Origin of the sequence: Corynebacterium sp. KPL1814, from assembly GCF_000478175.1 — a bacterium.
Taxonomy (GTDB): Bacteria; Actinomycetota; Actinomycetes; order Mycobacteriales; family Mycobacteriaceae; genus Corynebacterium.
Genome location: NZ_KI515779.1, coordinates 1 through 50,359, shown reverse-complemented (window position 1 = coordinate 50,359; position 50,359 = coordinate 1). Strand labels below are relative to the sequence as shown.

The 50,359-nt window shown below is 58.6% G+C and carries 51 protein-coding genes and 2 pseudogenes; 27 read left to right on the top strand and 26 right to left on the bottom strand.

Translation table 11 applies throughout. The features are described 5' to 3' along the window. From HMPREF1257_RS11200 to HMPREF1257_RS12705, 3 genes are all read left to right on the top strand, one after another. A partial coding sequence (locus tag HMPREF1257_RS11200) for an IS30 family transposase (RefSeq protein WP_023031227.1) occupies window positions 1-897 on the top strand: 897 nt, incomplete at its 5' end. Window positions 898-1,399: 502 nt separating this feature from the next. Further along, entirely contained in the window at window positions 1,400-1,660 is a 261-nt protein-coding gene (locus HMPREF1257_RS11195; protein WP_005277545.1) for a WhiB family transcriptional regulator, read from the top strand. Between the two features lie 104 nt (window positions 1,661-1,764). Next, window positions 1,765-1,839 carry a 50S ribosomal protein bL37 gene (locus HMPREF1257_RS12705; protein ID WP_369707509.1) on the top strand — a complete coding sequence of 25 codons (75 nt, stop codon included), beginning with the start codon at window positions 1,765-1,767 and terminating at the stop codon, window positions 1,837-1,839. A gap of 157 nt (window positions 1,840-1,996) precedes the next feature. Here the strand turns inward: HMPREF1257_RS12705 and HMPREF1257_RS11190 are convergent, their stop codons facing one another. Together HMPREF1257_RS11190 and HMPREF1257_RS11185 are read right to left on the bottom strand one after the other, a co-directional pair. Continuing rightward, window positions 1,997-2,269 carry an anti-sigma factor gene (locus tag HMPREF1257_RS11190; protein WP_005281801.1) on the bottom strand — a complete coding sequence of 91 codons (273 nt, stop codon included), beginning with the start codon at window positions 2,267-2,269 and terminating at the stop codon, window positions 1,997-1,999. Then, window positions 2,269-2,871 (bottom strand): sigma-70 family RNA polymerase sigma factor, encoded by a 603-nt coding sequence (locus tag HMPREF1257_RS11185; RefSeq protein WP_005277540.1) that lies wholly within the window; start codon window positions 2,869-2,871, stop codon window positions 2,269-2,271. Before HMPREF1257_RS11185 ends, HMPREF1257_RS11190 begins: the two co-directional genes overlap by 1 nt. A 36-nt stretch (window positions 2,872-2,907) precedes the next feature. Between HMPREF1257_RS11185 and ybaK the strand changes: the two genes are divergently transcribed. Further along, entirely contained in the window at window positions 2,908-3,414 is a 507-nt protein-coding gene (gene ybaK / locus HMPREF1257_RS11180) for a Cys-tRNA(Pro) deacylase (protein ID WP_023025641.1), read from the top strand. Here ybaK and HMPREF1257_RS11175 read toward each other — a convergent pair. After that, window positions 3,397-4,047, bottom strand: a complete 651-nt coding sequence (locus HMPREF1257_RS11175) for an SOS response-associated peptidase (protein WP_023025639.1) — start codon at window positions 4,045-4,047, stop codon at window positions 3,397-3,399. The two genes, ybaK and HMPREF1257_RS11175, sit on opposite strands and share 18 nt — an antisense overlap. Here HMPREF1257_RS11175 and aroA point away from each other — a divergent pair. After that, window positions 4,046-5,347 carry a 3-phosphoshikimate 1-carboxyvinyltransferase gene (aroA, locus tag HMPREF1257_RS11170; protein WP_034659655.1) on the top strand — a complete coding sequence of 434 codons (1,302 nt, stop codon included), beginning with the start codon at window positions 4,046-4,048 and terminating at the stop codon, window positions 5,345-5,347. The two genes, HMPREF1257_RS11175 and aroA, sit on opposite strands and share 2 nt — an antisense overlap. Next, window positions 5,340-6,374 (top strand): ribosome small subunit-dependent GTPase A, encoded by a 1,035-nt coding sequence (rsgA, locus tag HMPREF1257_RS11165; protein WP_023025634.1) that lies wholly within the window; start codon window positions 5,340-5,342, stop codon window positions 6,372-6,374. The genes aroA and rsgA overlap by 8 nt, the downstream gene beginning before the upstream one ends. 6 nt (window positions 6,375-6,380) lie before the next feature. On the opposite strand, the gene HMPREF1257_RS11160 is transcribed toward rsgA, so the two are convergent. Then, window positions 6,381-6,857: a hypothetical protein gene (locus tag HMPREF1257_RS11160; protein ID WP_051138427.1), complete on the bottom strand. Its 477-nt coding sequence runs from the start codon at window positions 6,855-6,857 to the stop codon at window positions 6,381-6,383. A 38-nt stretch (window positions 6,858-6,895) separates the two neighbouring features. Next, window positions 6,896-7,306, bottom strand: a complete 411-nt coding sequence (locus tag HMPREF1257_RS11155) for an HAD-IA family hydrolase (RefSeq protein WP_005281786.1) — start codon at window positions 7,304-7,306, stop codon at window positions 6,896-6,898. 176 nt (window positions 7,307-7,482) lie between these two features. Here HMPREF1257_RS11155 and HMPREF1257_RS11150 point away from each other — a divergent pair, with 176 nt between their 5' ends. After that, on the top strand, window positions 7,483-7,866 hold the full coding sequence (locus HMPREF1257_RS11150) for a hypothetical protein (RefSeq protein WP_023025630.1): 384 nt from the start codon (window positions 7,483-7,485) through the stop codon (window positions 7,864-7,866). Window positions 7,867-7,950: 84 nt separating this feature from the next. Here the strand turns inward: HMPREF1257_RS11150 and secA are convergent, their stop codons facing one another. The 8 genes from secA to HMPREF1257_RS11110 form a co-directional block, all read right to left on the bottom strand. After that, window positions 7,951-10,536, bottom strand: coding sequence for a preprotein translocase subunit SecA (secA, locus tag HMPREF1257_RS11145; RefSeq protein WP_023025627.1), 2,586 nt, complete (start codon window positions 10,534-10,536; stop codon window positions 7,951-7,953). A 237-nt stretch (window positions 10,537-10,773) separates the two neighbouring features. Next, window positions 10,774-11,418, bottom strand: a complete 645-nt coding sequence (hpf, locus tag HMPREF1257_RS11140) for a ribosome hibernation-promoting factor, HPF/YfiA family (protein WP_023025625.1) — start codon at window positions 11,416-11,418, stop codon at window positions 10,774-10,776. 136 nt (window positions 11,419-11,554) lie between these two features. Beyond that, entirely contained in the window at window positions 11,555-12,184 is a 630-nt protein-coding gene (locus HMPREF1257_RS11135; protein WP_023025622.1) for a ComF family protein, read from the bottom strand. Between the two features lie 59 nt (window positions 12,185-12,243). Further along, window positions 12,244-13,989: an MtrAB system accessory lipoprotein LpqB gene (gene lpqB / locus HMPREF1257_RS11130; RefSeq protein ID WP_023025620.1), complete on the bottom strand. Its 1,746-nt coding sequence runs from the start codon at window positions 13,987-13,989 to the stop codon at window positions 12,244-12,246. Next, window positions 13,989-15,848, bottom strand: coding sequence for an MtrAB system histidine kinase MtrB (gene mtrB, locus HMPREF1257_RS11125; protein ID WP_198010523.1), 1,860 nt, complete (start codon window positions 15,846-15,848; stop codon window positions 13,989-13,991). Before mtrB ends, lpqB begins: the two co-directional genes overlap by 1 nt. Before the next feature lie 69 nt (window positions 15,849-15,917). Further along, window positions 15,918-16,610, bottom strand: coding sequence for an MtrAB system response regulator MtrA (gene mtrA, locus HMPREF1257_RS11120; protein ID WP_023025616.1), 693 nt, complete (start codon window positions 16,608-16,610; stop codon window positions 15,918-15,920). Window positions 16,611-16,613: 3 nt separating this feature from the next. Beyond that, complete coding sequence (locus HMPREF1257_RS11115; RefSeq protein ID WP_023025614.1) at window positions 16,614-17,228, bottom strand: dTMP kinase; 615 nt, start codon at window positions 17,226-17,228, stop codon at window positions 16,614-16,616. A gap of 63 nt (window positions 17,229-17,291) precedes the next feature. Then, window positions 17,292-17,645: a DUF4259 domain-containing protein gene (locus HMPREF1257_RS11110; protein ID WP_023025612.1), complete on the bottom strand. Its 354-nt coding sequence runs from the start codon at window positions 17,643-17,645 to the stop codon at window positions 17,292-17,294. A gap of 213 nt (window positions 17,646-17,858) precedes the next feature. On the opposite strand from HMPREF1257_RS11110, the gene HMPREF1257_RS11105 reads away from it, so the two are divergent. Continuing rightward, window positions 17,859-18,725, top strand: a complete 867-nt coding sequence (locus HMPREF1257_RS11105; protein WP_023025609.1) for a hypothetical protein — start codon at window positions 17,859-17,861, stop codon at window positions 18,723-18,725. A gap of 120 nt (window positions 18,726-18,845) precedes the next feature. Here the strand turns inward: HMPREF1257_RS11105 and manA are convergent, their stop codons facing one another. Both manA and HMPREF1257_RS11095 read right to left on the bottom strand, forming a co-directional pair. After that, a complete protein-coding gene (gene manA / locus HMPREF1257_RS11100; protein ID WP_023025607.1) occupies window positions 18,846-20,099 on the bottom strand; it encodes a mannose-6-phosphate isomerase, class I in 1,254 nt (417 codons plus the stop codon). A gap of 6 nt (window positions 20,100-20,105) precedes the next feature. Continuing rightward, entirely contained in the window at window positions 20,106-21,155 is a 1,050-nt protein-coding gene (locus HMPREF1257_RS11095) for a hypothetical protein (protein ID WP_023025605.1), read from the bottom strand. 41 nt (window positions 21,156-21,196) lie between these two features. Here HMPREF1257_RS11095 and cobA point away from each other — a divergent pair, with 41 nt between their 5' ends. Then, window positions 21,197-21,949: a uroporphyrinogen-III C-methyltransferase gene (cobA, locus tag HMPREF1257_RS11090; protein WP_023025603.1), complete on the top strand. Its 753-nt coding sequence runs from the start codon at window positions 21,197-21,199 to the stop codon at window positions 21,947-21,949. On the opposite strand, the gene HMPREF1257_RS11085 is transcribed toward cobA, so the two are convergent. From HMPREF1257_RS11085 to HMPREF1257_RS11070, 4 genes are read right to left on the bottom strand one after another with little or no spacing between them, the layout of a single operon-like run. Beyond that, window positions 21,946-22,965, bottom strand: coding sequence for a sulfite exporter TauE/SafE family protein (locus HMPREF1257_RS11085; RefSeq protein ID WP_023025600.1), 1,020 nt, complete (start codon window positions 22,963-22,965; stop codon window positions 21,946-21,948). The genes cobA and HMPREF1257_RS11085 overlap by 4 nt on opposite strands. After that, window positions 22,959-23,696: a sirohydrochlorin chelatase gene (locus HMPREF1257_RS11080; protein ID WP_023025597.1), complete on the bottom strand. Its 738-nt coding sequence runs from the start codon at window positions 23,694-23,696 to the stop codon at window positions 22,959-22,961. The genes HMPREF1257_RS11085 and HMPREF1257_RS11080 overlap by 7 nt, the downstream gene beginning before the upstream one ends. Before the next feature lie 9 nt (window positions 23,697-23,705). Then, window positions 23,706-23,957, bottom strand: a complete 252-nt coding sequence (locus HMPREF1257_RS11075) for a hypothetical protein (RefSeq protein WP_005277497.1) — start codon at window positions 23,955-23,957, stop codon at window positions 23,706-23,708. Beyond that, entirely contained in the window at window positions 23,954-25,630 is a 1,677-nt protein-coding gene (locus HMPREF1257_RS11070; protein ID WP_023025595.1) for a nitrite/sulfite reductase, read from the bottom strand. Before HMPREF1257_RS11070 ends, HMPREF1257_RS11075 begins: the two co-directional genes overlap by 4 nt. A gap of 307 nt (window positions 25,631-25,937) precedes the next feature. On the opposite strand from HMPREF1257_RS11070, the pseudogene HMPREF1257_RS11065 reads away from it, so the two are divergent. Further along, window positions 25,938-27,291 (top strand): annotated as a pseudogene (locus HMPREF1257_RS11065) (FAD-dependent oxidoreductase). A gap of 8 nt (window positions 27,292-27,299) precedes the next feature. On the opposite strand, the gene HMPREF1257_RS11060 reads toward HMPREF1257_RS11065, so the two are convergent. Then, window positions 27,300-28,667, bottom strand: coding sequence for a phosphomannomutase/phosphoglucomutase (locus tag HMPREF1257_RS11060; RefSeq protein ID WP_023025587.1), 1,368 nt, complete (start codon window positions 28,665-28,667; stop codon window positions 27,300-27,302). Window positions 28,668-28,774: 107 nt separating this feature from the next. Beyond that, a complete protein-coding gene (locus tag HMPREF1257_RS11055; protein ID WP_084529704.1) occupies window positions 28,775-29,272 on the bottom strand; it encodes a DUF3499 domain-containing protein in 498 nt (165 codons plus the stop codon). A gap of 88 nt (window positions 29,273-29,360) precedes the next feature. On the opposite strand from HMPREF1257_RS11055, the gene HMPREF1257_RS11050 reads away from it, so the two are divergent. Next, window positions 29,361-29,837: a metallopeptidase family protein gene (locus HMPREF1257_RS11050; protein ID WP_023025583.1), complete on the top strand. Its 477-nt coding sequence runs from the start codon at window positions 29,361-29,363 to the stop codon at window positions 29,835-29,837. 85 nt (window positions 29,838-29,922) lie between these two features. Here HMPREF1257_RS11050 and HMPREF1257_RS11045 read toward each other — a convergent pair whose 3' ends face one another. The 3 genes from HMPREF1257_RS11045 to HMPREF1257_RS11035 all read right to left on the bottom strand — a co-directional run bounded on the left by HMPREF1257_RS11045 (window position 29,923) and on the right by HMPREF1257_RS11035 (window position 32,751). Then, entirely contained in the window at window positions 29,923-30,216 is a 294-nt protein-coding gene (locus tag HMPREF1257_RS11045) for a WhiB family transcriptional regulator (protein WP_005277485.1), read from the bottom strand. 438 nt (window positions 30,217-30,654) lie between these two features. Next, window positions 30,655-31,749 carry a sugar phosphate nucleotidyltransferase gene (locus tag HMPREF1257_RS11040; protein WP_023025580.1) on the bottom strand — a complete coding sequence of 365 codons (1,095 nt, stop codon included), beginning with the start codon at window positions 31,747-31,749 and terminating at the stop codon, window positions 30,655-30,657. Between the two features lie 93 nt (window positions 31,750-31,842). Further along, the gene (locus HMPREF1257_RS11035; RefSeq protein ID WP_034659656.1) at window positions 31,843-32,751 is read right to left on the bottom strand and encodes a glycosyltransferase family 2 protein; all 909 of its coding nucleotides are present in this window, start codon (window positions 32,749-32,751) and stop codon (window positions 31,843-31,845) included. 134 nt (window positions 32,752-32,885) lie between these two features. Here HMPREF1257_RS11035 and HMPREF1257_RS11030 point away from each other — a divergent pair, with 134 nt between their 5' ends. The 7 genes from HMPREF1257_RS11030 (at window position 32,886) to HMPREF1257_RS11000 (ending at window position 39,706) form a co-directional block, all read left to right on the top strand. Continuing rightward, a complete protein-coding gene (locus HMPREF1257_RS11030; protein ID WP_023025576.1) occupies window positions 32,886-34,517 on the top strand; it encodes an LCP family protein in 1,632 nt (543 codons plus the stop codon). Window positions 34,518-34,542: 25 nt separating this feature from the next. Continuing rightward, window positions 34,543-35,205, top strand: a complete 663-nt coding sequence (locus HMPREF1257_RS11025; RefSeq protein WP_023025573.1) for a TIGR03089 family protein — start codon at window positions 34,543-34,545, stop codon at window positions 35,203-35,205. Between the two features lie 28 nt (window positions 35,206-35,233). Beyond that, window positions 35,234-35,971, top strand: coding sequence for a sulfite exporter TauE/SafE family protein (locus tag HMPREF1257_RS11020; protein WP_023025571.1), 738 nt, complete (start codon window positions 35,234-35,236; stop codon window positions 35,969-35,971). A gap of 190 nt (window positions 35,972-36,161) precedes the next feature. After that, window positions 36,162-36,797 carry an ABC transporter permease gene (locus HMPREF1257_RS11015; RefSeq protein WP_023025569.1) on the top strand — a complete coding sequence of 212 codons (636 nt, stop codon included), beginning with the start codon at window positions 36,162-36,164 and terminating at the stop codon, window positions 36,795-36,797. A 2-nt stretch (window positions 36,798-36,799) separates the two neighbouring features. Continuing rightward, the gene (locus HMPREF1257_RS11010; protein ID WP_023025567.1) at window positions 36,800-38,014 is read left to right on the top strand and encodes an ABC transporter ATP-binding protein; all 1,215 of its coding nucleotides are present in this window, start codon (window positions 36,800-36,802) and stop codon (window positions 38,012-38,014) included. Further along, window positions 38,001-38,753 (top strand): ABC transporter permease, encoded by a 753-nt coding sequence (locus HMPREF1257_RS11005; protein WP_023025565.1) that lies wholly within the window; start codon window positions 38,001-38,003, stop codon window positions 38,751-38,753. The genes HMPREF1257_RS11010 and HMPREF1257_RS11005 overlap by 14 nt, the downstream gene beginning before the upstream one ends. Next, a complete protein-coding gene (locus HMPREF1257_RS11000; RefSeq protein WP_023025563.1) occupies window positions 38,750-39,706 on the top strand; it encodes a glycine betaine ABC transporter substrate-binding protein in 957 nt (318 codons plus the stop codon). Before HMPREF1257_RS11005 ends, HMPREF1257_RS11000 begins: the two co-directional genes overlap by 4 nt. A gap of 354 nt (window positions 39,707-40,060) precedes the next feature. Here HMPREF1257_RS11000 and HMPREF1257_RS10995 read toward each other — a convergent pair whose 3' ends face one another. Continuing rightward, window positions 40,061-41,332: a threonine/serine exporter ThrE family protein gene (locus tag HMPREF1257_RS10995; protein ID WP_198010522.1), complete on the bottom strand. Its 1,272-nt coding sequence runs from the start codon at window positions 41,330-41,332 to the stop codon at window positions 40,061-40,063. Window positions 41,333-41,778: 446 nt separating this feature from the next. Between HMPREF1257_RS10995 and HMPREF1257_RS10990 the strand changes: the two genes are divergently transcribed. The 6 genes from HMPREF1257_RS10990 to HMPREF1257_RS10965 all read left to right on the top strand — a co-directional run bounded on the left by HMPREF1257_RS10990 (window position 41,779) and on the right by HMPREF1257_RS10965 (window position 48,509). After that, complete coding sequence (locus tag HMPREF1257_RS10990; RefSeq protein ID WP_034659666.1) at window positions 41,779-42,753, top strand: carbohydrate ABC transporter permease; 975 nt, start codon at window positions 41,779-41,781, stop codon at window positions 42,751-42,753. Window positions 42,754-42,782: 29 nt separating this feature from the next. Further along, complete coding sequence (locus HMPREF1257_RS10985) at window positions 42,783-43,628, top strand: carbohydrate ABC transporter permease (RefSeq protein WP_051138425.1); 846 nt, start codon at window positions 42,783-42,785, stop codon at window positions 43,626-43,628. A 75-nt stretch (window positions 43,629-43,703) separates the two neighbouring features. Beyond that, a complete protein-coding gene (locus tag HMPREF1257_RS10980) occupies window positions 43,704-45,026 on the top strand; it encodes an ABC transporter substrate-binding protein (RefSeq protein WP_023025555.1) in 1,323 nt (440 codons plus the stop codon). Between the two features lie 37 nt (window positions 45,027-45,063). Then, entirely contained in the window at window positions 45,064-46,158 is a 1,095-nt protein-coding gene (locus tag HMPREF1257_RS10975) for an ABC transporter ATP-binding protein (protein ID WP_023025553.1), read from the top strand. A 170-nt stretch (window positions 46,159-46,328) separates the two neighbouring features. Further along, window positions 46,329-46,946 (top strand): hypothetical protein, encoded by a 618-nt coding sequence (locus HMPREF1257_RS10970; RefSeq protein ID WP_023025551.1) that lies wholly within the window; start codon window positions 46,329-46,331, stop codon window positions 46,944-46,946. Window positions 46,947-47,114: 168 nt separating this feature from the next. After that, window positions 47,115-48,509, top strand: coding sequence for a GntP family permease (locus HMPREF1257_RS10965; RefSeq protein ID WP_023025548.1), 1,395 nt, complete (start codon window positions 47,115-47,117; stop codon window positions 48,507-48,509). On the opposite strand, the gene HMPREF1257_RS10960 is transcribed toward HMPREF1257_RS10965, so the two are convergent. Beyond that, window positions 48,506-49,015, bottom strand: coding sequence for a gluconokinase (locus HMPREF1257_RS10960; RefSeq protein WP_023025546.1), 510 nt, complete (start codon window positions 49,013-49,015; stop codon window positions 48,506-48,508). The two genes, HMPREF1257_RS10965 and HMPREF1257_RS10960, sit on opposite strands and share 4 nt — an antisense overlap. Before the next feature lie 228 nt (window positions 49,016-49,243). Between HMPREF1257_RS10960 and HMPREF1257_RS12700 the strand changes: the two genes are divergently transcribed. The 3 genes and pseudogenes from HMPREF1257_RS12700 to HMPREF1257_RS10950 form a co-directional block, all read left to right on the top strand. Then, window positions 49,244-49,426: a transposase gene (locus tag HMPREF1257_RS12700; RefSeq protein ID WP_084529706.1), complete on the top strand. Its 183-nt coding sequence runs from the start codon at window positions 49,244-49,246 to the stop codon at window positions 49,424-49,426. A 315-nt stretch (window positions 49,427-49,741) separates the two neighbouring features. Continuing rightward, window positions 49,742-50,077, top strand: a complete 336-nt coding sequence (locus HMPREF1257_RS10955) for an IS3 family transposase (RefSeq protein WP_023025544.1) — start codon at window positions 49,742-49,744, stop codon at window positions 50,075-50,077. A gap of 93 nt (window positions 50,078-50,170) precedes the next feature. Beyond that, a pseudogene (locus HMPREF1257_RS10950) lies at window positions 50,171-50,359 on the top strand (IS256 family transposase); the annotation flags it as partial.

The window sequence follows — 50,359 nt, the reverse complement described above, 5'->3', positions numbered from 1 at the left end:
CGTGAAGTACGCAGAAACCACAGCGCTGAAGGCCCGTATCGTGCAGAAACCGCCCAGTTAAAGGCTTGTGCGCGTAGGTTGCGGCCGAAAATACCGAAACTGCTGGCCAACAAAAGGTTATGGGACTATGTATGCACACAATTGCGGGCACAATGGTCACCGGAGGAGATTTCCAATCGCCTGCCCATCGACTACCCCACTGATAAGGACATGCGCATTAGTCACGAAACGATTTATGACGCCTTTTATCTACAGTCCAAAGGAAGACTCAAAGACCTCGGCCTGGACTTGCCTACCGGCAGAAAGAAACGCAAGAAACGCCAAACACGCACCACCACACCGGCCCAGCAACGCTTCGTTGACGACATGATCCTCATCGACGACCGGCCAGAAGAGGTTACTGAACGTCTTTTGCCAGGCCACTGGGAAGGCGACCTCATCCTTGGTAAAAATAACCAATCCGCGGTGATCACGTTAGTAGAACGCGTCAGCCGATTTGTTGTCCTTGGCCACCTACCAGGAAGGCATACCAGCAAAGAAGTATTCACAGCCCTGCACAAGGCTGTTGCTGGAATCGATAAAGCTATCTGGTCATCAATTACCTGGGACCAAGGAAGTGAAATGGCTGGCCATAAAGCCTTTACCATGGCCACTGACATTCCCATCTACTTCTGCCATCCAGGATCGCCGTGGGAGAGAGGCAGCAACGAAAACACCAACGGCAGGCTCAGGAGAAACCTACCCAAAAACAGTGACCTGTCCATCTACAGCGCCGAGGACCTAGAGATGATCGCCAACATTCACAACCACAAACCACGCAAAGCACTCAACTGGCGCACCCCAGCCGAAGTCATGACCAACGCCCTGACACGAACCGGTAGTATCAAACCAAAGTAACCGTCATCGTTGCAATGACCCCTAGAATCCGCCGGCGGGGCCTCGATGTTGCCTGCAGTAGCGCGGGGGCAGGGGGATGAACTGGGAGATTTGACGGTCTCTTCCTCACCACACTCACCGCATAGCACCTATAGCTGCAGCTCACAGCGATTCTCACAGGATTCTTTAAAACTTGATTTTGGCATTTATGGCCCCCACACCGCGCCTATTTACGTGATGTTAACCACAATTTAGCCCGTACCCCTAGCGGCGATCGGGTAAACATGTCATGATTCTCTAGTAGCAAAAAGAAAGAGGGCGTAAACCTCTTCTTAACCTGGAGGAAACTTCAGGTAACAACACCGTGAACCATAGGCGGCGGCGACGCTGGCCCGACCTCGAGACCGGGCCCCACTGCTAGCAGACCAGTTCACACACCACCTAAAAATCAAGGTGCTTTCCTGCCTCGCACGGATTGCGCTCGTATTTACTGCTGTCGAAAATTTGTTAGGAGATATCAATCATGGATTGGCGCCACGAAGCCGTTTGCCGCGACGAAGACCCAGAGCTGTTCTTCCCAGTAGGTAACTCCGGTCCTGCCCTTACCCAGATCGCTAAGGCCAAGCTGGTCTGCAACCGCTGCCCCGTTGCTTCTTCCTGCCTCAACTGGGCACTCGAGTCCGGCCTCGACGCCGGCGTCTGGGGCGGCCTGTCTGAAGAGGAGCGCCGCGCCCTCAAGCGTCGCCGCAATCGCGGCCGCGGCCGCTCCCGCGTGTCCGCCTAATAGCGCGGACCCGGGGAACCTAACACTCACCCCAATTTTCGTTTCGGCGCCCTTAGCCGCTACAGTTGAATAAAGTTCAGAAACCCTCAACGAAGGAGTGCGCAATGAGCAAGCGTGGTCGCAAGCGCAAGGATCGCCGCAAGAAGGCCGCTAATCACGGCAAGCGTCCTGGCGCATAACGTACAGCAAACATAAAGCCCGGCTTAGTTGGCAGTGCATTTCAGCACTACCCAGCCGGGCTTTTGCTATATCTACGTTAAGGTCTAAACAAGAAATTTCTGCATCCCAAAAACCCCAGAAGCCTCCAGAGGGTTTCGCAGCTCTGAAGGACGCTTCTTACCAGCGGGATTCGATCTCCGTAATTTCTACCGAGATACGGCGGCGCAGCGATTGCGGTGCCTTAGCTTGGCCGGCACAGCAATTGCGCACGAGGGAGCGGACGAGCTCTTCGCGCTCTAGGCGTTGCTGGCAAAAATCGCATTGGGCGATGTGCTCGCGGATGGCTAAAGCGCGGGCGTAGGTTGTGGATTCATCAAGAAGCTCGCAAAATAGGTTGTGTACCTCAGTGGAGCTGCACGCACCACAGTTCTTTCCGGTTGCGCCTTCCATTACTTGTCCTCCATGTCCGGGTGTTCTAATCCAATTCCTTGTTCACGTGCTACGTCCTTCAACGCCTTCCGGAGCATTTTTCTTCCACGGTGTAGGCGGGACATCACCGTTCCCAATGGAGTATCCATGATTTCGGCGATTTCTTTGTACGCTAAGCCCTCTACATCGGAGTAGTAGACCACCATCCGGTAATCCTCCGGCAGGTCATTAATGGCCTGCGAAATGGACCTATCTGGCATCTCTTTAAGCGCTGCCACCTCGGCGGATTCCAAGCCGGTGGAATCGTGTCCCGCGGTGGTATAGAGCTGAAAATCACTCAGATCATCGGCAGAAGACTCGGTAGGACGGCGCTTCGCCTTGCGATAGGAGTTGATGTAGTTATTGGTCATGATGCGATAAAGCCATGCCTTCAGATTCGTTCCCTGCTTAAAGGAATGGAAGGACTTATAGGCCTTCAGATAGGTCTCTTGCACCAAGTCTTCCGCGTCTTGCGGGTTTCGCGTCATGCGCAGCGCGCCGCCATAGAGCTGATCGAGCAGCGGGAGCGCTTCCTTTTCAAAGCGGCGCTGCAGCTCCTTTTCGCTCACTGTTTCTTTAACCACACAATCTATCCTAACGTCTCACGCTAAAATTCCTATATGGCCAAAAAGTCCCCGCATGCCGCTACCCCGGCGCTGAAAGTCATCGAAGATGCCGGAGTGAAACACTTCGTATCCACCTTCGAGGCAGGCAAAAATCACTTCGGTGACCACGCCGCGGCGGCCTTAGACGTAGAACCCGAGCGCGTGCTGAAAACGCTCATCATTGATCTCACCGCGGGCAAAGGTCCGCGCCGCGAGTTGGCGGTGTGCGTGATTCCCACCACGCACCATTTAAGCCTCAAGAAGGCGGCCGCCGCCCTTGGCGTATCTAAGGCCGCCATGGCGCAGGTGCACGATGCCGAGAAATCCTCAGGCTACGTGCATGGCGGTATTTCCCCGCTCGGACAAAAGAACCCGCTGCCCACGGTGATCGAGGAATCCGCGGTGCTTTTCGATACCGTCTTTATCTCCGGCGGCCGCCGCGGCTTGGACATCGAGCTCAACGCAGAAGACCTCGCATACTTGTGCGGGGCCGACTTTGCCGATCTACTGGCGGATGAGTAGCTCCGGGTAGTCATTAGAGACCGTCCCCACGGCCTTATCCACCGCGTGATACTCAAATCCCCGCAGGCCCGTGGGCGCTAGCAGCTCCTTGGCCTCCTCGGCGCTGCCCTCGAGCCAGGTGCGCATCTCTTCCGGTGCCAAAAATCGCGGCAACCGGTGGTGCAGCCACTCCATCTCTTCGGTAGCCGCAGTAGTCACGATGGTGGCAGAGAGTCGGTCCAACCCGGTATCCCAAAGCCCCGCGGCCCACAGCAGACCGTGTTCTAAGTGAACGTAATACGGCGTCTTGGTGGAGCCATCCTTATTCCACTCGTAATAGCCGTTCATGGGGATAAGGCAGCGCTGGGATTTAAAGGCGGTGCGAAAAGATGGTTTGCTTGCCACCGTTTCTGCTCGGGCATTAAAAAGCGGCGGGCCTTCCATGTCTTTCTTCCACTGCGGCAACAGCGCCCACCGCGCGGGATCGACTTCGGCCAGTTCTTCGCGCACGCGCACGATGGGAATGGGCTGGGTCGGGGCAATGTTATATCGCGGCCCAGGCGTGCCCTGTGGGGCGTGGACTTCCTGGACACCTGGGAGGTTTCCCACCTCATCGAGGAGGGACTCGGTAAAAAGAACGAATCTTCCGCACATGGCCTCTATTATGGACACTATGTCTCAACCTTGGACCGCCCCGCTGGCTACCAGCCCCGTTACGGGGGAACACCAGGTGCCAGGATCGAAATCGATTACCAATCGCGCCTTCATCCTGGCCGCGCTGGCTGATTCCCCGTCCATCCTGCACGCCCCACTGGTATCGCGCGATACGCAACTGATGGAGGACGCGCTCAGTGCCATGGGGGTTCGCTTCACCCATGACGGCGCCGATATCCACGTCCAACCTGGGAAGCTGCACGGTGCCACGGTGGATTGCGGGCTGGCCGGCACGGTGATGCGCTTTGTGCCGCCGGTCGCGGCGCTGGCGGATGGCCCGGTGCGCGTCGATGGCGATAAGCAGGCCTATAACCGCCCCATGTCCACGACTCTGGATGCACTGCGCAGCCTCAGCGTTGATGTGGAAGGAGGTAGCCTACCCTTTACGGTGTCCGCCAACGGCGTGCCAGAAGGCGGCAAAGTCACCATCGATGCTTCTGGTTCTTCCCAGTTCGTCTCCGGCCTGCTGCTGAGCGGGGCGCGCTTTTCCCAGGGCATCCAGCTCACCCACGAGGGCGGCCAGCTGCCATCTATGCCGCACGTGGAAATGACGGTGGGCATGCTGCGCCAGGCGGGCGTGCGCGTGGATTCTGACGGCACGACGTGGACGGTGCACCCCGGCCCCATCGCCGGCCGCGAATGGTTCATCGAGCCAGATCTCTCCAATGCCACGCCGTTCCTCGCCGCCGCGGCGGTCAGCGGCGGGCGCCTGACCATCAAGAATTGGCCGGCGAATACCACCCAGCCGGGCGATGCCATCCGCCATATCCTGCTGGATATGGGCGTGATGGTAACCCAGGAGCACAACAGCGTCACGGCAGAGGGCAACCCGGCAGGCAAGCTGCAGGGCATCGAGCGCAATATGGGCGATATCGGGGAGCTTACCCCCACCGTTGCGGCCCTGTGCGCGCTCGCGGAAACGCCGTCGCGGCTCACGGGCATTGCCCACCTGCGCGGCCACGAGACCGACCGCTTGCAGGCGCTCGCGGCGAATATCAATGCGCTGGGCGGTAGGGTCTCCGAGCTTGACGATGGCCTGGTGATCGAACCCGCCGAACTCCACGGCGGCGACTGGCCCTGCTACGCCGATCACCGCATGGCCACCGCCGGTGCCATTCTGGGTTTGCAGGTCCCAGGGATCCAGATTGAGGATATTTCCACCACCTCCAAGACCTTGCCCGGTTTCGCCCGCATGTGGGAGACGATGCTACACCCCGACCAACAGGATATACATGGCTAGACGTTTCGGTTCCTTTGATGAATCTGATGTGCGCGTGCGCCCCGGCAAGGGCTCGCGCCCGCGCACCAAGGATCGGCCCAAGCACAAAAATGCCAAATACGGCATGGTAATCACCAAGGACCGCGGGCGGTGGGGCGTTGCGCTTGACGATGGCCCCCAGGTCACCGCCATGCGCGCCCGCGAGCTGGGCCGCACCGCCATCGAGGTCGGTGACCGCGTCGGCGTGGTTGGTGATACCTCTGGTGCGAAGGACACACTGGCGCGCATCGTCAAGCTGGCGGATCGCACCTCCGTACTGCGCCGCACGGCCGATGACACGGATCCGTATGAGCGCATCGTGGTGGCCAATGCCGATCAATTGCTGATCGTTTCCGCCGTGGCCGACCCGCCCCCGCGATCCGGCTTTGTCGAGCGCGCCTTGATTGCCGCATTCGTGGGCAACCTCCACCCCATCTTGTGCCTTACCAAGACCGATCTCGCGGACCCGACGCCGTTTGCAGAAGAGTTCGCCGATTTGGATGTCACCGTGGTCGAGGCCGGGGTCGAAGACGGCCTCGATGCCGTGCGCGCGCAGGTAGATGACCATATCACCGCGCTCATCGGACATTCCGGGGTGGGCAAATCCACGCTAGTTAACCGGCTGGTCCCAGATGCGGAAAGGGAAACGGGGGAAGTATCGGGCATCGGCAAGGGCCGGCATACCTCGACGCAATCGGTGGCACTCCCCTTGCCCACCGATGCTGCTGGCACCGACTCCCAGGGCGGCTGGATCATCGATACGCCGGGCATTCGCTCCTTTGGGCTGGCGCACGTGGACGCGGATACCGTCCTCGGCGTCTTCGAAGACCTCGCTGCGGCTATTGAGGAATGCCCGCGCGGCTGTACGCACGCGGGTCCACCGGCGGATCCCGAATGCGGGCTCGATGATCCAGAAATCATTCCCGAGGGCACCGCTACCGCCCGCCGGCGCGATGCGGTACGCGGGCTGCTACAAGCCCTGCGCACCAACGTGGAGTGGGAAAACTAGCGCGGCTTAGAGCAATTCCACGAGGAAGGGCAACTCCGTGGGGTGGTAGAAGGCCATGAAGTTATCAAGGGCATCTCCCACCGCGAGCTCCGCGTCCTCATCGCCCAGGTCCGCGGAATCAATGGCCTCGATGGCCTTGGCGGTTGCCTCTTCGGATTCTTCAATATCCACGTGAATGGCGGCGAGATTATCAGTGCCAAACTGCGCCGGCTGAAGCTCCACCACCGGCTCGCCCATATCTGGGCGCGGGGTGACTGCAGTTTCATCAACATCGATGGAAATGACCACGCGCCGGTGCGGGAACTTCTCCTCGTCCCCAATGGTCAACAGGCGCAGCGAAGCCATGGAGGCCTCGAGGAAGGCCGAGTAGGCAATCTCTTCTTCATCGCCTGCGGTATAAAAATCCCGCAGCGCTGGGGTGACCATGAATCCCCACCCAGAGCGCGCCGCGAGCGTTCCGGTCTCAGCGAGCTCCGCCAGCATGGCATAGGTCGCCGGAATATAGACGCGGGCTTGAGCCACTAAAATTCCCCTTCAATATCGAATACGGCTTGAATTTCTACAGACACGCGGTCGAAGCTGGTGTACAAGAAACCGATCATCCCGGCATCGACGGCGGCGCGCACGTTGAGGATCGAATCATCGACCATGACGCAATCGCTCAAGGGCAGCTCGAGGGCATCGGCAGCCGCTTGGAAGGCCGCAACCTCCGGCTTTTCCGCCCCGATTTCGCCAGACAGCACCACGGCATCGACGTTGCCGCGGTATTCCCACTCGCGAATGTGCTCAGCGCCGGAACCGCCCGGGTCATTAGACAAGATAGCGGTTGCGGCACCATTTGCCTTCGCCGCAGATAGCAGAGCCTTCCAGCGGCGATTGTCCTCTTCAGCGCCATCGAGGACGCCGACATAGTCAACGATGAGACCACGCATATTTTTAATCCTTCAGTACACGAATACTTTGTAACTCCCGAAAGTATAGCGAACTGCGCTTATATTCTCGCCCGCCTCATACAGGAAACTGCCAGAAATAGCGCGCGCAGCGCCTCCATGAGATAATTATCACGCGTTCGCCTCCTGCCCTTTTTCGCAGGAGCACTCATTTCACCATGTATGAGCCCATTCCCGGCTACTCTCACCTCAAGCTATATATCGCCCCGCACCGCATCCATTACGGCCGCCTACCCACAACGGCCGAGGTTGCCACCCAGCACCATATCCAAGCCTGGGTCGTCTTTATCCTTGAGGTCGCCGCCGGCTACCGCCCCATTGCTCACCTCAATTCCCCGCGCTTTTCGGATTCCATCCGCCTGCATATAGGTTCTTGGGTGCACCGCCGAAAAAGCCCCTATGACAGCGATGCCATGCGCCTTACCAGCCTGCACGCGCGGCCCAACGGCGAGTACTTCGGTTCCGCGGTCATCGGCACCCAGCGCCACGCCTTTACCGGCTCCGCCACGGACCAGGGCCTGCGCTCGTTTCGGCTGCTCTAAAACTGACAGCACCCCTCCCTCTTCCCCACCGCCCGAGGGCGGGGAGGAAGGGGAAGGGGAAGGGGCGCAAAAGAGCGCGAGGGTTTATGCCTCTACGGTTTCTTGGCCTGCAGGGCCAGAGCCCGAGTCACCGCCGGATTCTTGGTTTTCTTCCTGCTGCTTGAACTGCTTGCGCAGCATGAACAACTGGCGCACGGTTTCTTCCTTCACGCCTTCATTCATGGCATTGAACATATCGCCGCCCTCCTTCTGGTATTCCACCAGCGGGTCGCGCTGCGCCATCGCACGCAGGCCGATGCCCTCCTTGAGGTAGTCCATCTCATAGAGGTGCTCGCGCCATTTCTGGTCAATGATCGGCAGGATGACCATGCGCTCGGTATTGCGCATCTGCTTGTCGCCGCCGATGGCAGAAACGGCTTCCTCCAGTTTGTCGTACTCCCGGTTCGCGTCGGTGACGAGGGCATCGCGCAGTTGCTCCGCGGTGAGCTCGCCTGGGGAACCGTACTCGGAGCCCTCTACTAACTCGTCCGGGGACATCGTGGGGCCGTAAAGCGCCTCAAGGGCGTTCCAGAGTTCCTCGAGGTTCCAGTCTTCGACATAACCGGTAGCCGTAGCACCCGCGACGTAGGCAGAGACTGTGTCATCGATCATGGTGCGGATATCGTCCTTGATGTCATCAGCATCGAGGATGGAATAGCGCGTGGAGTAGACCACCTTGCGCTGCTCATTGAGCACCTCATCGTACTTCAGCACGTTCTTGCGCATCTCGAAGTTTTGGTTCTCCACCTGCGCCTGGGCGCCCTTAATGGAATTCGAGACCATCTTGGCCTCGATGGGGACATCATCGGGCACGTTGAGGCGGTTCATCATGTGCTCCATGGACTGGCCCACAAAGCGCACCATCAATTCATCGCGCATGGACAGGTAGAAGCGGGTCTCGCCTGGGTCGCCCTGACGGCCGGTACGACCGCGCAGCTGGTTATCAATGCGGCGGGACTCGTGGCGCTCGGTACCCAAAACATAGAGTCCGCCCGATTCGCGCACCTCGTCGCCCAAGCGCTTCGAGCGCTCTTTCTCCCAGTCGATCTCGGCTTCCCAGGCTTCCTGGTACTTTTCCTCATCCTCGAAGGGGTCGAGACCGCGTTCGCGCAGCTTTTCATCGAGGATGACTTCCGGGTTACCACCGAGCACGATATCGGTACCACGACCCGCCATGTTGGTTGCCACGGTCACGGTGCCGGGGCGGCCCGCACGGGCAATGATCTGGCCCTCTTCTTCGTGATGCTTGGCGTTGAGCACGTTGTGCTGCACGCCGCGCTTGGAAAGCAACTGCGACAGGTATTCGGAGCGCTCCACAGAGGTGGTACCAACTAGCACCGGTTGGCCGTTTTCGACGTGTTCTGCAATATCATCAACCACTGCGGCGAATTTTGCCTCTTGCGTCTTGTAAATGCGGTCCGAGTGGTCGGTGCGCTGATTCGGCTTATTGGTAGGAATAGGAACCACATCCAGCCCATAGATGGAATGCAGCTCCGCGGCTTCCGTTTCCGCGGTACCGGTCATGCCGGAAATCTTTTCATAAAGGCGGAAGAAGTTCTGCAGGGTAACCGTCGCCAGCGTCTGGTTCTCGTTTTTGATCTCCACCTGCTCCTTGGCCTCAATGGCCTGGTGCATGCCTTCGTTGTAGCGGCGTCCCGCCAAAACGCGGCCGGTGAAGCCATCCACGATCATGACTTCGCCGTTGCGAACGATGTAGTCCTTATCGCGGGTAAATAGCTCCTTGGCCTTCAACGCGTTATTGAGGTAGGAAACCAACTGGGAGTGCTCCGGCGCGTAGAGGTTTTCAATGCCGAGCTGATCTTCGACGTACTCCACGCCCTCTTCCAAGACACCAATGGTGCGCTTTTTGTGGTCCACTTCGTAGTGGATTCCCTCGCGCATGCGCGGCGCCAGCTGCGCAAAGACGCCGTAGAACTGGGAGGAACCATCAACCGGGCCGGAAATGATGAGTGGGGTACGGGCTTCATCGATAAGAATCGAGTCCACCTCATCCACGATGCAGAAATTGTGGCCGCGCTGAACTACATCATTGAGGGTACGTACCATGTTATCGCGCAGGTAATCAAAGCCCAGCTCATTATTGGTGCCGTAGGTGATGTCGCAGTCGTAGGCTTCCTTGCGCTCTTGCGGGCGCATTTCTGCCAAGATAACCCCTACGGACAGGCCCAACCAGCGGTGAACACGACCCATCATCTCGGCGTCACGCTTGGCCAAGTAGTCATTGACCGTGACGATGTGAACGCCCTCGCCCTCCAAAGCGTTGAGGTAAGCGGGCAACAGGGAGGTCAGGGTCTTACCCTCACCGGTGCGCATCTCAGCCACATTGCCAAAGTGCAGGGCGGCGCCGCCCATGATCTGCACGGGGTAGTGCTTTTGTCCCAGGACGCGCCAAGCGGCTTCGCGGACGGTAGCAAAAGCATCGAGCAAGATGTCGTTCTTTTCTTCGCCATCTTTCAGGCGAGTCTTGAACTCGTCAGTCTTGGCCTTTAGCTCATCGTCCGAAAGCTCCGCGTACTGATCCTCGAGTGCAATTACATCGTCTGCAATTTTGCCCAGGCGCTTGACCGTACGGCCCTCGCCCGCGCGCAGCAGCTTGGAAAGTCCAAACACTATTCGTTAGTCCTTCTTATCGCGACACATTCGTTAACTTCCCGCAATTGTACTCACGCCACTGCCCTTGTCGCGTTCTACCCGCCCTTAAACGATAGTGATTTCACACTAAGGACACTAAGAAAACGGATAGCTCACAGCATGACAAATCCCCCCTTCCCCACCTCATCGAGCAATAGCCCGATAGGCAGGAAGGAGGGAGAAGTGGTTTAGCGCTCTAGGCGGGCGCTGGAGGTTCTAGCCCTCTGCATCCTCAGACAAGGAGATGATGCCGTAGTCGAAAGCGTGGCGGCGGTAAACCACAGATGGTTTATTGTTTTCCTCATTAACAAAGAGGAAGAAATCGTGGCCAACCAGCTCCATTTCGCTCAGGGCATCATCCACGCTCATCGGGGTGGCCGGGTGCTCCTTGGTGCGCACGATCTGGCCGGGGCGAACATCCTCGACGGTCTCAGCATAAGGATCGACCAGGCGCTCTTCCTTGGCGCGTTGTGCTTCTGCCTCCGCAACCATCTCTGCGGCGATTTCGCCGGTGCCCTTCTGTGCGCGGTGGCCGCCCTTGACGTATTCACGGCGCACCTTCACCTTGCGCAGGGAGCGTTCCATCTTCCCCATCGCGGTTTCCAGCGCTGCGTAGAAAGAGTCTTCCTTAGCCTCTGCGCGGGCGATGTGACCCTTACCGGTCGCAGTGATCTGGATGCGGTCGGACTCTGCTTCGCGGCGTGGGTTTGGCTCGTGCTGCAACTCCACGTGGAAGAAGGTCAATGTGGGATCAAGGCGTTCAATCTTTGCCAGCTTTTCGTTGACGCGCTCTTGGAAGTGTTCCGGTACTTCAACGTTACGGCCCGTAATCGTTACCTGAGCATTATTTGGCTGGGACATTGAGATGCCTCCCTTTGGTAGTGGGGACTAGAAACAATCACAGTAACTGTTCCTCTGTGACACCTTTAATAATACCAGTGGTTATGACCTGATGGCATTAGGGGGTAACACCGTACACCCCACTTTGTGATGTACCTTAAGCATCCGCGAAGGCCAACGCCCCGTACACCGTGGCGCCGGCGGCGTGCAGGGCCGCCATACTGGCCGCGAGGGTGGCGCCGGTGGTTATAACGTCATCGACAAGCAGCGCCGGCTCACCGCTCACTGGGGCGCTAACCCCCACTCGCCCCTGCAGGTTCGCCCATCTATCCTGCGCATTGAGCTCGGATTGATCCGCCGTATCCGCGCCCATGCTAAGCGCCTCGCTCACCTGCAGGGACCGTTGCCGGCGCGCCGCACCCTGGCACATGGCCGTCACGGGATCGCCGCCGCGCATGCGCGCTGAGCGGCGACGAGTAGGTGCCGGCACTAGGCACAGCTCGCGGGGAATCTCGCCGCGGGCAGCCAAGTGCGCCACGCCTGCGGCCACCACCGCACCGATATGATCGCGCACCCCCCTATTGCCCTGTTCTTTCATGCTGATGATGATATTGCGGCGAATATCGGAATAGGGCCCTAAGGCAAATACCGGTGCTCCCAAAAGCCGCGGGCGGCTTACCAGGTAAGGAGCCTGGCGCAGGTGCTCCCGGCACTGCGCACACAAGACATGTCCGGGCGCGCGGCACCCCGCACACGCACGCGGAAATATCAGTTCTCGCACGCTCACTGAGCGCCACCCCTTCCCCCGAAAGGCCTTTGCGGCGGTGCCTAGAGCGCGACCGCCTTCTAATCGGACACGATAGGCGAAGAACGCCGACCCTGCAGGCCAGGCACCTCGCGCCAGTTCACCTCATCTACCACCGTGGCGGGAAGCTCCAACATGGCATGGGAATCCGTTATATATAGCTTCGATGGCGAGGTCGCCACCGCGACTACCGGGGCGGTGATATTACCCGTCGGCATAGTAGAGGCCGAAGAGCCATCCTGCTCGATGCGCCATACCGGCGACTGCCCAGACGACGTACCGACGATGAGCGAGCCATCGTTATTCCAATCCAGCGATAATGCCGATCCGGAAACCTCTGGGCCCACCTCGCGGGCATTGACGATGCGCTTCTCGCCGCTGCTGGATTGGGCCACCGCGGCGATGTAAACGTGGCCATCAATGATCATCGCCGCGCGTGCGCCGCTATGGGAGAGGCGGATAACGGAGATCTCACCCTCAATCTCGTCGATGCTGCGCGCATCGACCTCGGATTCTGAAATCCGCCCGGTGGTCTTGGAACGCACGACGCGTACGATGCGGTCACCATCTACCACCGTCCAGGCGGCTTGCCCATTAAATTCAAAGGTGGGCCGCGCCAGCGTCTTGCCGTCGACCGAGTCCTGCATGGCGGATCCGATTTCGCCCATCTGCAGCTTAAAATCGCCACTAGGCTTCCGGCTGACCGCTGCAATCATGCCGGATTCGGTGACATCGACTGACTGCACATTGCCGCTCGAGCCCAAGGCCCCCTTGATAGGCTCGGCTACCCCACTATCGACTTCCAGCACGTTGCCCTCGTTCAAGGCGTACAGCGTGGACAGGGAATTACTATTGACCTTGGGGTTATAGTCAGCAAAATCATCCACGCTGACGGTATCCATGCCTTCTACCAGATTGCTGCCATCGGCCTTGACCTTGAAGGGGCCAATATGCCCGGCATCGGAAAGCGTCCAGACCAATTGCGCGGCAAAGCGGGTGCGGTCATTTTCATCCAAATCTGACAGACCCTCGAACTGGTATCCGTTTTCAGTGTCGTAGCCAGCAAAGGTGACCTGTTCATCCGCTGCTCGGCGGGTAGCCGGGGCGATGCTACTGGATGGGCCTTCCATCAAAAGGGTAATCAGCGTGGATTCGGATTCTTCGCTGCCTTTATAGAGCCACCGGCGATCCGGGACGAGGACATCATCGGTTTGTTTATAAAAATAGAGCGACTGCGGGGTGTAATGATTGCGCAGCTCATTGCGCTCAATCACCAATCCGGCCGGCAACCCATCAATAAGCCACTGGTCATCCACCATTTTCATATCGATGGTAGCTTCGTAGCCTTCATTTTCCGGTACATAAGCCCCACCGGATTTGAGCCGTCCGATGATGGTGCCCCGCACATTAAATGAGCGCACGTCCTCCGCTGGATCTTGTTTCTTATCGGGCGCGGTCACGATATCCAGACTATCGACCACCATGACATCACCCGAGGAATCCCAGGCCCCGCGGGCGGAATCCGTGAGGAATCCACGGGCTGCATCGTGATCATTGGTTGGAACGGCCGCAGCGCGGTAAAAATCGCGCAGGGTAAGGTCCGGGTCCGCCCCCACCTCTGGGGTAATAACCTCTTCCGGGCCATCGGCCTGTTTGTGGTAAGTGCCTACGACTTGGGGGCTCGTATCGTGCGGCAAGGTTGAACAGGCTGTGACAAAGCACAGCGCCGCCACCGCGCCCACTGCGGTGCTCCGCCGCCACAATCCGTTAGGTACGACCGAATTCATTATTTATCCCCCTTAAAATCCGGCGCCTTATAGGAGCGCCTCTCTGGCGACGCGGCCCCTCGGTTGCGCTCGCGTTCGGAGGGCCACAGGATGCCATCGCCATCGGCCTCGGCTGCGTCGGCGGAGTCATCGTCGATACCAATTCCGCGGCCTACCACTGAGCTATTGCTTGGCGATGTCCCACCGGCGGACGCCTCGCCCCTATCTTCTGCTGCACCATCCTCCGCTGCATCAGCTTCCGCTTCCTCAGCATCCTCGGTACTAGTATCCGCAGTGCCAGCATTCGCGGCGCCAGCTGCGCCGCTGGAGTCGGAGGAAGCAGGGGCATCGGTAAGCGCAGCGTGCGCAGAGTCAGAACCCGTTCCTGGAGCGCCTGGAATCTCGCGGGAGATGGGCTCTTCACCAATCTCGGCATTCGGCTCGCGCGGGATGATGAGGCGGAAGCGGGAACCGAAGCCGAACACGCCAAAGACGTCGAGCGTACCGCCGTGCAGGGCCGCATCCTCGCGGGCAATGGCAAGGCCTAGCCCGGTGCCGCCGGAGTGGCGCTTGCGGGAAGAATCCGCGCGCCAGAAACGGTTGAATACTAGCTCTTCTTGCCCGGGTTTGAGGCCCACACCGTGATCCGTGACGGCCACGCCCACAGCCTTGTCCGTGGTGGCGATATCGATCACCACGGGTTTGCCCTCGGAGTGATCGATGGCATTGGCCAAGAGGTTGCGCAGGATGCGCTCGATGCGGCGCGAATCGGCTTGGATGGTAATTCGCTCGTCCGGCATATTGCGAACCACTTCTACGTCGAGCTTCTGTGCCAGGTGCTCAACCTGGCGGTACGCAGCATCCACGCAGGATCGCAGGTCAATGGCCGTGGTAGATAGGTCCGCCACGCCGGCATCGTGGCGGGAAATCTCTAGCAGATCCGCGAGCAGCTCCTCGAAGCGATCTAGTTCCCTGGACATGAGCTTGGAGGCGCGCTGCGCGCCCGCGGGCAGGCTATCGGCCTCGGATTCGATGAGGTCTGCGGCCATGCGCACGGTGGTAATGGGGGTGCGCAGCTCATGCGAGACATCGGAAGTAAATTGCCGCTGCAAATCGCCGTATTCCTCCAACTGCGCAATCTGGGAGGACAATTTATCCGCCATATTATTAAAGGAGGCGGCAAGGCGGCCCATCTCATCGTCTCGGTCCACCGCCATGCACTCCTTGAGGTGGCCGGCGGCCAGGCGCTGGGCAATGCGGGACGCAGACTTAATCGGGGTAATGACCTGCTGGGTGGCCAACCAGGCAATGCCCACCAGCAAGACCACGACCACGACGCCGGCGGCAGAAAGCAGACCGCGCATCAGCGCCATCGTGGATTCTTCCGATTCCATAGAAAGGGCCAAGTAGACCTGCAAATTCGGAATCTCTGCATCGGTAGGCGTACCCACCATGAGCGCGTTATAGTAATCGCCATTTCCGCGCGGGACCGGATAATACTGCTGCGCAATCTGGTCCTGGCCCACCATCTCTCGCATTTGTTCCGGTACCGGGAAATCCTCCGGCGAGGTGGTGATGGATCCATCCTGGTTTTCCACCACGATGACGGGTTCATACACGGCCTGCGCATCGCCTTGTTGCGCAGAGAGCTGATCCAAAGAAGCGCGCGCGGAATTGATGCGCACCTGCACCGAATTGGCCGAGCTGGTGGCATCGATTTGCTGTTCCACCGCCGTGCGGGCGCGCTCGAGTTCCTGCAGCGCCACGTCTTCTTTTTGGGATACCAACCGCTGGGTCAGCACGGAGACTAAGGCGTAGGCCAAGATGATCATGACCACTGAGGAGGCGACCACAATCATGCCGATAACGCGCGCCTGCAATGAGGTGCGCAGCGTATCTACTATGGCGTCACGTATGCGCCGCACGCGGTCTAGAATTCTGATGATTCCTTACTCCCCGGCACCGGCCTTGCCGGTCTTATACCCCACGCCACGCACGGTCAGCACGATCTGCGGATCTTCCGGATCGTGTTCGATCTTGGCGCGCAGGCGCTGCACGTGCACGTTGACCAAACGAGTATCGGAGGCATTGCGGTAGCCCCAGACGGATTCCAGCAGCGATTCGCGGGTGTGCACCTGCCCTGGGTGGCGCGCCATTTCCAGCAGGAGATCGAACTCCAGCGGGGTCAGGTTTAATTCGGTGCCATCGGTACGGCGCACCGTGTGTTCCGGCACGTCGATGACCAGATCGGCAACCTCCAGGGTTTCTGACTCCGCGGAATCGGTACGGCGCAGGCGCGCCCGAATGCGGGCGATGAGCTCCTTCGGCTTAAAAGGCTTGGTGATGTAGTCATCCGCGCCAGATTCAAGGCCTAAGACCACATCCACGGTATCGGTCTTGGCGGTGAGCATGACAATGGGCACCGCGGATTCGCGCCGGATGGTGCGGCAGATATCCACACCATTCATGCCCGGCAGCATGAGGTCCAAAAGGATGAGATCCGGTTCGTGCTCGCGGAAGGCAGGAACGGCCTCGTTGCCATCCATGACGGGGACCGGATTGAGTCCCTCAGATTCAAGGACAATGGTCAGCATTTCCGAGATCGCTGGATCATCATCCACAACCAAAATCGTTGGCGCCACGTTTTAATCTCCTACAAGGTCATTTATCGCTGCCGTAATAGTATCCGCATCGGCGGTGGCGATCCAGCGCCCGCCCCACCCAGATTCGACTAAGCGCCGATAGGCGGCGGCGGTGCGCTCCTGCAATCCCCCGTCGCGTTCATAGTGGTCGCGCTCGCGGGTGGAATCGCTGGCGGCCCGGGATTGTGCTCTTGCCGATGCCACCTCCACCGCCGTATCCACATACACCTGCAGGTCTGCTTGCGGCAGGCCCAAGGTGCCAAATTCTAGGTCATAGACCCACTGGAAGAGGCTATCGTCGCTCAACCGAGCCGCGGAATAGGCAGCGTTGGAGGCCACATAGCGGTCCAAGATCACTACTTCGCGCGTTTCCTTGGCCGCCAGCAATTCCTCTTTCACCCCAAAGCGGTCGAGGGCGAAGAGCGTGGCCATGGCATAGGCCGAATCCGTTAGATCGCCCATGTTCCCGTAGAGCGCCTCGCGCGCAAGCTGCGCGTGGATGGAGGTCTCATAGCGCGGAAAGGAAACGGTTTTTACTGGGACGTGGAGGACGTCCCGCACGGCGTTTGCAAGCGTATTTTTTCCGGCGCCGTCAATGCCTTCAATGCTTATGAGCATGGTGAGATATGCAGAATCCTTTCTGCTCCTAGGCGGCGCCTGCGGCACCGAGGGAGGTGGGTTTTAAGAAAGTGCCTCGATAAACGGTTCCACGTCGTAGTCTTCTTCGACGGTGTCCAAGATCTCAAGGGCGTTTTCGGTCAAGGTATCGTCAACGGTTCCCACCAAGTCCCTAATATAGGGGTAGTCCTCGACGGTTTCGCTGGCGCTGAACGGCGCACCCGCCCAAATGGCGGCGATCGTGGCCGCAGCATGGGCGTTGAGTTGTTCTTCTTCGGTTAAATCGTTCTTGCTGCGGGCTACCTCGCAGGCATCTTGTACCGCGCGGATTACCCCTTCTTCATCGAGGTTTGCCAATTCATCTAGAAAATCCACGTTGAGATCGGTGCTAAAAATCTCTTCGTCCCAGCTGCTCATCTCTCACTCCTTCGACGGGGTTTAGCGCCATTTATACACGCTTTTCCGGCGCAGAAAAATCGGGCATGAAAAGGATTGCATAAGGAATATGATTTCTTATCTCTGTGTTGTTTACATATCACAGAATCTGCAGGCTGTCGCGGGAATTCCAATGCATGATACTCTCGTTATCAACTTGTTACCCACCCTATACACCCAAGAAAGGAGGGCACGATGAAGCCAGATTCACGCCGCGTGTACGTATTCATCGTGCTCGGCCTTATCGCCGCCGTCGTCGTGGGAGTGGGCGTGTGGCGCATCAGCACTCCGAGCGCCCATTACTCCAATGCCGCGAATGAGTCCCCGACCTCTACTGTGGCACCAAAAAATACCTCCGCTGAAGAATCGACGACATCGTCGACACATAAAAAGCCTTCGACGGAAAACTCCGCCCCAGCAAAGTCCAATTCTGGCGCTGATGAATCAGACCATCAGCACCCGAAAACGACGGACCCATACTTGGCGCCCAATGCCGTCACGCATCCCCACGCGGCCACCCGCCCTACCAAGGTGTACCGCCCCGGAAATGTGTACTCTCCAGACGCTTCCGCTAATAACGCCCCGTCCACACAGGGCGGCCAGGCTCCGCAGAGTGGTAACGGCGCCGGCACTAGGCAGGCAATCCCAGATACCCCCAGCAAGCCGGATAACCAAGCGCCGTCCTCCCCAGCACCAAGCTCATCTGCTCCCTCCCCTGCCCCAGGCGAAGAAAAGCCAGGTCAAGGCGATCAGGGTGGAGAGTCCGGAAAACCGGTAGAACCCGCCGGATCAGAAACCCCGGAGCCGCCATCGACGCAGACTCCACAAAAGTCATATACAAAGGGGAGCGCGCAGCGCACCCCAGCGGCTCCTGACGCCACCACAGAGGGACACGGTGCCGGTGCGGGAGCGCCTTCTAGCGCACCGCAGGCGAAAAACAAATCACACGCCGAGCCGGCAGCAACCGGGAAGCCTGCCCCTACGCAACAGTCCGGCAACCAGGAGCCCACGGATCTCCCGGCAACGGGAAGCTCTGCCGCAGGATCTTCTGCCGCGCGCTAAGTCCTCTACGCAGCTAGCGCAACTGGTATCAGGAAGTTAGCCTCGGCCAAACGCAGCCAAGACCTAAAAGTGCCCCCTTGCTGGGATTTCCCAGCAAGGGGGTCACAGTTATAAGGTCCTTTAAACTCGGGCGACGAATAGTTGCGCCGCGCGGACCTCAGGAGTTGCCTCATTTACTGCGTGAGCTTGGGCGGTAACCACGCCATCGGCGGCCGGCAGCCATGCGGCTTGGCCAGGGGAAAGGATCAGTTCCTCGCCCGCGGCATTGCGCAGGTTGAGGGACCCAGCGGTGCACAAGGCGATGGTGGGGCCGTCATAATCGAGATCGACGGAAGAATCCGGCCCGAGCTCGGCGCGGTCGAGCAGGAATTCATCAATGGGCACCGGATAGGACCATGCCGCGGCGCCGTGGACGTTGTCCTGGTGCTGCTTATCCTTTTGCTGCACCCGCGGCTCAGTGGCGGCCGCGTAGGTCAAGACCTTGACCAGCTCCGGCACATCCACGAATTTCGGGGTCAATCCGCCGCGCAAGACGTTATCGGAATTAGCCATGATTTCTACGCCCAGCCCGGAGACATACGCGTGGAGTTGCCCGGCATCGAGGTAGACGGCCTCGCCCGGGGCAAGCTCGATGTGGTTGAGCAAGAGCGCACCGAGCACGCCAATATCGCCAGGATAGCGGTCATTAAGGTCTATCACCGTGGCCATGACCCGCGCCTTCCAATCCGTGGGATCGGCGGCGATCAGGCGCTCGCCGGCGGCGACGATGGCCTTAATGAGCTCCTTACGCTTGGCCGAGGGGATGGTAATCCACGTGGTAAAAAGCACCCGGAGGTTGGCGGACTCGGAGGATTCCGCGGGGTCATCGTCAAGCATGGCCAGGTAGCGCTCAAGCTCTGGGCACTGCAAGGCAGCAAAGAGCTCGCGGGTTTGTGCCAGGGGACGGAAACCGGCCATGGCGTAGAAATCCGACAGCGCCACGATAAGTTCCGGCTTGTGGTTATCGTCCTTGTAATTACGGTTTGCAGCCTGCAGGGCAATGCCCGCCTCGTTTTCGCGGGCGAAGCCCTCTTCGGCCTGTTCCTTGGACGGGTGGGCCTGCAATGACAGCGGATCTTCGGCGGCGAGGATCTTCAACAGGAACGGCAGGTTCTCGCCGTATTCTTTATAGACTCGAGCGCCCAACTGGCCTTCTGGATCCGCCGCAATAACCTCATTGAGAAGCTGGCCATCCACCGTGGAGGGATCGCCCGGGTGAGCACCGAACCAGAGTTCAGCCACCGGCTTTTCTGCGGCTTCTTCGCCCCGCAGCTCAGGGATGAGGGTGCGCGAACCCCACGAGTAGTTGCGGGTAGCGCCTTCCAGTAATTGCATTTATTTCTATCCTTTAGAAATCTCGTAGGCGGTCGCGGCAAAACTCCGCGTAATAAGCTGCAGTGAGCGGGCAAGATGCCCAAGGCCCGGTTCCGGGTCGGTGCTGCGGACTGCAAGCGAGTTGGGCAGGTTCGCCTCTTCCTGCCCCCAGAAAATCACTTTCAAGGGTATCAAAGGTACATCCGCGCCAGCACCGTCGATGAAGGGGTCGTAGAAAAGGTCATCGGCAGGCGCGGGCGCCGTACTGGATTCAGCACCCCGATCGAGTGCGCCGCGCAGGTCAGCGGGCTCGACAAAGGTGCCGGGCAGCCCGTGCACGGCCCAGATGGTGGCGGCCATGCGCGCGACCAAGGTATCGATGTGTACGCGCTCGCGGCGCTCGGCATACGCGTAGGGATCGATGACGCAGGAGTGGATAATCCGCGCGCCCTCGGCGTATTCGCGCAGCTGCCGGCCGGGATTAATGGCATCATCGCGCTCTGGCGAAAGCTGCTCGATCTCGCGGTCCACGGCGGCAGCTAGATCCTCTAGCTCCTCGCGCACCGCGTGTGGGGAGGTATGCACGATGCTGCACAGCGCGTACAGGGCCGTGATAAACCGCGCCGGCGAGCAGCCCTCTGCGGTGGGAAGCGACGGGGCAATCAGGGTTTCTTCCGGGCAATCCTCTACCAAGGGCCCGCTTGCCGGACCCACCAGGATGGTGGTGGCGCCGCGCTGGCTCGCGGCAATGAGCGCGCGGGAGGCCCAATCGCATTCTGCGGGCTCGCCCACCGCCACGACGATATCGAGCGCGCCCACGTATTGCGGCAGCGATTCCGTCACCACCAGCGGGATGCGCAGCGGTTCGGCCAAGCCGACGCCGAGGTGCGCTGCCTCGCGGGCGATGGCATCGGTGGGCAAGATGACCAGGGAGCGCGGATTGAGCCCGTTGAGGATCTCACCCCAGCGCTCCATTTGCCCGGCGAGCAGACGAATCTGCGCGCCCTCGTGGGCGACATCAAAAAATCGCACCGTTTCGGTGTCATAGGCGGAACCATCAGTGAAACCGTTATCCATATCGCTCAAGCATAGTCTGGCTCCCACTATGATGGTGCGGCATGACGTCCGCACAGATTCACCCCGTATCCCTTATCGGTGGCGGCCCCGGCGCGTGGGACCTGATTACGGTTCGCGGCATGCGCGCCCTACAGGAGGCCGAGGTCATCCTGACCGATCACCTGGGCCCAGCCCCGCAGTTGGATAAGCTCTGCGATCTTTCAGCCAAGGAGCTTATCGATGTCTCCAAGCTGCCCTACAAGAAGTCGATCACCCAGGACAAGATCAACGAGCTGCTCATCGAGCACGCCCAAGCCGGGCGGAAGGTAGCGCGGCTGAAGGGCGGCGATCCTTTCGTGTTCGGCCGCGGCTTTGAAGAGGTACAGGCCTTAACCCAGGCGTCTATCCCCACCACAGTCATCCCAGGGGTGACCTCCGCGGTTTCCGTGCCCGCGGGCATTGGCATCCCCGTCACCCAGCGCGGAATGGTCCACGGCTTTACCGTCGTATCAGGGCATCTGCCGCCTGGCCACGAGAAGTCCTTGGTGGATTGGCACGCCCTGGCCCAGTCCGGTGCAACCTTGTCCATCATCATGGGCGTGAAAAATGCCCCGGCGATTGCCAGGGCATTGCAAGACGGCGGGCTTGCTGGGTCGACGCCGTGCGCGATTATCCAGGAGGGCACCCTGGATACGCAGCGGGAATTTCGCTGCGATCTAGAACGCCTTGCGCAGACAATGAAGGACAATAACGTCTCCTCCCCCGCCGTGTATGTCATTGGCGAGGTTGCAGGCCTCGACCCGGCCAGCGATTAGCTCTTATCCGCCCGCGGTGAGGAGTCCTCCACGGCGCTTTCGCCCTTGGAGGCACCGGCCGCGCTGTGTGCAAAGCCTGCGGCATGAAATTCCGCGTGCGCCTTGGTTTCGGCGTTTTCGGCCTCCAGCTCCCGTACGCGGGCTGCCCGGGTAGCGCGCGCACCGTGGATGGTGGCTGAAATGCCCACGACGAGGACCACGACCATGAGCACCGGGGAGACAAAGCCCGGTACCGTCAGCCCAAAGTAGGTTTCTAGCCCGCCTAAGACCTTGCCGATATTGAGAGCCACGATGGCCGTACCCACGAGTCCGCCGAGGACGACCGGCTCAATCCGGGAAATCACCCATGCCGCAATCGGGGCGGCAATGGAACCACCGATGAGCAGGGCCAGCACGGCGGAGAGGTTGGCGACGATATCCTGCCACAATCCAACGACGAAGCCGAGGGTGGCCCCCAGTGTGACCAGGAATTCGGCGGTATTTACCGTGCCGACGATGCGGCGGGGCTGCTCGCGGCCAATGGCCATGAGCGTCGAGGTAGACACCGGGCCCCAGCCACCGCCACCGGTGGAGTCAACGAATCCGCCGACGGAGCCGAGGCCAATCAAAAATGGGGTGGAATGGCTGCGCTTTTGCACGAACTTAGCCCGGCGCGGGCGGGAAAAGCGCCAGATGAGGTTGCTGCCGATGGCCACCAAGATGAGCGCGGTAATCGGGGCTGCCGCATCGGTGGAGATAGTGGAGAGCACGGTGGCACCGATAAACGCCGCGATGGAACCGGGAACGCCCAGCCGGAAGACGGTTTTCCAGTCCACATTGCCAAAGCGGGCGTGGCTCAGGCCAGACATTGCGGTGGTTCCTAGCTCAGCGGTGTGGACGACGGCGGAGGCTTGGGCGGGACCAAGGCCCGCGAGGAGAAGGATGGTGGTTGAGGTGACGCCGAAGCCCATGCTGATGCCGCCATCGACAAGCTGGGCGGCCGCACCGGCCACGGCGATTAAAATAAGGGTTAGCATGGGACACCGACCTCCTGGGCGATGTGATAGTGGGCAGCAACGATGCCAGCGAGATCGGTACCAAGAACGGGATCGACGGTGACATTGCTGGGGGTAGATGACAGTGGTTTAAGGAGCAGTCCTGCGGTTACAAAGAGCGGGATAACCCGCATTCGCGCAGTGCTCCTTGCCAGTGCATGAATGTCATTGCTGCCACCGCGGGTGGCGAACGCGGCCGTGGCGGGTACACCGGTGAGCTGGGATACCCGGGCGGCGAGCCGGTGGATGGAGTCATTGGCCGCAGCATCAGAGGAACCGACGGAGTAGATGACGTGGTGGGTATCTTCCGGCCTTGCGCGTGCCGCGAGCACCGCCGCCAGGTCCGCTTCTGCGGCTTCCCGCCTGCCCACATCTCGTACGCCATGCTCTGCGGCGCGCCCTCCGCCCAAGCACTCGCCTTGTACCAAGCGCAGGCCTGAGGCTTCTTCAGCCGCAGCGATAACGCGGGGAACGTCAACGCGCTGGTGGTAGCCCTGCGTAAAAAGCAGCGGAATCACTACGGCCGAATCTTTCCCGCAGCGCGCGAGATCGAGCGCAGCAGAAGTGAGATCAGGGGTATTGAACTCCAAGTGCGCCGCCCTATAGGCCGGGTGAGCTGGTATCGCGGCGGCCGCGGCTTGGGTGAGCCGTTCAATGCCGACGGCGGCGCCCGGGTGGCGCGAGCCGTGGGACAAGGTTATCAGTGCGGTCATGGTGCATCCTTAATCCACTGGAGCCGTGGAGTGTCCGCGGCGGGCTAGGGAGCGCTGGAGGGCCTCGGTGGAAGAGACGGCTGGGGCCGGTGCCACGGGGGCATCGTCTTGTCCGTGGAAGCGGACCGAAAATACGCGCAGGCACTCCTGGCAGTTCCAGGCAAAGTCGTCTTCTTCATCGGGGAAAAGATCGGTGCCGGCGCAGTAGGGGCAAAAGGTGGGGTGGTTGCGATTGGGATTAGGCTTACGGCGAAAATTCACTGCAGATCTTCCTCCTCGGCGCGCAGTACCCAGTGGCGGAACTGCTCGCCTTCTTCGCGTTGTTCCTTATACTTATTGACCAGCCGTATGACGTAGTCTGGGACCTCATCGGCCACGACCTTGTGTCCGCGGAGCTTGCGGCCCCAGTCAGGGGAAAGGCCTAAGGCGCCACCCAAGTGGACTTGGAAGCCCTCGACGCGGTTGCCATCGGCATCGGTGACGATCTGGCCCTTGAGCCCGATATCGGATACCTGGGAGCGCGCACACGCATTGGGGCAGCCATTCAAGGCGATGGAAATGGGTACATCCAAATCCCCCAGGGTGTCTTCAAGAATGTCCACCAATTCGATGGCGCGGGCCTTCGTGGTCACGTGCGCCAACTTGCAAAATTCCAGCCCAGTGCAGGAAATGACGCCGCGGCGAAACTCCGTGGGCTGGGAATACAGACCCGTTTCATCCAGCGCGCGCGAAAGCGCCGGAATATCGTCTTCTTCCACATCGAGGAAGAGCAATTCCTTCATCGGGGTGGTACGGATGCGCGAAATGCCGAATTTTTCCGCGACATCGGCAATGGCAATGAGCTGCTCGCCCGTCGCGTGACCCACGGTGGGTTTCACACCGACGTAGAACTTGCCGTCCTTTTGCCGGTGCACGCCCAGGTGATCGCGGCTGCCGGGGTTGACCTCGAGCGGGATGCCATCGGCAAGCGGCTTCTCCAGGTACTCCTCCTCGAGCACTTGGCGGAACTTGTCGATGCCCCATTTAGCCACCAAGAACTTCAGGCGCGCGCGATTGCGGTTGCGGCGGAAGCCATAGTCGCGGAAGATGCTGACCACACCGGCCCACACCTCCGGCACGCGCTCGAGTGGCACCCACGCGCCCAAGGATTGCGAGAGCATAGGGTTGGTGGACAGTCCCCCGCCCACAAAGCAGTCAAAGCCGGGGCCATATTCGGGGTGGTTGACGCCGACGAAGGCAACGTCTTGAATTTCGTGCGTCACGTCCTGGCGCGCATTGCCGGAAATAGCGGTTTTGAACTTGCGGGGAAGGTTATGGAACTCCTCGCGCGGTAAGTAATTATTCTTGATTTCCTCGATAGCTGGGGTGGCATCGATAATCTCATCTTCGGCAACTCCTGCGACCGGCGAGCCCAAGATAACGCGCGGCACATCGCCGCACCCCATCAAGGTACCCAGGCCCACAGATTCGAGTTTGTCCCAGATGGTGGGCACATCTTCGATCTGAATCCAGTGCAGCTGGATATTCTGCCGGTCAGTAAAGTCCGCGGTGGAGCGAGCATAATCGCGCGAGATTTCCCCTACCGCGCGCAACTTTGCTGGATCAGCGCGGCCGCCATCGAAGCGCACGCGCATCATGAAGTATTCATCTTGCAATTCTGCGTTGGATAGCTTGGCGGTCATCTCCCCGCCCAGGTTCTGATTGCGCTGCGTATACAGCCCTAACCACTTAAAGCGCGGTGCTAAATCCTCCGGTGGGATGGAGGAAAATCCCTGTTTGGAGTAGATGTCTATCACGCGCTGCCTGGCTGAGAGACCACCATCGTCCTGCTTGATGGCCTCATCGTTATTCAACGGTTTCTTACCGTCAATTTTCCATTGGCCCTCGGGCTTATTGGCCCGTGGCTTGCGTTTGGTCGTCGTTGCGGTAGCCATAATGTGGTGTAGACCTCCCTTTCAAAGCGTTGAAGGAAAACCTACCCGTCTATAGAGTACAGACAAAGCGGTCTGTTTTATTTTCACTTTTATTAATGCCGTGACCAGCACCTTAAAGAGATCTAATAAAGAATCTAAATATCCCACTTGTGCACAAACAGACCATACGGTTCACTCTCTTAAGAGAAATCCCGCACTCAACCGCCACTAATAGACCTATCGGTCTATTAGTGTATATCCGTTAAGGAACCCCGTTTCCCTTCACATCGCCGCGGGAGAATACGCATACAAGAAAGGCAGAATTACCGTGTCAGATAAACCCTTAAACGTAGCAGTCATCGGTGCCGGTCCCGCCGGCATTTATGCCTCCGACATCCTGGTAAAAAAGACCGGCGGAAACGTGCGCATCGATCTCATTGAACAGATGCCCGCCCCCTTCGGCCTCATCCGCTACGGCGTGGCCCCCGACCATCCACGCATTAAAGGAATCATTAAATCCCTGCACCGCGTCTTAGATACTGAGCAGATTCGCCTGCTTACCAACGTTCACATCGGCCGCGATATCACCGTGGACGAGCTGCAGCAGCACTACGATGCCGTCATCTTCGCCACCGGAGCAGTAGGCGATCGCCACCGCGAAATCCCCGGCGCGCAGCTACAGGGAGTGCACGGCGCCGGTGAGTTCGTGGGCTTCTATGATGGCAATCCACGCTTTGAGCGCGAGTGGGATCTCTCCGCCAGCGAGGTCGCCGTCATCGGCGTAGGCAATGTGGGCCTGGACGTCTCGCGCATCTTGGCTAAGACGGGCGATGAGCTTAAGGTGACCGAAATCGCCGATAATGTCTACGATTCGCTGGCACAAAATAAGGCAGAGACCGTGCGCGTCTTCGGGCGCCGCGGGCCCGCCCAAGCCAAGTTCACCCCGCAAGAGCTCAAAGAGCTCGACCATTCGGAGAACATCAATGTGGTCGTCTCCCCCCGAAGATATTGATTACGACGAGGCCTCGCTAGAGGCGCGCGCTTCCAGTAAGTCTACGGATTTGGTGTGCCAGGTTCTTGAGCAATATGCCATTCGCGATCCCAAACAGGCCCCGCATACGCTGCAGATCCACCTCTTCGAGCAGCCGGTGGAAATTCTCGGTGAGAACGGCCAGGTCAGTGGGATTAAAACGGAGCGCACAGAGCTGACCGGCGATGGCAGCGTGCGCGGGACGGGTAAATTCACCACGTGGCCAGTGCAAGCGGTCTACTTTGCCACGGGCTATCGCTCGGACGCCGTGGATGGCGTGCCATTTAATAGCGAGAAAAACGTCATCAACAATGACGGCGGCCACGTCATCGACGAAGAGGGCGCCATCGTGCCCGGCCTCTACACCACCGGCTGGGTAAAACGCGGGCCCGTGGGCCTGATTGGCAATACCAAGTCCGATGCCAGTGAAACCATTGGCATGCTGCTTGATGATGCCGCCGCGGGCACCCTACCGTCCCCCACCGCCGACGATATCACCGAGGCCTTCGCAGATAAGGGCATCGACTACCTCACGTGGCAGGATTGGCAGCGCCTCGATGCCGCTGAGCGCGCTTTGGGCGAGCGCGAAGGCCGCGAGCGAAAGAAGTACGTGGAGTGGGAAGACATGGTCGCCCACTCCCGCGCGCAGTAATTCAGTAATTAGCGCCTGATGATGGCGAGGACCTCGTCTACGATCTGCTGAACCTCTTCGGAGGTCTTCGCCTCAACATTGAGTCGCAACAGCGGCTCGGTATTGGAAGCGCGCACATTGAACCAGGCATCCGTACCCTTGAGCTCGACCGTGACACCGTCGAGCTCATCGACGGATTCAATCTTATCCGCCAGCTCATCGAGTACCGCCTGGGTGGCGGCCTGTTGATCCGCCACGGTGGAGTTGATTTCCCCAGAGGCCTCGTAGCGGGAGTATTCCGCCATGAGCTCGCTGAGTGGCTTATCCGTCTGCCCCAACGCGGCCAGGACATGCATCGCGGCTAGCATGCCGGAATCGGCATTCCAGAATTCCTGGAAGTAGTAGTGCGCGGAGTGCTCGCCGCCAAAGGCCGCCTTGTGCTCGGCCATTTGGGCCTTGATGAAGGAGTGGCCCACGCGCGTGCGCACGGCGGTACCGCCCTTTTCCACGATGAGCTCCGGCACCGTCTTGGACGTAATCAAGTTGTGGATGATGGTCGCGCCAGTAAATTTATCCAAGTAGCGGCTTGCCACCAGCGCGCAGATGGCAGACGGCGATACCGGCTGGCCCTTTTCATCCACCACGAAGCAACGGTCCGCGTCGCCGTCAAAGGCAAGGCCGATATCGGCCTTTTGCTCTACGGTGAATTTCTGCAGATCCTCTAGGTTCTTGGGATCCAGTGGGTTCGCCTCATGGTTGGGGAAGGTACCGTCGAGCTCAAAGTAGAGATCGCGGACATCAAAGGGCAGGCCATCGAAAACGGCCGGGACCGTGTGCCCGCCCATGCCATTGGCGGCATCGACGGCGACGACCAGCGGCTTGGATTCTTCCAGCGGCACGAGGTGACGCAGGAAATCCGCGTAGCCGGTCAGGATTTCCTGCTCGGCGATGGCACCATTGGGGCCGTCGTAGTTTGGGGTGCCATCGATAAGCATCTGCTTAATCTCTTCTAACCCAGTTTGTTGCCCCACGGGGACGGCTCCGGCGCGGCAGAGCTTGATGCCGTTATACTTCGCCGGGTTGTGGGAGGCGGTAAACATAGCACCCGCGCACTCCATAGAACCCGCGGCATAGTAGAGCTCATCGGTGGAGGTAAGCCCCAAAAGCGTCACGTGGAGGCCTTGGCTCACCACGCCCTCAGCAAAGGCTTGCGCCAGTGCGGGTGAAGACGGGCGCATATCGTGACCTACAGCCACGGTGTTTTCGCCTTCTTCGCGCAGGATTGCGGCGAAGGCGGCGCCGGTATCGCGCACGAAGTCTTCATCGATATCTTCGCCCACCACGCCACGGACGTCATAGGCCTTAATCACTGCATCAAGATGCTCACGAGTTCGCATACCTCGCAATAATACTCCCCGCCTGCGGGCAACTAGCGCAGTGTTCCGTCCGTGTCTGCAGCTAGCTAGCGCAAACTTTCACGGGCGCTGTGCCCAGCGCCCGTGGTTTAGTCGGACTCGGTGTCCGTGTCCTGCTTCTCGGCAGGATCATCTTCGCTGTGCGCATCGGGAACGACGGACAGGTGAGCGCGGCGGGCCTTTTTGGCATAGGCCACGCGACGAGTGCGAAATACCGGGTGATTGGAATTGGCGGGGTCAGCACCATCGAAGGTGGCGGCGTAATCGATGGGGTCTGCCCCGGAGCCGGCACTGCGGTCATCGACAAGCCCCGTGGTCACCCTGCCGTCTTCCTTGACCGCCTGGGCCAGGGCCATAAGGTCATCGTCCTCATCTAGCTCGATGCGGTCTACGCGCACCAACTCCCACCCCACCGGCGCAGAGATGCGGTCGCGGTGGGTGCTGCACAGATCCCAGCTATGCGGGTTATCCTCTTCTGCCAGCGGTCCAACCACTGCGGTTTGATCCGCATATGCATAGGTCAACGTCGCCACGGCGGGTCGGCCGCAGCCTGGGCGGGAGCAATGGCGAGATTCAGTCACGGGCAATAGTCTAAACCCTTGGTTGAGATTTAGATAGTACTTCCCCGGCGTGGCTGCACTTATTGCGCAGCCATAGAGCTTTAGAATCAACGCCATGACCGCCGCTCGCCCCCGCCCGCATATTCGCCCCGCCCGCGACCGCCACGGGCGCGGGCTGCACGGGTCCTTGCTACCGCAGCAAACCCCGCGCTACCGCAGCGCCCGCGAGCTTTTCGATGCCGCCGTCCTCGAGGCCTACGCACCCATTCAACACGCCTTCGCCCCGCAATTGCGCGGGCTCGATCTTGCGGTAGATACCATCCCGCGCATGCGCCTTTCTGCCGATATGACGGTGCTGCCGGATGAAATCATTGCCGATGGGCCAGTGCCGCTCGGTCGCATCGTGCCCGCCGGTGTCGATTCTGCTGGCACCCCTACCCGCGCCCGCCTCGTCATCTTCCGCATGCCCATTGAGCAGCGCGCCGTCACCTCCGCAGAGCGCGCGGAGCTCCTCGGCACGGTCATTACCGCCCTGGTGGCCAATTACTTAAACCTCGCCCCAGAGGAGGTAGACCCGCGCTATAGCTGGTAGGAAGGCATAGTCGCACTAAAGAAAACTCTAGCCCTTAACAGCACCACATGGGGCGCAGCCAAGGGCTAGAGCACACACAACTTAATTAACCAATCTCGCGCTTGAGGCGGCGGCGTTCGCGGTCCGAAAGCCCGCCCCAAATTCCGAAGCGTTCATCGTGCTCCAGCGCGTATTCCAGGCACTCATCGCGCACCGCGCAGGCCTGGCAGATACGCTTTGCCTCACGGGTGGAACCTCCCTTTTCGGGGAAGAATGCCTCTGGATCCGTCTGCGCGCACAACGCTTGATCCTGCCACTCCTGCTCGACGGCACCGAAGAGTTCATCGAGCGATACCTCTGCAGCAGCACCGCCACGGAGAATGGCGTTGTTATTAGCCATTTTGTCCACGCCTTTTCCTTTCTCCGAGGTTGGGTAATCCTAATCAGTGCAACCGACTGTACACGAGGCTGAAGTGCGGCTGAATCGCGGTCAACCCGCGAGCCAATCCGTGAAAACAAGTGCGTCGGTCGCCGTTTCTTGCACTGATGTAATTTCACACCGGATCACTAAATATCGTCAACCTGAATTAGTGCCTTTTTCGCGCTTTATCGCAAAAACGCTGCACACGATCCCCATCCGTCACATTAGTAACACCCGGTGTCATCCGGGGGTGTAGGTAGGGGGTACTAGATATAGTGGTGTCCGGTTTTTCTGTCAACAATTTTCAGGAACTTTCGGCGTGTCTCCCAAAACCTCGGCCGGGCAGGGATCACAAAGCCCTCCGCACCGCGCGCGTTTCCAAGCAGCAGGCGGTGCGGAGGGAAGGAGCCGAGCGCTTTAGGCGTCGGAGCTAAAGCGAATGCCGGCATCGGGGATGGTCACACCGGGAAAGACCCGCATGCCGTCCACAAGCTCACAGCGGGCACCAACGTGGGCGCCTTCGCCGATGACGCAGTTTTCGATGACCGCATTGGCACCGATGTGTGCGCCCGAGGCAATGATGGAGTTGTGGATGATTGCACCCGGTTCGATGCGCACGCCATCAAAGACCACCGTTCCCTCGAGGCGGGAGCCGGCTCCCACCTCGGATCCGCGGCCCACCGCGGTGCCAGATAGCAGCAGCACGCCGCCGGCAATGCCCGCAGAGGATTCCACAAGGGATTCACCGGTGCGGCCTTCCAACAGCGGCGATGGCGCGATGCCGCGCACCAGATCGGAGGAGCCGCGGGTGAAGTCATCGGGGCGGCCCATATCGCGCCAGTAGGAGTTATCGACGTGGCCGACGACCAGGCGGGCATCGGCAAGCAAGCCCGGGAAGGTCTCGCGCTCGACCGAAACTACGCGGCCTGCCGGGATGGATTCGATGACGGAGCGGTCAAAGACGTAGCAACCGGCGTTGATCTGATTGGTTGGTGGATCCTCGGTCTTTTCCAAAAAGGCCGTGACCCGGCCCTCAGAATCCGTGGGCACGCAGCCAAAGGCGCGCGGATCCGCCACATTGAGCAGGTGCATGGTGACATCCGCACCCTTGTTGTGGTGCGTGGTCAAAATGCCCTCAAGATCCATGCCGGAAAGAACATCGCCGTTGAAGACCATGACGGTGTCATTGCGCAGCTTGTCATAGACGTTGCGAATGCCGCCGCCGGTGCCCAGCGCGGTTTCTTCCACCACGTATTCGATGTCCAGGCCAAGCTCGGAGCCATCGCCAAAGTATTCCTCGAAAACCTCTGCCTTGTACGAGGTGGACATCACCACGTGCTCAATGCCCGCGGCCTTGATGCGGGCGAGCAGGTGCTGCAGGAACGGGTAGTTTGCCGTCGGCAGCATGGGCTTGGGCGTACCAATGGTCAGTGGGCGCAGGCGGGTACCGCGCCCGCCCACCAAAATCACCGCATCGGTGGTGGCACCGTGAGTGGTGGCTGCTTCAGTCATAGTCATCCTTTGTATGCAGACAATCTTATTCTGAGGTTTTTCGAGGGTCAGTGTATGCGGCCGCGGCCAGAAACCAGGTCAACGGCACGCGCTTCAGGCCTCCGAATCTTTGGCCGTACTGGCGCGAGCGGCCGTCACCGCTCCCCGCGCCTGCAATCCCAGCCACAGCGCGGCGCGCAGCGGGGCCTGCCACCACGCCGGGTGACGGTCCGCCTGGAAGCGGTACGCGGAACTGTGGTGCGCGCGCAGCATCGCCCCGGCGTGCGCCTGGGTGGAATGTCCCTTGGCGTGGCTGATGACGGCTTCTGGGCAGAAAATGTTTTGGTACCCGGCGCGGGCGAAGCGATCACCTAAGTCCACATCCTCCAAGTACATGAAGTAACGCTCATCAAAGCCGCCAATGGCATCGAAGGCATCCCAGCGCACCAAGAGGCAGGATCCGGATAACCACCCGGCGGGGCGTTGGACGGACATATCGGCATCGTTACGGTACGTGCGCGTCCATGGATTAGACGGCCATAGGTTGGAAAACAGCGCGTGCCCGATGCCCGTGGATATATTCGGCACCGACCGAGCGGACGGATAGTTGCTGCCGTCCGGTTCCACGATGCGCGGGCCCACCGCGGCGGCGTCCGGCCAGCGGCGCGCGCACGCAATCATCTGGTCAATTGCGCCTTTACTAAAGGTGACATCCGGGTTAGAGATAAGGAAGAACTCATCATCTACGCGTCGGTTCTCGCGCACCCACCGCGCGCCGGCATTCATGCCGGCGCCGTAACCAATATTGCCGCCGGTATCGAGGAAGTGTACGTCTTCTTTTTCTGCAGCGGCGGCTTCGGGGACGCCATCGGTCGAACCATTATCCGCCAGTATCACCTCGGTGCCGTTAACGCAGGCGTCCGGCAGGGAGCTTATAAAGCGCGCCAAGTACTCACCGGGATTATAAGTCACAGTGATAACGGCGAGCGGAGCTGTAGTTTCAGTAGTCACAATGGGCCCCAAGCTTAGTCATGCCAGAGGCCGCGTCAGGAGACAGACACTGTTTCAAACACGCGAAACTGGTCACGGATCCTTAATTTTGGCGAGATCTCCCCTAAACTATCTCCAGATCCCCGGAAAGTAGAAAGCCTTCACTTGTGACTTCTGAGAACACTCGCCGGGCGCGCAATATCCAACCCGCGCCCTCTGCCGCTAGCGCGGTTAAGCAAAAGGGTTCCACGGCCACCAAAACCATCGTGGCCGTCATTTCTGCCCTCATCCTAGCTGTCTCCGGCGTGGGCTATGCCACGGTGGGACGCTTGGATACGGGCATGTCCTCCGCCTCGGACCTATCCTTGGGCGAGGATGGTTTATCCGATCCTTCCTTGGACGGCGCCGCCGATATCTTGCTCGTGGGCAAGGACTCGCGTACCGATGCCCAGGGCAACCCGCTCTCCGAAAAGGAGTTGGCGGATCTCCACGCCGGCGTTGCCGAGGGCGAGGAAAATACCGACACCATCATGCTCGTGCGCATTCCGGAAGACGGCTCGCGTGCTACGGCTGTCTCCATTCCGCGCGATACCTATGTCAACGACCCGGACTACGGCAATATGAAGATCAATGCCGTCTACGCCTCGCACAAAAACGACAAAGTCCAGGAGCTCCAGCAGGAAAACGCCGAGGCGGAGGCGCAGGGTGAGAAGAAACCGTATTCGGATAAGGACATCGAAAAGCACGGCGTGGAAGCAGGCCGCGAAGGCCTGCTCAAGATGGTGCACTCCCTGACCGGCGTATCCATTGACCACTACGCCGAGGTGGGCTTGCTGGGCTTTACGCTGCTTACTGATGCCGTCGGTGGCGTCGACGTGTGCCTCAACGAAGATGTTGAGGACGAGATGTCCGGCGCCAAATTCCACAAGGGGACCCAGACCCTCGATGGCGCGAAGGCGCTGACCTTCGTGCGCCAGCGCTATAACCTGCCGCGCGGTGACCTCGACCGCATCGTGCGCCAGCAGGCGTATATGGCCTCGCTGGTTAAGAAGGTACTCGATAATGACACGCTGACCAGCCCGTCTAAGCTCTCCAAGATTGCTAAGGCCGTGGAGCGCTCCGTGGTCATCGATGATGGCTGGGACATCATGGGCTTCGTCACCCAGCTGGCCGGCCTGGCCGGCGGCAATGTCACCTTCACCACCATCCCGGTCACCTCCATCGATGGCCGCGGCGATTACGGCGAATCCATCGTCACCATCGATACCAATGAGGTTCACCGCTTTATGGAGGATCTGGCCAAGTCGCACGAGGAAGCCGAAGAAGAGGCGGCCGAGAAGGACGAGAAGACAGAAGACGCGCCGGAGCATGATGCTGATATCAACTCCGATAACGAGGTCCACGTCCTCAATGCCGGCAATATCGATGGCTTGGCCGCCGGCATCGGCACCTGGCTGGAAAACACCGGCTATACCGTCGAGCGCTCCGCCAACGCCCAGCCCGGCATCTACTCCGAGTCCCAGGTCGTGGCCGCGGACCCCGATAGCGAAGATGCCAAGAAGCTGGCGGAAAAGCTCGGTGGCCTGCCGGTGGTAGAAAACCCGCAGCTCGATGACAATACCTTGCTCGTCGTGGCCACCGATGATTACCAGGGCCCCTCCGATGAGGAAGCAAGCGCCGAGGAATCCGCGGCCGAGGAAGATACCGACCTGGTAGGCACCCCGGGCAATGACTTCGGCGCCAACAAGGTTTCCCCTGAAATCGACGCCGGCGGCGACGGACCGCGCTGCGTGAACTAAGCAGGCTGGCCTACGATGGGCGGGTATGGAACTACTCGCCCATCTTTTAAACGCCGATGCCGCCACCCCGCGGCTGACTGTTTGTAACGAATCCACCGGCGCACGCATGGATTTTTCCGCGCAGACCCTAGATAACTGGGTGGCCAAGATCGCCAATATGTTGGAAGAAGAGCTCGACTTGGAGCCGGATTCCACCATCGCCATCGATGTGCCCACCTCGTGGCAGGCCGCCGTCATTGCCTTAGGCGCCCTCGCCGCCGGGCCCACCTTTGATTTCGGTGAGTCGGCCGCGCTTGCCGACGTCGTCTTTACCTCCCCCTCCCGCTACCTTTCAGCCCAAGAGCGGCAGCCGCAGGCCGATATCGTGCTCATCAGCGATGATCCCTTTGGCCGTGGCATCGTCGAATCCGGCGGGGATCTGCCCACCGGTGCCATTGACTTCGGCCCCACCGTCCGTTTTTATGGCGACCAATACTTCGGTGAAACCCAACCCCTGCCAGAGTTGGTGACCCCGCCCGCGAGTGCCGAGCGGTTGCTGTCTACTGGGTGGAGCGACAAAGCTTCCTTCACTCGCGCCGTCCTCGAGCCCTTAGCCGCCGGTGGCTCTGCCGTCATCGTCGCTGGACTCTGCCCCGCGTCCCGCCTGGATGAAATTGCAGCGAATGAGAAAGTAACTGCCCGGCTGTAGGCCAAGTGGCCTATACTTGCCTTCCATCATGTTCTTGGGAATCTCTTCAGACGCGTGGGTCTACATCTTTATTGGTGTGCTCATTTTGGTCGGCACTATCACTCAGGGCTCGATCGGCTTTGGGCTCGGCACCATCGCCACCCCCATTGTCGCGCTCTTGCGCCCAGATTTAGTCCCCACGCTCATCTTGCTCCTAGCGCTGTGCATTTCCATCTATACGCTGGCGCGAACCTACCGCGAAACCTCATGGCGCTTGGTCGGCATATCCGTCATCGCCCGCATTCCGGGCTCGTTCGCCGGTGCGTGGGCGATCGCATCCCTCTCACACGACGGCCTGTCCATCTTCATCGGCTGCGCCGTGCTCTTGGCGATGTCCCTCTCCAGCCTCGGCTGGAGCCCCGAGCCCACGAGGCGCAATACCGTCCTGGCCGGGCTTACCTCCGGCTTCCTGGGCACCTCCACCTCCATCGGTGGCCCGCCGATGGCGCTGATCATGAAGCGCTTCGACCCGCAGCGCACCCGCGGCAGCCTCGCCGGAACCTTTGTGATCGGTACCGTTATGTCGCTCATCATCCTGGGATTTAACGGCCAGGTCACCCAGCCGCAGGTCTATGCCGCCGCGGCCTATAGCCCGTTGGTGGTCATCGGCCTATTCATTGCCAATTACCTCAACCACTTCATCGATACCAAGCGCCTTAACCGCATTGTCACGGTGGTAGCTATTACCGCCGCCCTTGCCCTTATCGGCCAAGTGGTGTTTTTCTAAGCCGCCTATAAGACCGGTATTGCGTTGTGATCACTGCCCCCGGTTTTGTCTCTAGCCTGTCCAGCTATTGTTTCGCGCTGAAAAAAGGTTGTACGCTAGAAGTGCATCATCAGCGCAGAGGAAGGACCAGAGAGTCTGTACCCTCCATTAATTTTCCCTGCGCCCTATTCTCTTTCTTTTAGGTGATGAAATGAACGAATTTATCGCTGCGCGCTGGCAGGACATCCTTTTCCGCAGTTACCAGCACGCAAGCCTTGTCATCCAATCGGTCGCCGTGGCCCTAGTCATCGCGTTGATTATTGCCATTTTTGTAGCCCAACGCCCGCGCGGTGCGGCTATCGCTAATGCCTTAACCTCCATCGGCCTGACCTTGCCTTCGCTGGCACTACTTGGCCTTGCCATCCCGCTCTTTGGCATCGGCACCATACCTTCCGTTGTCCTCGTGGTCTTTTATGCCGTCCTTCCCATCCTGCGCAATGCCATCGTCGGTTTGCACAATGTCAGCGACGATGTCATCGAATCCGCCCGTGGGCAGGGCATGAGCTCGACGGCCATCCTCTTCCGCATCCGGCTGCCGCTGGCCTGGCCGGTGATTATGACCGGCATCCGCGTCTCCACTCAGATGTCTATGGGTGTTGCCGCCATCGCCGCCTACGCGCTCGGCCCAGGACTGGGTGGATATATCTACTCAGGGCTAAGCCAAATCGGCGGTACCAACGCACTTAATTTCACGCTGGTGGGCACCATCGGCGTCGTCATCATTGCGCTCATTGTGGATGCGATTCTCGCAGGAATCCAAAAATTGACCACCCCGAAAGGTATCTAAGAATGTCTGATTCAACGCACGCTTCCTCCACGCACGCCGCGGACACGAGCAATAGCGGTGCCAGCATCGTCTTCGATCACGTCACCAAGGCCTATTCGGGCCAGGACTCCCCCGCCGTGGAGGACCTTTCCTTCGAAATTCCGGCGGGCGAGCTGGTCGCATTCGTCGGCCCGTCTGGTTGCGGTAAGACCACCTCGCTGAAGATGATTAACCGCTTGGTGGAGCCAACCAGCGGCACCATTTATATCGACGGCGAGGATGCCACCAAGAAAAACCCCACGCAGCTGCGCCGCGATATTGGCTACGTCATCCAAGGCGGCGGCCTCATCCCGCACATGTCCGTCGCGGATAATATCGCGCTTGTGCCCAAGCTGAAGAAGTGGAAGGCCGATAAGATTTCGCAGCGCACCGACGAGCTATTGGATATGGTCGGGCTCGATCCTGCCACCTACCGCGATCGTTTCCCCAGCGAGCTATCCGGTGGCCAGCAACAGCGCGTCGGCGTCGCCCGCGGCTTGGCTGCGGATCCTCCGGTTGTCTTGATGGACGAGCCCTTCGGCGCGGTCGACCCCATCACTCGCACCCGCCTGCAGGATGAATTGGTCAATATCCAATCCGAGCTGAAAAAGACCATCATCTGCGTCACGCACGATATCGATGAGGCCATCAAGCTGGGCCACCGCATCCTCATCTTTGAGCCAGGCGGAAAGATCAGCCAGTACGATACGCCCGACAATATCCTCGCCGCGCCCGCAAATGATTTCGTGGCTGACTTTATTGGTTCCGGCTCCGCCTTAAAGCAACTCAACCTACGTCGTGCGGACGAGCTGGAGCTTGCGGATCAGGCGACCGCGCGCATCGGCGAATCCACCGATAAGGCGCTAGCGCGCCTGCGCGAGGCCGGCGAAGAAATGGTGGTCATCGTCGATGACAAGGGCCATCCCCGCGACTGGATCTTCGCCCGCCAGCTCGAGCGCTACGAGACCATCCCGGAGCCGCAGTTCGAGCTCAACTCCGTTGTGGATGCGCGCTCTACGCTAAGCGATGCCATGTCTGCCATGCTTGCTTCCTCCCACAGCGGCGCGCTTGTTACCCGCCGCGGCGAATTCGTGGGCGTTTTGTACTACGAAACGGTCACGGATTATATCCAGCAGATGAACGCCGCGGCTCAAGAGGCTTTAGATGAAAAGGAGGTGGATTCCGGTGGAGAAATTTAAGCGCCTCACCGGTGAAGACCGCCTCCTTATCATCGGCATCCCCATCCTGGTGGTGCTCACGGTGGGCGGTTGGCTCATCTGGCACGCCACCGCCGAGCTGGATGATATTGAAGAGCGCACCCTGCAGATTAGCTCCGTACTCACCATGACCCGCGAGCACTTGGTCCTCGTGGTCATCTCCGCGTTGCTGGTCATCGCCACGGCCGTGCCACTGGGCATCGTGCTAACGCGCAAGTCCACCAAGTTCATGGCGCCGATCATCACCAGCATCGCGAATATCGGCCAAGCCGCGCCCGTCGTCGGTGTCATCGTCTTATTGGCCATCTGGTTGGGCTTTGGCGAACCGGTGGCCATCCTCGGCCTCTGGTTCTATGCCTTCTTGCCGGTGCTCGCCAATGTGATTGCGGGATTGCGGGGTGTGGATAAGCAGCTTGTCGAGGCCGCCTACGGCCTCAGCATGTCACCCTTCCAGGTTCTCACCAAGGTCGAGCTGCCCATGGCCCTGCCCGTTATCATGACCGGTATCCGCACCTCCTTGGTGCTTTTGGTCGGTGCTGGTGCGTTTGCCACCTTTATTGATGCCGGCGGCCTCGGCGGGCTGATTACCACCGGTATCACCCTCTACCGCAATCCTATTCTCATCTCTGGCGCAGTCCTTATCGCCGCCTTAGCCTTAGCGGTCGAATGGGTGGGCCGCCTTCTTGAGGTTGTCTTCGCCCCGAAGGGAATGATCAAATGAAACGCCTCCTCGCAACGCTTGCCGCCGCAAGCACGTTCTTCCTCACCGGGTGCGGCCTCGGCACCGCCGGTGGCCTCATCCCGAGTGGGGAGTTAAAGGGCGACCTTGCCGATATCGACCTCGACGGCGCCAATATTTCCATCGGTTCCAAGAACTTCACCGAGCAGGTCATCTTGGGCAAGATTGGCGCAATCCTCTTGGAATCCGCAGGTGCCAACGTAAAGGACCTGACCAATATCCCCGGCTCCACCTCGGCGCGCCAAGCGCTGGAGGTCGGCGATATGGACTCCATGTTTGAATACACCGGTACCGCCTGGATTACCTACCTGGGCAATGCCGATCCGGTCCCCGGCTCGCAGGAGCAATACGATGCGGTAAAAGATGCCGATAAGGACAACGGGCTTACCTGGCTGCCCCCAGCGCCGATGAATAATACGTACGCGCTAGCCATTAGCGAGCAGTCCCACGCAAAGTACGGCCTCGAATCGCTGGCAGATATTAAGGGAGTTCCCACCAACGAGCAGACCTTTTGCACCGATAGCGAGTTCTTGGCCCGCAATGATGGCCTGCTTACCATGTTGGATAGCTATGGCGTTGAAAAACCACCGCGCGACCGCATCCGGATCATGGATTCCGGCGCCGTCTATGCCGCCTTGAATAAGGGCGAGTGCACCTTTGGTTCAATCTTCGCCACTGATGGACGCATTAAATCCCTGAACCTCACCGTACTTGAGGATCCTGAGCTCTTCTTCCCCAAATACAACCTCGCCCCAGTTGTGCGCACGGAGGTCCTGGAGGAACACCCAGAGATCAAGGATCTCTTCGCTCCCTTAGCGGAGCTCCTGACGGATGAGAAGATGCAGGAGCTCAATGCCCGCGTGGACGTCGACGGTGAGGACTACACCGCCGTGGCCCGGGATTTCCTTATCGATGAAGGGCTGCTAGAAGCTTAATCATCTGGCCGCTCTACCAGCGCAAATGGATTTACAGGAAACTTTCAGTAATTTTCAGCGACCTATCAGATAGATTCCATTGCTGTTCCAGCCACATGCCCCATACTTAAATCATGCGTTTGAGAGAGCGCATACGAGAGAGATAGAGAGAACCCCTCAGTTTCCAGAGGGCGGTGAAAACCGATACATGGAAACACCCTTGTAGAGAGAGACGTCAGCGGCACTCGGAACCGACAGGAACCGGGTGCCGCTGGCGTTTTACTAGTCACATTATTCGCCGCCGTTTTGCCCGCTGCCTCTGCCTGCCGCCGCTGGCTATCGCCTCGGCCCCGCTGCAAGGCCGAACCACCCGCGCTAGGCGGGCTTCTTCCGTGGGATTTCCTTATCGAAGTCAATGAGCCGTCCCAATGCCCAATCGCGGTCCGTAAGCAGCCGGGCAAATACCATCCCCGCGCCGATAGCGCCTACTACCATCAAACCGGTGGCCACATTCGCCACAGCCTGATCCATCTGTCCATCGTTGAGGTAATAAACCGCGCGGAACATCGTCACCCCAGGAATCATAATGACGGCGGCAGGCACGGTCGTGGTAATGCGCGGCAACCGCGCCTTTTGCGAGGCCACCGCTCCCAAGAGTCCGATAATCAGCCCGCCAATAAAAGCCGCAAAGTAGATGGTCGTGCCCAGTTCAAGGAGTCCCAGGCGCACCGCATTGGCCACGGTTCCCACGCTTGCGGCAACTAGGACCATGCGGCGCGAGGAATTAAAGAGGAAGGCAAAGCCCGCGATGCCGAAGAAGCTGGCGACAAAAGCCAGCAGGTACCACCGCGTATCCGGCGCGGGGACCGGCGGATCCGGGCTAAGATCCGTCAACCAACTGACCATGGAGACTGTAAACGTAGCGGTAAAGATGACCGTAAACGCATACCCCAGCCTGGCGATGCCCGCGTCAAAGTCAAAGCGCGCAATATCGATCAGGGCCGAAAACAGCGGGAACCCCGGAATCAAAAAGAGCACCGTCGCGACATAGCCCGAGGACAGCGAGCTCGGCTCTACCACCCCGGCAAATCCTAGGATCTCGATAAGAATAAAGAACGTGATGCTGGCTGCCGCGCCACCGGCGATGATCCCGCCAATTTGGTGCACGTGCTGGTGGAGCACCTCATAGCGCACGAACTGCCCCACGAACGCCGCCAGCGCGACGAGCCCTACCGCCTGCACCGGAAAGAAGTTCAGGAATGCAAACGCCGCGCACGCGACCGCGGCTGCGGTGGATAGAACCCACACATTCCAACGCTTTTTTACGTCACTTTCAATGGAATCGAGCATTCCCGAAAGCTCTTCTGCAGTAATTCCGGAGTACAGGCGGTTATGGGTGAGGTCCTCCAATGCCTCAATGCGGGAGGCATCAACGGCCGGCGAATGCGTGCGCGCAATCACGGTGCGAAAGGAGTCACCCCGGTGAAAGGTACAGGTAATCTGCGTTAGCCCCACGTTGGCATCCAAGTAGTCAAACCCTAGCGCCCGGGCGCTGCGCTTCATACCGCGCAGCACGCGATATCCCGATGTGCCAGCGCCCATCAGCATCATCCCGACACGCAACACGACGTCAGCTTCCACGCCCATCTGCCGGTGAAAATTCGGATCATACTGCGACGACAAATCTTTCACCTCTACCTCGCGGGAAAGCTGCGGGCCAGGCCGCCTTTCGCCGGCCATTGCCCCAGCTTCCACCCACATTTTGGCTGTTTCTTCTACCTTCCAGACTAGCGCACCGCCTGCCTACCCCGTGTCCCCTCTTAGCCTCCACTAACTTTCAGGAAAATTCCAGCTTTTTTCAATGCCTATAACAGGGTCTAGCGCCATACTTTCCTTAGCGTTTGAGAGAACGCAAGAGAGATAGAGAGAACCAGCTCCAGCGCCCTGCGGCCCTTTACTGAGGCCCGGGCGCTGGAGTTGTTTTCATCGAGTTCGCAATAGTCCCCTAGCCTTTACGGACTCGACGATTACAATTCATCAAAAGTTTCCATTATGTGAAACACCCCGTAATCTACGCGGTTTACGTTGGCTGGGTGACTCTCAGGGATGACCACGCCGACGCTAAGAACGGCATCGCGACTGCCACGGCCACTGGCCCGAGCAACGATAATTCATCGGAGCTCGTACGAAAGGCTACAAAGAGCCGACATAAAGAATGGTTGCTGGCTGCCGTACTTTTGGCGCCCAACCTCATCTTGCTGGCTATCTTTACCTACCGGCCGCTGCTGGATAATATTCGGCTTTCCTTTTTTAATTGGAATATTTCCAGTTCAAGCTCCACTTTTGTTGGCTTTGATAATTACGTGGAGTGGTTCACGCGCGATGACACAAAGACGATTGTATTAAATACCGTCATTTTCACCTTTTTCGCGGTCATCGGCTCCATGGTTATTGGGCTCGCGCTTGCGCTACTTCTCAATCAAAAGATCAGGGGCCGCAACTTCGCACGCTCGGTGGTCTTCGCGCCCTACGCCATCTCCGGTGCCGCAATCGGTATCGCCTTCCAGTTCGTATTCGACCCCAACTTTGGGTTGATTCAAGAAATCCTCGGATGGTTTGGCATTAGTTCTCCAAACTTTTATGCCGTGCCTGGCTGGGCGTTGTTCATGGTGACATTTACATTCGTGTGGAAGAACTTGGGTTATACGTTTGTCATCTACTTGGCTGCCCTACAGGGCCTAGATAAGGAATTAGACGAAGCTGCCGCCATTGATGGAACAGGCCGTTGGCGTAAATTCTGGCGCGTGACAATGCCGCAACTGCGCAATACCACCTTCTTCCTTTCCATTACGGTACTGCTCAACTCTGTGCAGGTCTTCGACATCATCAACGTCATGACCCGGGGCGGCCCTCAAGGAAACGGCACCCAGACCCTGGTTTTTCAGATTTATAACGAAACCTTTGTCAACTTCCGTGCTGGTTACGGCGCCACTGCTGCGACAATCCTATTCCTCATCCTGCTCGTCGTTACGTTGATTCAGGTCCGCATCATGGATAAGCGAGGTTAACCCACCCTATGGCTGATTCAAATCTTCACATGATCACAGACTCTTCCCCTGTAGCAAGGCGTGCCAAACTCATCGGTGGGTACGTAGGAATTATCCTCGTCCTCCTACTCGTGGGACTGCCGTTGTTCTGGATCTTAATGACCTCATTCAAGGCCAGAGGTGATATTTACACCGACCCAGTTAACTGGCTACCGCCGACGTGGGAAACCAAAAATTACGCAGATGCCACAACGCGCGTCCCTTTCTGGACCTACCTGCGTAACTCGGTCTTCATTACCGCGGTGCTATCCGCTATAAAGATTGTGCTTGGTGTCGTCTCCGCCTACGCGTTATCTATCCTTCGCTTCCCAGGACGCAATCTAGTGTTCATCGTGGTGGTTTCTTCCCTGATGGTCCCCGCAGAAATCACGGTGATTTCCAACTACGCCTTGGTCAATTCCTTGGGCTGGCGTAATACCTTTGTCGGCATCATCGTCCCGCTGGCTGGTGTTGCATTCGGCACCTTCCTCATGCGCAATCACTTCCTGTCCTTGCCTTATGAGCTTGTGGAAGCTGCTCGCATGGACGGCGCCGGCCCCATTCGCTTGCTCACCAAGGTGCTTCTTCCCGTTTCTTGGCCAACATTGACAGCTTTTTCCGTGATCACCCTAGTAAACGAGTGGAATACCTACTTGTGGCCTTTCCTGATGGCAGATACGGAACGTGTCGCTCCCTTGCAGGTGGGCCTGACCATGTTGCAAAACAATGATGGCGTTACTAACTGGGGCCCAGTAATGGCCGCTACCGTTCTAACCATTCTTCCGATGGTCGTCATCTTCCTTGGCCTGCAGAAATACATGATTCAAGGTCTCACCACTGGCGCCGTAAAAGGTTAGAAGGTTTCTATCCCCATCGCGCTCGCCGTTTTCACCCACTTCTTCGCAATTTGACTTAAATATAAGGAGATACCCATGCTTCGCCGTAAGTTTCTCGCACTAGCTTCCACTGCTTCTACCGCTTCATTTCTTGCCGCTTGTGCTGGCACCTCATCTACGAGTTCCCAGGGCAGTAGCGACGGTGGCAATGGTGGCGAGGTCACGGAATTGACGTGGTGGTCCAACCACCCAGCTTCTTCAAAGGACATCGAAAAGGAAATCATCTCTCGCTTCGAGAAGGAAAACCCTGATATTAAGGTCAACCTTGTTGACGCTGGAAAGAACTACGAGGAGGCAGCACAAAAGTTTAATGCTGCACTCACCGGCTCTGATCTTCCAGACATCGTGGTTCTCTCCGATGTGTGGTGGTACAACTTCGCTATCAACGGGCAGATTGCCAATGTTGATGATCTAGCCAAAGAAGCCGATATTGACCTTTCAAGCTATGTCCAGCCACTCTATGAGGACTACAACTACGACGGCGGCCACTTCGCGCTTCCCTTTGCTCGGTCGACTCCCCTGTTCTTCTATAACAAGGACGCTTGGAAGAAGGCTGGCCTGCCGGACCGCGGACCGGAGTCTTGGGACGAAATGGATGAGTGGTCTAAAAAGCTCGCGAGCGCGGATTCCAAAATGAAGCCATTTGGCTGGGGCGACGCCGTTGGCTACCTGGGATGGATTTTCCAAGGCCCCTTGTGGTCTAAGGGCGGCGCCTACTCCGATGAGTGGGATTTGAAGTTCACTGATGGCAAAACCATCGAGGCTGTGGAATGGCTCAAGGATGTTACCGATAGCAAGAATGGCTATTCCTACATGGGCAATGACATGGCTATGGAATTCGGTACCGGACGGGCTGCAGCCACTGTCCTATCCACAGGCGACCTTGCAGGTATCTCTGATACCGCTGACTTCGAATTAGGAACCGCATTCCTTCCCAATCCAAAGGGAGACGGCGCTTGCCCCACCGGAGGTGCCGGTCTTGCCATTCCTTCCGGTATTAGCAAGGACCGCCAGTTGGCAGCCATTAAGCTGATTGATTTCATCACGAACGACGAAAACACCTCGTACTGGTCCCAAAATGTGGGTTACATGCCGGTCCGCTCTTCTGCTGCCGACAACGAGGAACAAAAGAAATTCATGGAAGAGAACCCGAATTTCGAGACTGCTATCAAGCAGCTTCCAGAAACTCGCCCACAGGACAACGCCCGTGTATTCCTCCCTGGTGCAGATCAGGAGATTGGTGGAGCCTTCGAGAAGATCGTCACCAACCGCGACGATGTCACCAAGGTGCTCACGGATCTGGAAAAGACTCTGCAGTCCATTTATGACAACCAGGTAAAGCCCGTCATTAACGGCTAACCGTGCCAATTCTCCTTAACATCTGAAAGGTAACACCATGGCTACTGTCACATTTGATGGAGCAAGCCGCATCTACTCCAAAGACGCGGAGCGTCCCGCAGTTGACCAACTCAATCTAGATATTGCCGATGGCGAATTTTTGGTCCTCGTCGGGCCTTCTGGCTGCGGAAAATCCACCAGCCTTCGAATGCTCGCTGGCCTTGAGCCAACGGACCGAGGTTCCATTCGGATCGGCGGAAAAGACGTCACTGGAGTCAGCCCATCAGATCGAGACGTAGCCATGGTCTTTCAGAACTACGCCCTGTACCCGAATATGTCGGTCGCGCAGAATATGTCCTTTGCCTTGGAGAACCGGAAAGTTCCCAAGGACCAGATTAAGACGCGTGTGCAAGAAGCCGCGAAAATTTTGCAGATGGAGGATTTACTTGACCGAAAACCCGCGAATCTTTCAGGCGGCCAGCGTCAGCGTGTAGCGATGGGCCGCGCCATCGTGCGCGAACCTGCTGTATTCTGCATGGACGAGCCACTATCCAACCTGGATGCAAAACTACGCGTCTCTACCCGCGCGCAGATTTCAAATTTGCAACGCCGCCTAGGCACCACGACGGTGTACGTGACCCACGACCAGACCGAAGCAATGACCATGGGTGACCGCGTCGCAGTTCTTAACGCCGGTGTCCTACAACAAGTAGATACCACTCGTGAAATCTACGATCGCCCCCAAAACGTCTTCGTTGCCGGCTTTATCGGCTCCCCTGCGATGAATATCTACAACCTCGCACTCACCTCTAGCCAGCTTTCACTGGGGTCTACTCGCATCAACTTGGCCAATTACGACTTCGATGGTGCGCAATCCATTACCGTTGGCGTTCGCCCTGAAGATTGGGTGCACACAGAGGAAGGTGCGGAATTCACCGTTAAGCACGTTGAAGAGCTCGGCAATCAAACCTACCTCTATGGCGACTTGGCAGAATCCGGGGAGAATCTACAGTCGACGACCCGAATGGGCGGACAAACTGGCATGTTAGTAAGCGCTCGCCGTGATTACACGGTGGGTGACACTTTCCGCGTTTCCCCAGATCCTGACCGCATCCACCTATTTAGTTCTTCTACTGGTGAGCGTCTAAACTAAAGTCGACAAAGCGAAGTTAACAATGTAAATTTCTACTTTGCCCGGTGTAGCAAAAATTCATTGTTACTCGATTGCCTGAGGCATCCACGCAATTCTGTTTCCCGCGGATATTGCTAAGACCAACTGCATTCCACGAACGATAAAGCCAATCGAAAGGTCACTAACTGCCGATGCGCTCTCTAAAGAAGCTATCTGTCACTGCCCTTGCCACCACCGCCATTCTCGGTACTATCGCCGCGCCGGCAGCGAACGCAAAGAGCGACCCAGTACGTTCCATCATCGATCCTGGAACCTGCAAGACCATCACCAAGCTAGCTAACGAGGGCAAGCCGGTTCCAGATCCTTCCATCCTCCACGATGAGGACTCTGTAAAACCTTATTTCAGCGATGGCGTACTGAAGTACAAAGTGGCGGATAACTTCCCATACCGCAAGCAGCTGGACGCCGCCGTTGCCGAGTGGAATGAGGCTCTCGGGGGGAAGGCTTCCCTTCAGGAAGTAAAGCCTTCCGAAGCTGATGATGACACCATTTCCATCATCTACAATCCGGATCCTCGCGGCTACGTCCAGGGGTCGGCTTACCCAGATCACAAGTTGGTCTCCATCAAGATGCCCAACGCCACCTACCCTGAGGCGCTCCAAGGCACCATTGCTCACGAGCTAGGCCACATGATGGGCGCGGGGCATTCCTGTGCCGGCGCACTTATGGCAGGTTCCAATCAAAATCCAATCTCTTATCACGTAACCCCGCTTGATGCAGCGGCCATCATCCAAGGTCAGTTCGACTAAGCTTGCCTCGGCTTCTCCCCTGGTCCTGAACGGGAGCCAGGGGATTTTTATATGCCCAGTTTCGGGGTGTTGGATAAGCCGCGTTGGGCGAATATGGGCATCGGCTAGCAGCGCTGCTGCTAACGTTGCCCTTATTCAAAGGTTTGCACAAGTAAAGGAGCCTGCCCTATGGAGACGTGGGAGCCCACATTGTCCACTGGTACGTTGCTAGGGATTGCAGTTGCTGCGGTCGCTGTAATTTTGGTACTGGTCATATATTTCAAGCTCCATGCTTTTCTCACGCTGCTGGTGGTGTCCGCTCTGACGGCACTCGCGGCAGGCATACCACTCGAAGGCATTGTCCCTACGATGACGGAAAGTTTCAGCTCCACCCTTGGCTCGGTTGCGCTACTGGTGGGGCTCGGCGCCATGATCGGCCGGCTCGTGGAATCTTCCGGCGGTGCGAAATCGCTTGCCGATGCCATGGTTCGCCGCTTCGGCGAAAATAAAGCGCCTCTTGCACTCGGCGTCGCCTCGCTGATTATGGGCTTCCCTATCTTCTTTGATGCTGGGCTTATCGTGATGCTGCCGGTTATCTTTGCTGTTGCCCGCCGCTTGAATGGCCCAGTCCTTGCCTTTGGCTTGCCGGCCGCTGGCGCATTTTCTGTCATGCATGTCTACCTGCCACCGCACCCCGGTCCTGTCGCCGCAAGCGAATTCTACGGCGCCGATCTTGGCTTGGTGCTGCTCGTCGGCCTACTGCTGGCTCTGCCTACCTGGTATATCTCTGGCTACCGCTTTGGACTAGTGGCCGGAAAGAAATTCCCGTTCAAGGTCACTGACGCCATCGCCGGGCCCGTCCTTGATGAGGAAGAACAACCCTTAAAACCTGCGTCCGCCACCACAGTGATTTCCATCCTGCTCATCCCGATGGTGCTTATCTTCTTCAATACTGGGCTCAACGCTCTAGCTTCCTACGGCACCATTGATGCCGATGCCACGTGGGTCAGGTTCTTCGTCATGCTCGGCCAAACCCCAATCGCACTGCTGATTACGGTGCTTATCGCATTGGTAGTTCTGGGCCTGCGCCGCAGCGTGGAAAAGTCGGCGTTGGAAAAACTCGTTGACTCCTCGCTTGGCCCTATCTGTTCCGTCGTACTTATTACCGGTGCGGGCGGCATGTTCGGTGGAGTGCTTCGCACCTCCGGCATTGGCGATGCGCTTGCCGATTCCCTCTCCGGTCTCGGTATCCCCGTCATCCTGGCCTGCTATCTCATCGCCGTAGCCCTCCGCTTGGCACAAGGTTCGGCCACCGTCGCACTCACCACTGCTGCTGCCCTCATGGTCCCCGCCGTGGAGGCTGGCGGGTTCAACGAACTCCAACTCGCACTCATCGTCGTGGCCACCGCCGCCGGTTCGGTCTTTGGCTCTCACGTCAACGATTCCGGATTCTGGCTCGTCGGCCGCCTGATGGGTATGGATACCATGACAACTCTGAAGACTTGGACCGTCAACCAGATGCTCATCTCCATCATCGGTTTCACACTCGTCCTAGTCCTCTACGGCGTGGCCGCAGTCTTTTAGGCGCCGGTTTTAATCCAAGCCGCAGCGTCTTCTGCAATCTCTTCCGCTGGCCGCGTCACATCGAAGACGCGGCCAGTTTCATCTTCTTCCAAGGGCTCCAAGGTATCGAATTGCGATTGCAACAACGACGCCGGCATGAAATGTCCCGGACGGTGTTGCATCCGCTCATACAACACATCAAAGTTACCGTGTACGTGCACAAACGCCACGCTTGGGCAGTACTTTCTAATCAAATCCCGGTACTTTCGCTTCAGTGCACTGCACCCCACCATCGCGCCTTCTGGCCTATCCGCCAACCACTGACCGATCTGTTTTAGCCACGGCTCCCGGTCCTCATCATTCAGCGGCGTTCCCGCGGCCATCTTGTCGATATTTGCCTGCGGGTGCATGTCATCACCGTCGCGGTACTCTAGCCCTACCAGCGGCGACAGCACCTCCCCCACCGTTGTCTTGCCCGAGCCAGAGACTCCCATGACGACGACGTGACGGAATTTGTTCTGGTTCATGGTGACTCCTTGGGTTGGCTTTTTCTGTTCAGTTTATCCGCTTCGAGTTGCAAGACCCGAACTTTGAAATTACGGATGCAGATCTCGACGAGAAGCAGCTTCCTTTCCGAATTTTTCGTGGAATCCCCTATTCTGGCGAAGGTTACAAAGATCCTAGATTCCACAAATGAGGTACCCCCTCGTTTAGTGGACACCCGATGAGTGCGAATCATGTGTCCGTGAGAGTGGATGTTCACCGTGAGTCAACACCGCCAAAAATACACGCCGGAGTATCGACGTGAAACCGCGAACCTGGTAATTAAATCGCAGCGCCCAATCTCTCATATGGCTAATGAAATCGGTGTGACACCTAGCCTTTTAGGCCGGTGGGTAGAAATGAGCGGAACCACCGAGGATCCTCCAATGGGCTAAGCGAGGCCAATCTTTGCGCTGAGAACGCTCGTCTACGCCGTGAGCTTGCAGAAGCGAAGATGGATAACGAGTTTTTGTCAAACGATAGCCTTCTTCGCTTTAAGGCAACGCGAATAGAAAAGTTTGAATTAATGTAGCCAGAGCAAGGCGAATTTCATCATCAAGCGCATGGCACGCCTTTTGAAGGTAACTCGGTCTGGATACTACACATGGGCGTACACGCAGCAGCAACGCTCATCCGGTAAAGATTGCCGGAAGTCCTTTTACGATGATGTTGATCGCAAGATTCATCGGATCTGAAAAGACTTCGACGAGATGTATGGCGCTCCGCGGATCACCGCAGAAATAGCTGAGCGCGACCAGATGGTTCTTAGCCGAAAGACTGTGGCTAAGCGGATGTGTCTGGTGGGGTTTGAAGGGAACTCGCCGCGTGCCTTTATGCCGGTGACAACGACTCAATCTAAGCTCAAGTCCACGCTTCCTTGCCTGGTCAAGACCATGTTTGATGCCGTTGAGCTCAACCGGGTGTGGATGTCAGATACTACTTACCTGCGCACCGGTGAAGGCTGGTTGTACTTGTGCGTGGTCCGCGATAGCCATTGCCGTCGTGTGCTGGGGTGGGCTATGCATAGCGTTCAAGATTGGGCCTGATCCCCGGAAAATGGACACGCCAGGGTTGAGAGTGTCTAATGGTTTGTGTGTGGGAACCTAACCCGCATAAGGAGATGAACCAGAATGACTACTATGGCGAGACGAGATCCGGCCGATAAGGCCAAGATTGATGCGATTGAAAAGAAGCTGCTTGCTAACCCAGAAATCGCGAAACTGATTGATGAGCTAGGCACGTCCACCACGGATGCCAACGACCTAGTTCGGGGCATGTTACAAGCCTCAATTACCCGGGGTTTGAATGCTGAAATGGATGCCCACCTA

Excerpts from the sequence above, each read along its gene's own strand:
- HMPREF1257_RS10985 (WP_051138425.1), top strand. The coding sequence starts at position 42,783 with ATGATCACAGACTCTTCCCCTGTAGCAAGGCGTGCCAAACTCATCGGT.
- HMPREF1257_RS10960 (WP_023025546.1), bottom strand. The coding sequence starts at position 49,015 with ATGAACCAGAACAAATTCCGTCACGTCGTCGTCATGGGAGTCTCTGGC.
- HMPREF1257_RS10975 (WP_023025553.1), top strand. The coding sequence starts at position 45,064 with ATGGCTACTGTCACATTTGATGGAGCAAGCCGCATCTACTCCAAAGAC.
- HMPREF1257_RS11060 (WP_023025587.1), bottom strand. The coding sequence starts at position 28,667 with ATGCGAACTCGTGAGCATCTTGATGCAGTGATTAAGGCCTATGACGTC.
- HMPREF1257_RS10970 (WP_023025551.1), top strand. The coding sequence starts at position 46,329 with ATGCGCTCTCTAAAGAAGCTATCTGTCACTGCCCTTGCCACCACCGCC.
- cobA (WP_023025603.1), top strand. The coding sequence starts at position 21,197 with ATGACGTCCGCACAGATTCACCCCGTATCCCTTATCGGTGGCGGCCCC.
- HMPREF1257_RS11045 (WP_005277485.1), bottom strand. The coding sequence starts at position 30,216 with ATGGCTAATAACAACGCCATTCTCCGTGGCGGTGCTGCTGCAGAGGTA.
- rsgA (WP_023025634.1), top strand. The coding sequence starts at position 5,340 with ATGGCTAGACGTTTCGGTTCCTTTGATGAATCTGATGTGCGCGTGCGC.
- HMPREF1257_RS11080 (WP_023025597.1), bottom strand. The coding sequence starts at position 23,696 with ATGACCGCACTGATAACCTTGTCCCACGGCTCGCGCCACCCGGGCGCC.
- HMPREF1257_RS11115 (WP_023025614.1), bottom strand. The coding sequence starts at position 17,228 with ATGCTCATAAGCATTGAAGGCATTGACGGCGCCGGAAAAAATACGCTT.
- HMPREF1257_RS11025 (WP_023025573.1), top strand. The coding sequence starts at position 34,543 with ATGGAACTACTCGCCCATCTTTTAAACGCCGATGCCGCCACCCCGCGG.
- ybaK (WP_023025641.1), top strand. The coding sequence starts at position 2,908 with ATGGCCAAAAAGTCCCCGCATGCCGCTACCCCGGCGCTGAAAGTCATC.
- HMPREF1257_RS11050 (WP_023025583.1), top strand. The coding sequence starts at position 29,361 with ATGACCGCCGCTCGCCCCCGCCCGCATATTCGCCCCGCCCGCGACCGC.
- HMPREF1257_RS10955 (WP_023025544.1), top strand. The coding sequence starts at position 49,742 with ATGTATGGCGCTCCGCGGATCACCGCAGAAATAGCTGAGCGCGACCAG.
- HMPREF1257_RS11020 (WP_023025571.1), top strand. The coding sequence starts at position 35,234 with ATGTTCTTGGGAATCTCTTCAGACGCGTGGGTCTACATCTTTATTGGT.
- hpf (WP_023025625.1), bottom strand. The coding sequence starts at position 11,418 with ATGTCCCAGCCAAATAATGCTCAGGTAACGATTACGGGCCGTAACGTT.
- HMPREF1257_RS11110 (WP_023025612.1), bottom strand. The coding sequence starts at position 17,645 with ATGAGCAGCTGGGACGAAGAGATTTTTAGCACCGATCTCAACGTGGAT.
- HMPREF1257_RS11150 (WP_023025630.1), top strand. The coding sequence starts at position 7,483 with ATGTATGAGCCCATTCCCGGCTACTCTCACCTCAAGCTATATATCGCC.
- HMPREF1257_RS11000 (WP_023025563.1), top strand. The coding sequence starts at position 38,750 with ATGAAACGCCTCCTCGCAACGCTTGCCGCCGCAAGCACGTTCTTCCTC.
- HMPREF1257_RS11160 (WP_051138427.1), bottom strand. The coding sequence starts at position 6,857 with ATGCTGGCGGAGCTCGCTGAGACCGGAACGCTCGCGGCGCGCTCTGGG.
- HMPREF1257_RS11040 (WP_023025580.1), bottom strand. The coding sequence starts at position 31,749 with ATGACTGAAGCAGCCACCACTCACGGTGCCACCACCGATGCGGTGATT.
- aroA (WP_034659655.1), top strand. The coding sequence starts at position 4,046 with ATGGCCTCTATTATGGACACTATGTCTCAACCTTGGACCGCCCCGCTG.
- HMPREF1257_RS11015 (WP_023025569.1), top strand. The coding sequence starts at position 36,162 with ATGAACGAATTTATCGCTGCGCGCTGGCAGGACATCCTTTTCCGCAGT.
- HMPREF1257_RS10995 (WP_198010522.1), bottom strand. The coding sequence starts at position 41,332 with ATGGGCGTGGAAGCTGACGTCGTGTTGCGTGTCGGGATGATGCTGATG.
- HMPREF1257_RS11195 (WP_005277545.1), top strand. The coding sequence starts at position 1,400 with ATGGATTGGCGCCACGAAGCCGTTTGCCGCGACGAAGACCCAGAGCTG.
- HMPREF1257_RS10965 (WP_023025548.1), top strand. The coding sequence starts at position 47,115 with ATGGAGACGTGGGAGCCCACATTGTCCACTGGTACGTTGCTAGGGATT.
- HMPREF1257_RS12700 (WP_084529706.1), top strand. The coding sequence starts at position 49,244 with ATGTTCACCGTGAGTCAACACCGCCAAAAATACACGCCGGAGTATCGA.
- HMPREF1257_RS11085 (WP_023025600.1), bottom strand. The coding sequence starts at position 22,965 with ATGCTAACCCTTATTTTAATCGCCGTGGCCGGTGCGGCCGCCCAGCTT.
- manA (WP_023025607.1), bottom strand. The coding sequence starts at position 20,099 with ATGCAATTACTGGAAGGCGCTACCCGCAACTACTCGTGGGGTTCGCGC.
- lpqB (WP_023025620.1), bottom strand. The coding sequence starts at position 13,989 with ATGAATTCGGTCGTACCTAACGGATTGTGGCGGCGGAGCACCGCAGTG.
- HMPREF1257_RS11070 (WP_023025595.1), bottom strand. The coding sequence starts at position 25,630 with ATGGCTACCGCAACGACGACCAAACGCAAGCCACGGGCCAATAAGCCC.
- HMPREF1257_RS11010 (WP_023025567.1), top strand. The coding sequence starts at position 36,800 with ATGTCTGATTCAACGCACGCTTCCTCCACGCACGCCGCGGACACGAGC.
- HMPREF1257_RS11095 (WP_023025605.1), bottom strand. The coding sequence starts at position 21,155 with ATGGATAACGGTTTCACTGATGGTTCCGCCTATGACACCGAAACGGTG.
- HMPREF1257_RS11190 (WP_005281801.1), bottom strand. The coding sequence starts at position 2,269 with ATGGAAGGCGCAACCGGAAAGAACTGTGGTGCGTGCAGCTCCACTGAG.
- HMPREF1257_RS11175 (WP_023025639.1), bottom strand. The coding sequence starts at position 4,047 with ATGTGCGGAAGATTCGTTCTTTTTACCGAGTCCCTCCTCGATGAGGTG.
- HMPREF1257_RS10980 (WP_023025555.1), top strand. The coding sequence starts at position 43,704 with ATGCTTCGCCGTAAGTTTCTCGCACTAGCTTCCACTGCTTCTACCGCT.
- HMPREF1257_RS11105 (WP_023025609.1), top strand. The coding sequence starts at position 17,859 with ATGAAGCCAGATTCACGCCGCGTGTACGTATTCATCGTGCTCGGCCTT.
- HMPREF1257_RS11155 (WP_005281786.1), bottom strand. The coding sequence starts at position 7,306 with ATGCGTGGTCTCATCGTTGACTATGTCGGCGTCCTCGATGGCGCTGAA.